Genomic DNA, 57,671 nt, shown 5'->3' with positions numbered 1-57,671 from the left:
CACAATGTCGAGCAGACGGTGCGCTCGATCATGGAGAAGAACAACCGCAACAGGCTGCGCATCAACGTGCCGCCGACCTTTGCCAAACGCTGGCTGATGCCACGGCTGTCGCGCCTGCGCCAGGCCCTGCCGGAGATCGAGATCAGCCTCAGCACCGATCTCAAGGACACGCTTGCCGAGCGCAGCCTGCTCGATTGCGCCATCCGCTTCGGTGACGGCGAATGGGCGATGCTGCAATCCCGCATCCTGATGACAGAGCGGCATATTGCTGTCTGCGCGCCCGGCCTGCTGGAGGCGGTCAGCCGAAGCGCTCCTATCGATCTTTCCGCCTTCACATTCCTGCATGTTCTGGCCGCAGCCGATCAGCGCTACCTCACCTGGCAGCATTGGCTGGACGCCGCCGGCCTTAGCGGCACCGATGTGCGGGGCGGGATGGAGTTCGACCTTCTCGACCTGGTGATCGAAGCCGCCTGCAACGGGCTTGGTATCGCCGTGGTCGATCGCTTCATGGTCGCCAGCCAGCTGCAAAGCGGCCAGTTGGTACCGGTACTTGATGTCGAGATCGAAGGCCACGAATCCTATTGGCTGGTGACACGCACGGATCAGCCCGAACCCGCGAATGTCCGGGATTTTCGCGCATGGCTGCAAAGCGAGGTCACGCTGGATCATGACCTTTACGGCGCCGCAAAATGAGCAGGGCCGAACATTCGTTTTTGGAATGATTGACCCGAGAATAAGTCGCTTGCGAACAGGGGGCGAGGTCCCGTCTACTGCCTGAAACAGATTACGTTTCGGGTGGTCATGACGCAGCATCGCAATTTCATCGGTGGCCGCTTTGTCGAGGCTTCCGGCTTGCCTGGGATCGAAGTGCGTAATCCCGCCGACGGCAAGATTTTCACCACGGTTCCGGCCGCAGACGACGCCGCTGTTGTTGCTGCCGTGGAGGCCGCGAAGACCGCGCAAAAATCCTGGCGCAAGTTGCCGGCGATCCAGCGGGGCGATGCCTTGCGGAAACTGGCCGATGCCATCGAGCGGCATGCGCCAAGGATAGGCGAGGCGCTGGCTCTGGAATCCGGCAAGAGCCTCGCAGACGCGACCGCGGAGGCCATCTACGGCGTCGAACTGATGCGCTACCACGCCGAGTGGGCGCGCCGGATCGAAGGCGAGGTCATTGAAAGCGATACGCCTGACGAAACCCTGATGCTGAAGCGGGAGCCGATCGGCGTCGTCGCCTGCCTCATCCCGTTCAATTTCCCGATCTATACCCTGGTGCGTAAGATCGCGCCTGCCCTGATCACCGGCAATGCCGTCGTCGTTCGTCCGAGCAACAACACGCCGACCTCGGCCTTTGCTTTTGCGCAAGCCGTGCTGGAGGCCGATCTACCGGCGGGCCTTATCAACATCATGACGATGTCGCACGACGCCGCACGGACGATGTGTACGCACCCGGCCATCGGCATGATCACGCTGACGGGCAGCGTCGCTGCGGGCCAGACAGTGCTCGATTATTGCAAGGTCAATATCGCCAAGCCATCGCTTGAGCTGGGCGGAAAATCGCCTGTCATCGTCGAGCCCGACGCCGATCTCGACGCGGTTGCTCGCATGGTTCTCGGTGCGAAGACGGCTCATTGTGGTCAGGTCTGCACCTCTGCCGAGCGGCTTTATGTGCATGCGTCGATCCACGACACACTTGTCGAGAAACTGCGCAGCGCTTTCACCGCCCGCCGCTTCGGCGATCGCGCTACCGATCCCGACTCCATGGGGCCGCTTGCCAATGCCGCGGCACGCGAACGTATTCACCGGATGATCGAGCGGGCCAAGGCTGAAGGGGCAACGGTTGTGGCCGGTGGCGTGATCCCGGATGGGGACGGTTATTTCTATCCACCGACCCTGATCACAGGCTGCCGCCAGGAGATGGAGATCGTCCGGGAAGAGGTGTTCGGGCCGGTGCTGGCGGTGCTTTCCTACGAGACGTTCGACGAGGCTTTGGCAATGGCTAGCGACCATCAGTTCGGGCTTGCCTCGGTGTTGTTTTCGGAAAGTTACCGCAAGGTCATGCAGGCCGCGAGCGAGATCGAGGCGGGCGAGCTCTATGTCAACCGGTTCCCGGCGGATCCCTACCAAGGCTATCACGCGGGATGGAAGAAATCCGGGCTAGGTGGCGACGACGGCAAACACGGCATGCTGGAATTCACGCAGACGCGGCTTGTCATCCTGAAACACTGATCATCTGGCCGGGGAGGAACCAACCATGAAGATCGCATCGCTGAAGACCCATGTGGTTGCCGTTCCACCCCCGCATGTCGGCGGCATGTGCTGGATTTTCGTCCAGCTCGAGACAGCGTGTGGCATATCGGGTGTCGGTGAAATCTATGCGACCTCGTTTCATCCCTCAGCCATGGTTCCGCTGATCGACGATGTCTTTCAGCGCTATCTTCTCGATCATGACCCTCACCAGATCGAGCGTTTCTGGCGGGCGGCCTATTCCAGCGGCTTCACGCAGCGCCCGGACACCACGATGATGGGTATCGTCTCCGGCCTGGAAATCGCTTGCTGGGACATCATCGGCAAGGCGGCCGGCCGGCCGGTCTCCGACCTGCTCGGTGGCACAGTCCACGAAAAGCTACGCGCCTACACCTATCTCTACCCGAAGAACGCGGCCGGCGATTACGACTATAACGATCCGGATCTTGCCGCCGAAGAGGCCATCCGCATGGTCGAGATGGGCTTTACCGCCGTCAAATTCGACCCGGCCGGCCCCTATACCAACTATTCCGGCCACCAGCTTTCGATGGGGGTTCTTGATCGTTGCGAACTGTTCTGCTCGAAAATCCGCGAAGCGATCGGCAGCCGCGCCGATATCCTCTTCGGAACACACGGTCAGATGGCGCCGTCCTCAGCGATCCGGCTGGCACGCCGCTTGGAAAAATACGATCCGCTCTGGTTCGAGGAGCCGGTGCCGCCCGGGCAGGAGGCTGCCATGGCCGAAGTGGCACGCGCCACATCCATCCCGATCTCGACCGGTGAACGGCTGACGACGAAATACGAGTTCCAGCGCGTGCTGCAACTCGGTGCCGCCGCGATCCTGCAGATGAATGTCGCCCGTGTCGGCGGCCTGTTGGAAGCCAAGAAGATCGCCGGTATGGCCGAGGCCTTCTACGCCCAGATCGCGCCGCATCTCTACAATGGTCCGGTCGGTGCCGCCGCCAGCATCCAGCTTTCAGCCGCCACCCCGAATTTCCTCATTCACGAGGCGATCATGGATTTCGGCGGCTTTCACGGTGAGGTGCTGAAAACCAAACTGCAGTTCGACGATGGCTATCTCATTCCGTCGCGCGAACCGGGTCTCGGCATCGAGCTCAATCTCGATGTCGTCGAAAAGCACTCTCCCTATACCGGTGAACGCTTGCATCTGCAGATGGCCGCCGAACCCGCCGACATCAAGGAGTTCATGCCCGCCAAAGGCTGAACAGAGACCTTTCATGATCTACGACTTCGTCATCGTCGGCGCAGGGTCGGCCGGTTGCATCCTTGCAAGCCGCCTGAGTGAGAGCGGCCGCTACAGCGTTCTCCTCGTCGAGGCGGGCGGCAAGGACTCGTCCTTCTGGTTCAAGATCCCGATCGGCTACGCCAAGAGCTACTACAACCCCAAGGTCAACTGGATGTATTCGACCGAGCCGGAGGCTGCGCTCGACGGGCGGCGGATCTATGTGCCGCGCGGCAAGGTGCAAGGCGGATCCGGATCGATCAATGCCATGGTCTTCGTTCGCGGCGCCGCCGATGATTTCGACGACTGGCAAGCGGCCGGAAATCCCGGTTGGGGTTCTGCCGATGTCCTGCCCTTTTTCAAAAAGCTGGAGACCCATGAAAAAGGTGCCTCCCCCTGGCATGGCGACAAAGGGCCGATCCATGTGACGCCGATGCGCGGCATGACCCATTCCGTCACTGATGCCTATCTGAAGGGCTGCGAAGAGCTGCAGCTGCCGTCGACAACCGATTTCAACGGGGCCTCGATCGAAGGTGCTGGAGTCTATGATATCAACACCCGCAATGGCCAACGTTCGCATTCCAGCGCCGAATATCTTCGCCCGGCCCTGAAACGGGCCAATCTCTCGATCGAGCGTGGTGCCATCGCTCAGCGGCTGGTCTTTGCGCCGGATGGGCGCGCGACCGGCGTCGAGGTTCTGCAGGATGGCACTGCGCGAACGTTTTCGGCAAGACGCGAAGTCATCGTCGCGGCCGGCGCGGTCGATACACCAAAACTGCTGCAGTTGTCAGGGATCGGCGATGGCGCAGAGCTTGGTGCGAAGGGGATCGAGACCCGCCACCATCTGCCGGCTGTCGGCGAAAATCTGCAGGATCATCTCGCTGCAAGTTTCTACTATCGCGCCAACCGGCCGACGTTGAACGGCGTGTTCGGCAGCCTGTTCGGGCAGGCTCGGCTGGGGCTGCAATATGTGCTGACCCGCAAGGGACCGTTTGCGATGAGCGTCAATCAGGCGGGCGGCTTCTTTCGCGGCAACCCGGCGCAGGAGCGGCCGAACATCCAGCTTTATTTCAACCCCCTCTCCTACCGTATTCCGGTCGATGCCAGCGCCTCGATGGTGCCGGAGCCTTATCCGGGCTTCCTGATTGCTTTCAATTCCTGCCGGCCGACCAGCCGGGGGCGCATCGCCCTTGCCTCTGCCGATCCTTCAGCTGCAGCGTTGATCCAGCCGAATTATCTGTCGACTGACCGTGACATCGAAGATGTGATTGAAGGGAGCCGGCTGGTGCGCCGGATCGCATCGGCGCCGTCGCTGGACGCCATCATCGATGCGGAAGTATCCCCGTCTCTATCGGCCACGAGCGATGAAGACCTGCTCGACTATTTCCGCGCCAATGCCAGCTCGATCTATCATCTTTGCGGCAGCTGCATGATGGGGCCGGATGCAAGGACATCGGTGGTGGATGCCCGGCTTCGGGTGCATGGGGTCGAAGGCCTGCGCATCGTCGATGCCTCGGTCTTTCCGAATGTCACAGCTGGCAACATCAATGCGCCGACGATGATGGTTGCGGAAAAGGGTGCGGCGATGATCCTCGAAGACGCGGCGTGAACACCTGACGACAGCGCCCGGATGGCGACCGATGGAGCCGCTTTCCGAGCCCAACCAGAAATGGAGGACGGATATGCGCTACGGCTTTATTGGACTTGGGCATCTCGGCCAGCATCTGGCAGGCAGTCTTGTGCGCGAGGGTTTTTCAGTCACCGTGCACGACCGGGATCGCGGTCGTGCAGAATCATTGCTGGCGAATGGGGCAGTGTGGGCGGACAGTCCGCAGGCACTCGCCAGCCAGGTTGATGCGGTCATCACCTGCCTGCCGTCGCCTGCGATTTCGGAGGCTGTGTTGACCGGTCCGGATGGTATTCTGTCCGGCTTGAAAGTCGGCGGCACGTGGATCGAGATGAGCACGCTCGACCAGAACGATATCGAGCGTCTGGCGGCGATTGCTGCAGCAAGGGGCATTCGCATGCTGGAAGCCCCTGTGACCGGCGGAGTTCACCGTGCGGCGGCAGGCGATATCACCGTCATTGCCGGTGGCGATCGCGACCTGTTTGAGGCGCATCTGCCGGCGCTCAGCGCCATGGGCGGCGAGATATTTCACGCCGGGCCGCTCGGCAAGGCAGCGGTGATCAAGGTCATCACCAATATGCTGGCCTTCATTCATCTTCTGGCGACCGGCGAGGCGCTGATGCTGGCAAAGAAGGGCGGCATCGATCTGACCGATGCCTTCAACATCATCAAGGCAAGTTCCGGCAACAGTTTCGTGCACGAGACCGAAGGCCAGGTAATCCTCAACGGCAGCTACAACATCAACTTCACCATGGATCTCGCCTGCAAGGATCTTGGCTTTGCGCTTGGCTTCGGCAAGCAGTTCGGCGTGCCGCTCGATCTCGCGTCGCACACGCTGCAGACTTTCATCCGCGCCCGCTCGACCTATGGCGGCGACGCATGGTCGTCGCAGGTGGTAAAGCTGCTCGAGGACGCAGTTGGCACCGATCTGCGCGCGCCGGGGTTTCCGTCCGAACTATAACGCTATCGGTGCAAGGTTCATTCGGAATGGACCGGTCCATAGCTTGCGACGATGTTTGACACCGACCGGCCACCGGCTGAATAGGTCAGCTGCCTCATCGGAATCCCGTAGAGTTCCGAAAGCCGTTCTTCGGTACAGGCGGTCTCGATGCTGCTTTCGTGGCACCGGCCTGCCCCATGCAAAAGGATGGCCCGGTCGGCGATCTCCAGCGCATGAGTGGGCTCGTGGGTTGTCATCACGATGGTCAGGCCGCGCTCTTTCGAGAGTTTTTTCAACATCGCGAGCATCAGGGCCTGATTGCGAAAGTCGAGCGCCGAGGCGGGCTCGTCGAGCAAGAGAATTTCGGCTTCGGAAGCGAGGGCACGGGCGATCAGGGCCAACTGGCGCTCGCCGCCGGACAATGTGCCGATAGCCCGTTCAGCGAACGCGCGTAACCCGACAAGATCGATCGCATCCGCCGCGAGTGCGCGGTCGCGGGCGGTGGGGTTGGAAAACAGGCCGACATGACGGGCACGGCCCATCAACACGACATCGCGAACGGAATAGCTGAAGGGGGTGGCGAACTGCTGCGGCACATAGCCGACCGCACCGGAACAGCGGATTGTTCCTGCCGTTGGCGTTGCAAGGCCGGCCAGGCACTTGAGCAGTGTCGTCTTTCCCCGGCCGTTGCGGCCGAGCAGGACGACGGTCTGCCCTCTGTCCAGCGAGAAGGAGAGATCTTCAAACAAGAAGGGTGTGTGTGCGGCATATCGGAACCCAACCGCGCGCGCTTCGATCATTTCTACCATCCCTCGCTTCGTGTCCGGTGCAGGAGCAGCATGAAGACGGGAGCGCCGACGATTGCCGTCAGGACGCCGAGTGGGATCTCGGCTGCGACCAACGACCGAGCCATCGTATCAACGGCCAGCATGAAGCTCGCGCCAAGAAGGGCGGCAGCGGGAAGAAGCCTGTTATGATCCGGCCCGACCAGCACACGTGCGAAATGCGGAACCACCAGCCCGACCCAGCCGATAATGCCGGAATTGGCGACGCTTGCCGCGGTGATGCCGGTCACGCAACACAGAATGAACCAGCGGCTGGGCTCGACCTTGAGGCCGAGCGCCCTCGCCTCTTCGTCGCCGAGCGACAGGATATTGATCCGGAACCGCATCATCAGCAGCGGGATGGCAAACAGCGCCACGATTGGCACCATGTAGAAGGCACGTTCGGGAGTTGCGCTGGCGAACGATCCCATCAGCCAGAAGACGATGGCGGGTAGCGTATCGTTGGGGTCGGCGAGGTAGGTGGCGAGCGAAACAAGCGCTGAAAACAGCGCCGACACCACGATGCCGGACAAGACCAGCATCAGGATCGAGGATCGGCCAGCCTTGCGGCTCGCCAGCACCACCAGCACGAGCGCCCCGAAACCGAGGGCGAAAGCCATCGACCAGAGGGCCATGGCGCCAAGACCGAGCAGGATTGCCAGCACGCCACCAAAGGCAGCACCGGAGGAGACGCCGATCACATGCGGATCGACCAGCGGATTGCGGAACACACCCTGCAGAACGGCACCCGACAGCGCCAGCCCGGCGCCGACAAAGGCACCGATCAGCATGCGCGGCACCCTGACGAGTTCGACGACGCGCCAGACCGGTTCCGCCACCGCCGCACGGCCTTCGCCAAGACCAAGCCAGCCACCGGCGAGAGTTACCAGATCGAACAAACTCACCGAATAACGGCCGATGCTGAGCGCGGCGATGGCGGTTGCGAACAGCAAGGCAACCAGCGCCGGCATCACCAGTCTTTGCGGCCCAACTCTGTGGTCAACCGCGTCGAAGGAGGCGTTTTCTTTCACGAGCGCCGACATCAGCGCAAAGTATCCGGCACGGTATCCTTGCCGGACACGAGGACCCCATCAGGAGCGATCAGCGCTTCCAGGATATCGTGGAACAGATTGGGCTGGTAACGCGGGTCGGAACAAAATTGTTCGATATGGTCGCCATTGTGCACGAACACCTTGCCGCCGTCCGGCATCTGCCAGACCCAATCGACAGGCCCTTCGTGGATGGAGCCGTCGGCGGTCGGTCCGCCGATCAGACATAGCGCCTGTCCGCCTTCCGGGACGTCCGTATACCCGCGCGCATATTGACCAAGAATGCCTTCGTGGCGGTGGAAATTCTCGAAATCCATCCGTCCGAAATAGGCGCCCGGTTGGGCGGGGCGGATCATCCAGTTGGTGAACGGCCGCGGGCTGACCGTCTTGAACGGAGAGAGGCAGGGTAGCCACGGCAGGATGATATGGCCGTTGATCAGGAAATGCCCGCCTGCTGCGAGATAGGCAACGAGTTTCGGCTCAATCGATTTCATGAAAATCTGATCGTGCATGCCGGAGACGAACAGCACATCAACATCATCGAGCGCGATGTCTTCCAGATCATAAATATCGTGCGCGCTGTAGCGCCAGTTCTGCGGGACGAGACCGCCCATGCGGTCGATATTGTAGCTTCTGGTGGAGCGGACATAGAGCAGGTGCGGCCGCTTCCCGCCGCGAAATGCCGGTGCCTGTTCAACCACGTTCCTGTACCTCCGCCTTGAGCCACGGGTAGAAGCCGTTGAGAAAACGTGTTGTGGCCGGCATGAAACGGCGGCCATGATGGGTATGCGGGTCGATCGTCGAGGCAATCAGTCTTCCGCCACCGGCCACGGGCTGGTCGTACATCAGACAGCCCTCGTCATTGTCGAGGTTGAGGATCGGGGTCGCGCCTTCGGCAAACCGGAACGCGCCGAAGAAATGCCAGCACATGTCGGCGAGCGGAATGGCCTTTGCCATGGAGTGACCGGGATTGGGCTGATAGGCCTCCATCCGCCCGCCCGGCTTCATCCACCATTTCCAGTCCTCGGTCTCGCGCGAAAACCACTGCACGGTCACGACATCGAGCCATTCGTCCATGCGGTTCGGTTCGAACACGATCAGGAACCCGCCATTGGCGAGGTAATCGTTGAGCTGGCGGGCGTGTCTTTGCAGCAGCGCCTGATTGGAGAAGTCGGGGACGACGATCGCCTTAAACCGGCCGAGATCGACGCGATCGAGCGTGCGCAGATAGATCTCTTCGTCGAGATAAGTCTTGTAGTCCTGATAGCATTGCAGATGCGCGCCATCGCCGGACGTGATGAAACCAATATCTTTCACGTCGTCCCCTCTTCCTTTACTCGGCCTTGCCGAATGCTTCGGCGTAACCGGCGCTCTTGCCGTTCCAATCCATCTGCATCAGCTGGTCGATCTGTTTGTCGGAGAGCTTTTTGCCATAGAGCAGCTGGAAGCCATCGGTGACGGCTGCGCGCATATCGGTCTCGAAGAGGTCCGGATAGCCAATTTCGGCAAACCACTGATAGGTGAGTTCGCCGCCTGCAGCCGTTGCCGGATCGATGGCCGGTGTCTTGTAAACGCGGCCGTTCTTGACGGCGTCAAGCGCGCCGAGGACCGGGTGGGCAAGAATATCCGACGGCTTGATCGCATCGTTGTAGTAGTTGACGAAGATGATGTCCGGCTTCCATTCGAGCAGGGATTCCGCGCCGACCTTGACCGAACCTTCGGTGAAACCCGCTTCCGTTGCTGCGTTCGCGAGCCCCGAAGCGGCGAAGTAGGCCTCTTCCCGGCCGAAGACGACGAATTCGTTGTCGTTCATGCTGTCGATAAACGCGATGCGCGGTTTGGGCCGGCCGGCTTTTTCAAGAACGGCAGCAATATCCGAGACGGTCTTGTCCTCCCAGTCGAGAAAGGCCTTCGCGCGGTCTTCCTTGCCGAGGATCTGGCCGAGCATCGAGACATAGCCGCGGCGGGTTTCGCGCGATTCCGTACTGACGGTGGCAACCTTGATGCCGGCATTTTCCATCGGTGCGACACGCTCGTCGCCCTTGGCCTGCCATTGCACGACGACATCTGGCCCGGCTTTCAGAATTTCCTCGACATTCGGGATGAAGTTCGGGGCGACGAGATCGGTGCGGATATCGGCAATCTCGGGGAACAACTGGCCGATCACACCGCCCATCAGCGCTGCCTTGGCGCGCGGGTTGATCGCGGTCAGGCGCTGCGTGCCGCCATCGAGTGCGATCAGTGCTTCGGGAATGGGCAGCGGGAAAATCGCGACGCTGTCGACGGGACGCTGGATCGTGATGTCCTGGCCACGCGAATCCTTGACCGCGATGTCGTCGGCACGAGCCGGTGAAAAGGTCAGCGCTGCAAGGCTTGCGAGCAGCGGCAAGAGCGAGCGGGAATATGGCAGTCCGGTCATGAAGACACCCCTTCTGGCGAATATGTCATTCGCATAATAATCATGACTTCAATAGTCAAGTATTCGTTTGGGATATGAACCTGGATGCGTGGGATGCCGTAGAATACAAGCCGCAAGACCCTTTGCTTTCGGGCATTGAACTCCACTCCCTGGGTGGCGTCGGTGCGCTTCGGGCCGATCAAAGAGTCGAGGGGTGATGATGTGTTCACCCTGACCGGGGGAGGCCGCTGGGTAACAAGACTTCTCGTTCCAATGGGCCGATAAAGTGAAATATTTTCAACAGACTATCGCTAATTATATGACTGTATAAATTTCCTTGCACGATGGACGAAGCCCGCTATCCTGCCTGTACAGACTGCCCGGAAAAGCGGCAGTGGCGACAACAGCAAGTGGACGACGGCCAGACGATGATGAGAGATCCCCGCTACGATGTGCTTTTCGAACCGGTGAAAATCGGGCCTTTGACGGCACGCAATCGCTTCTACCAGGTCCCCCACTGTTCCGGCATGGGCTATCGCTATCCCAACGCCGAAGCGCATATGCGCGGGATCAAGGCGGAAGGTGGCTGGGCGGTGATTTCAACACAGGAGGCGGAAATCCATCCAACCTCCGACCTGACGCCCGCCAACGAGGCCCGGCTCTGGGATGACGATGATATCGGCGCATTGGCGCTGGTTGCCGACAAAATCCACGCGCATGGAAGCCTTGCGGCAATCCAGCTGGTTCACAACGGCCTGCACGTTGCCAACCGTTTCAGCCGGATGATCCCGCTCGCGCCCTCGCATGTCGTCGGTGATGGACTGGATCCGGTGCAGGCGCGGTCCATGGACAAGTCCGATATCGCCGACATGCGCCGCTGGTACCGCAACGCCGCCATCCGCGCCAAACAGGCCGGTTTCGACATCATCTACATCTATTCCGGCCATGACATGAGCGTGATCCAGCATTTTCTGTCGCGGCGGCACAATCACCGTACCGACGAATATGGCGGCTCATTCGAGAACCGGCTGCGGCTTTTCCGGGAGATTCTGGGTGACGCGCGCGACGTCGTCGGCGATACCTGCGCGCTTGCCGTCCGTCTGGCCGTCGATGAGTTGCTCGGACCTTCCGGCATTACCTGCGAAGGCGAAGGCCGCGACATCATCGAGGCGCTGGCCGAAGTGCCCGATCTCTGGGACGTCAACCTGTCGAACTGGTCGAACGACAGCCAGACGTCCCGGTTTTCCGAAGAGGGCTTTCAGGAGCCGTATATCCGCTTCGTCAAATCGGTGACCACCAAGCCCGTGGTCGGTGTTGGGCGCTACACGTCGCCGGACAGCATGGCGCGGGTGATCACGCAGGGCATCATGGATTTCATTGGTGCGGCACGCCCGTCCATTGCCGATCCGTTCCTGCCGGTGAAGATCGAGGACGGCCGGATCGACGACATCCGCGAGTGCATCGGCTGCAATATTTGCACCTCCGGCGATAACACCTGCGTTCCCATGCGCTGCACGCAAAATCCGACGGTGGGCGAAGAATGGCGCAAGGGTTGGCATCCGGAAAGGATTGCAGCGGCCGAGACCGCCGATGCTGTGCTGGTCGTCGGTGGCGGACCGGCAGGGCTCGAGGCGGCGCGTGCGCTGGCGCAGCGCGGACTTGACGTGACATTGGCCGAAGCCGGCCGGGAATGGGGCGGTCGTGTCAGCCGCGAAAGCCGGTTACCGGGGCTTGCAACATGGGCGCGCGTGCGGGACTGGCGCGTGGGACAGTTGAAGACCTACCAGAATGCGCAGATGTATCTGCAAAGCCCGCTCAGCGCTGAGGATATCCTGCAATACGGCATTCCTCACGTTGCCATCGCTACCGGCTCGCACTGGCGCAGTGATGGCGTTGGCCGCACGCACTGTCTGCCGCTGGATTATCTTCAGGCGGGCGTCACCGTATCTCCGGATGCTTTGCTTCGTGACGGTGCAAACGCGGTAGCGGCAGACGGCCCGGCCGTCATTTTCGACGATGACTGTTTCTACATGGGCAGCGTGTTGGCTGAACTGCTGGCGGCGTCCGGACGGAAGGTCACCTTCGTGACGCCGGAGGCGCAGGTTTCGCCGTGGAGCAATCATACATTGGAACAGGCGCGGGTCCAGCGGCGGCTGATCGACCTGAATGTGACGATCATCACCGCCCACTGTCTTTCCGGCCGCACGGCCGATAGTCTTGAACTGGCCTGCATCTACAGTGGAAAGACCCTGTCGATCGATTGCGCCACGCTTGTCACGGTGACCGCCCGCCTGCCTGACGAGGGGCTCTGGCTGGAGCTGACTGCGCGCCGCAGCGAATGGGCCAATGCCGGCATCCAGTCCGTGACGCGTATCGGCGACTGTCTGGCGCCGGGGTTGATCGCGGCTGCAAACTATTCGGGCCACCAATATGCGCGGGAGTTTGGAACGGCGCGGCCGGAAGATGCGGTGCCGTTCCTGCGCGAGGACATTGGCATGATCCGGTCAGCCGCCCCGGCCGCAGGCAGTTGAACCGGCATATCGATTATCCGCAAGTTGCCGCCGCCATCACGCCGCCAAGGCAAGCGTTTTGGGAGCCGCTATCGTCACCGTCAGCCCGCGGGGCTTGGTATCGGACAGCTCCATCAGGCCGTGATGGGCCTGGACGATATCGGCGACGATGGAAAGGCCCAGCCCGAAGCCTGCCTTCCCTTCCACCCGTGCCTGGTCCACCTTGAAGAAAGGCTCAAGCACGCGCGCCCGCAGATCGCTGGGAATGCCCGGGCCATCGTCCGAGACGGTGATTTCATAACCGGCTTTTGTTTCGCTCAGGCGAACCGTGACATGGTCGGCGAACTTGACGCCGTTGTCGCAAAGATTGGTGATTGCCCGCATCATCGCCAGCGGTTTGCAATGAACGATCATTCTGTCCGGCCCGGCGTAGCGGACCTGAAAACCGATATCGCTGAATTCGGCACAAACGGTTTGCAGGATGCTGACGAGATCGGCCTTCTGCATCGGTTCGATGGCATAATCGTCCCTGAGATAATTCAGGCTTTCGGCAAGCAGGCGATCAATCCTAACCACGTCTGACAGCAGCGCTTCGCGCAAGGGGCCTTCGTCCAGGCGTTCGGTGCGCAGCCGCAGCCGCGTCAGCGGGGTTCTGAGATCATGGCCAATTCCCCGCAGCATGCGCGTGCGCGATTCCACCATGATCCGAATACGGTTGCGCATGCCGTTGAGCGCGCGCGCGAGCGCGACGATTTCGACGGAGCCGCGCTCTTTGAAAATCTGCGAACCATTTGCGATGTCGGCCTCGTTCGCCGCCTGGGAAATCCGCCTGATCGGCTCGGTGATGGCCTTGATGGCAAAGAGGAAGAAGAACAGGACGAGCACGATGACGGCGACGATGTAATAGGCTCCCTGGCTGACGGTGGCGCTCGTCAAGATGGCGTCGGGTATGCCGCTGAGTACGAGAAGCGTCGTGTTGTCGATCTCCAATGCGATAACCCGCTCTCCATCAAGAAATGTGCGCCAGCCGCCAATCGGCGGCGTTGCGCCATCGGTTGGAAACAGCCATTCGACGATAGATGCGGCGATGCCGCCGACTTCAGGCGAACCCGTAAAGCGCGTGCTGACCGAGGCCGGCTGCAGCGAGAGTTTCCAACCTGCCCGGCCGGCATTGGCAAGAATGGCGTCCCGTTCCTGCGGGGTGGAAAATTTCAAAAGCTCCGCGACGGCGTTAACCCGCTCGGTGATAGTTTCCATGTTCGGAGCGCCGCCATCGCTTTTGGCCCAGCGCTCCAACGCACGGCCGGCGATAATCACCGTCAGCAGGGCCGCGACGATGACGAACGTAATCTGGCCGCGGATGGTGCGAGGCACGAGGCGGCTCAATCTCATAGCTCTTCGACCGCCGCCGTGAACATATACCCGCCGAGCCGAACTGTTTTGACGAGAACGGGATCGCGCGCATCTACCTCGATCTTCTGCCGCAAGCGGCTGATGTGAACATCGATGCTGCGTTCGATAGGCCCAGCCAGACCGGCATGCGTCACCCCCAGCAACTGTTCTCGCGTCAGCACGCGGCCGGGGTTCCGGCAGAATGCCAGCAGCAGATCAAACTCATGTGTCGTCATTGCCACGCGGGCGTCACTGGGATTGTGCACCTGCCGCCTGAGAGGGTCGAGGCGCCAGCCATCGAACCGCAGCAACCTTTGCCGGGCTCCACTCAACGGCGGCAGTGCCGAACGGCGGAGAAGGCCGCGGATGCGCGCAATTAGTTCGCGCAGGTTGAAGGGTTTGGTGACGTAGTCGTCGGCTCCGATCTCCAGGCCGACGATGCGGTCGATTTCACCATCAGCCGCGGTCAGCATGAGAATGGGAATATCCGTGGTGACGCGAAGGCGGCGGCAAAGGCTCAAGCCGGTCTCTCCGGGCAACATCACATCCAGGATGACCAGGTCGAAATTTGACGCCCGCATGCGGGCATCCATGGCCACCCCGTCCGCGGCGATTTCGGCGGCCATGCCGCTTTCGTTGAGGCTATCCCTCAGCATGCCGGCGATCTGCACATCGTCTTCGACGATCAGAATTCGGGACATATCCGGCAAAGCGCGACTTCCTCCACCGTGCATCCTGCCCCCATCCTTTCTTTTCCGGCCGTCTGGACTAGCACGGCTGGCGCCGGTTTTGACCCAGGCAAATATTAAGATTTGTTGCGTGATTGCGTGCCCGCCGGGCGACGCGAAACAATCCGCAACATTATCCAACATTGCAGCCTTTTGCAGCATGGCAAAAGAGAGCAGCGAAGACCGCTCCCTCGGCGCTTTCCTGATCGCAAGGCCGACGGCAGGAACCGGAGATTTCATGCCTCACAACCCCATCCCGACATGCTGGCTCCAGGGCAAGCTCTCTCTGGCACTTCTCTCGGTGCTGATCATGCCTGCATCCGGATACGCCGAAAGCCTTCCGGTTGGTGATGGCAGAACTACGGCGCCCATATTCATCCCAGACCGCTTCGGAGCCGTTGCACAAAAACTGCACGGCTGGGACACCGTTATCGGTGCAGGCGTCATGTACCGGCCGAAATATGAAGGCAGTCGCGACATGGAGATTTCGCCGGTCCCCTTCGTCTCGGCGACGTTCTTCGACCGGTTGACCATCGATCCCTCCGGTATTGGGGTGAAAGCCTATGAGCGGGGGCTTTTTCAACTGGATGTCAAATTTGGTTACGATCTTGGCCGTTCCGAGGACGATTCAGATGATCTTCGAGGCCTCGGCGATATTAATGCGGCCGCCACGATCGGCGGTAAGGCGAGCCTGAATTATGGGTCCGCGACCTTCTTCGTTTCGGCTGACAAGATGATCGGCGGCAGCGATGGCCTCATCGGCAAAGCTGGCATCGAGATCACGCAACCCGTTACGGAAACCATCATCCTGGGCGCCGGGGCGTCCGTGACGTTTGCCGACAGGAATTACATGGAGACCTATTTCGGCGTGGATGCAGGTCAGGCAGTTCGCTCCGGTTACAGAACCTACAAGCCGGGCGCGGGCGCAAAAAGCATTGATCTCTCGGTCTCCGCGACCTATCTGATCAACGGCAACTGGATGCTGCGCGGCGAACAGACACTGGGCATGGTTACCGGCGACGCGGCCGACAGCCCCATCGTCAGGCAAACCCTCCAGCCTTCAAGCCTGCTGATCCTCGGCTACCGATTTTAGGTGTGCTTACCACGGCCGCGAGGCGCCGTGAACGGCTCGAAGCGCACGGCCGTCGGAGCGGCTGTTCCATTCAAATAGTTGTGATCGCCGGTTGTGGGAAAGCGGATTGCTGCCGCCGATGCGGACACTTCGTGCTCCGGAGCTGAATCAAACGCAATATTTTCAAGGCCTGAACCCGGACAACCCGCCATCAGCCTGCAATCGGTGCTCATGAATACCAATCCGCTTGGTGGTCATCTTGCGGTCACATTTCCTATTGACAGAAACTGCATGCGTTCTATTCTGTTATAAGAATACATATAACATAATAATGGAACAAATGGGAGGCTCCAATATGAAGATGATGACAGCACTTTTACTCGGAACGGCATTGACGGTCTTACCCTCCAGCCTGTTTGCGCAGGAGAAGGGGGGCATCGTCAACGTCGCTACGATCGGCGAACCGCCGACGCTCGACCCGATGTCATCGACCGCCGATCTCGTCGGTATCGTCACGCAGCACATTTTCGAAACGCTCTACACGTTCGACAAGGGCTGGAAGGTGACGCCGCTTCTGGCCGAGAGCCTGCCGGAAATCAGCGCCGACGGTAAAACCTATACGATCAAGTTGCGTACCGGCATCAAGTTTCACGACAATACGGACATGACATCCGACGATGTCGTCGCTTCGTTGCATCGCTGGGAAAAGATCGCTTCGCGTGGCAAGCAGGTGGCCGGCTTCATCACCTCGATCGAGGCCGTCGATCCCGCAACCGTCAAAATCACGCTGACGCAGCCCTATGCGCCGCTCGCCTCGCTGCTCGCCTTCAACAATTCCGCTGCCATCATCATTCCGGCTGAAAAGCAGGATGACGTGATGAAGGACTTCATCGGTACGGGTCCTTACATGCTGAAAGAGCGCAAGGCCGATCAGTATATCCAGCTGACCCGCTTTGACGGCTACAAGTCGCGCGGCGGCGAGAGCGATGGTTATGGCGGCGCCCGCCACCAGTATCTCGATGAGATCCGCTTCGTTCCTGTCCCGGATCCGAACACCCGCGTCGAAGCTGCAATCTCCGGCCAGTATGATTATGTCGACTCGATCGCGGTCGAATCCTTCGACAAGATCAAGGCTTCGTCGGCGACGCAGCCGATGATGCTGAAGCCGTTCGGCTACCCGGTCTTCGTCTTCAATACGGCTGAAGGTGTGAGCAAGAACGTCGCCGTGCGCAAGGCCATCCGTCAGGCGCTCAGCATGGAAGACATGATGGCCGCTGCCTTCGGCAGCCCGGACTTCTTCTCGCTCGATGGCGCAATCTATCCAGAGGCTTATTCTTGGCATACCGAAGCAGGCACCGATGGCGCCTATAACGTGGCGGACCCGGAAGGGGCTGCGGCTGCATTGAAGGCCGCCGGTTACAATGGCGAGCCGCTGCGCATTCTCACCAGCCGCCAGTATGAGTTCCACTACAAGATGGCGCAGGTCGCAGCGGAATATCTGAAGCTTGCCGGCTTTACCGTCGACATGCAGGTTGTCGACTGGGCGACGCTGACGCAGCGCCGTGCCGATCCGAAGCTGTGGGATATCTACATCACGCATAGCCCCTTCTTGCCGGAGCCGGCTTTGATCGGTTCGCTCTCGACCAGCTCGCCGGGCTGGTGGGACACGCCCGCCCGCAAGGCGGCGGTGGATGCCTTTACGGCGGAAGTCGATCCCGACAAGCGCGTTGCCTTGTTCGGCGATGTCCAGAAGGCAATCTATGATGACGTTGCCTTTATGAAGATCGGCAACTTCAACGCAGTTGCAGCCAAGTCGACCAAGCTTGAAGGTGTCGATCCGGCTCCGTGGCCATACTTCTGGAATGCCTCGATCGCGAAGTGATCATCGGGTAATCGACGACACCGGCTCATCAGGGCCGGTGTCCGTTCCGGGCCTGCAGGTGTCCGGAGCATAAGGATCAGGCTTTCATGATACGGTACATTTTCCAGCGCCTTTTCGGCATGATCGTCGTGATGTTTCTCGTCGTCACGATCGTTTTCGTCATCGTGCGCGTTACACCCGGCGACCCGGCTGCGGTCATGCTCGGACCAGACGCCACGCCCCAGGACATAGCCGATCTGCGCACGCAGCTCGGGCTCGACCGGTCGCTCGGCGTTCAATACATCTATTATATGGGCCAGTTGCTGAGGGGGGATCTCGGTCAGTCGATCTTCCTGAATATGCCCGTGACATCGGCACTGCTCGACCGGGCCGAACCGACCTTTTTCCTGACGCTGTTCTCGCTGCTGATTGCCTGTGCCATCGCTCTGCCGATCGGCATCTATGCGGCCTACCGGCGTGGCTCGATCTTCGACCAGGCCGCCACGGCACTGGCAATGCTCGCCGCCAGTATCCCGAGCTTCTGGCTCGGCCTCATCATGATGCAGGTGTTTGCGGTCCGTTTCGACATGTTTCCAGTGTCCGGTTATGGCGGGCCGGGATCGACCTTTACGGAGCGGATGTACCATCTGGCTTTGCCGGCGTTTGCACTCGGGATCGTTTCTTCCGCGCTGGTGCTGCGTTTTACCCGCGCATCGATGCTCGATGTTCTCGGTGATGATTATATCCGCACCGCCCGCGCCAAGGGTTTGATCGAGCGCCGCGTCATTCTCAAGCACGCCCTGAAGAATGCGCTGATCCCGATCCTTACCGTTATCGGCCTGACGGCGGCGGTTCTCGTTTCAGGTGCTGTCGTCACCGAGACCGTGTTCGGCCTGCCAGGGATCGGCAACCTTGTGGTGTCGGCCGTGCTGCGGCGCGACTATCCGGTCATCCAGGGTGCACTGCTGGTCATCGCTGCGCTCTACGTCCTGATCAATTTTGCCATCGACATGCTCTATCTGCTGGTCGATCCGAGGGTGCGTTACTGATGACAGCAATCGTCTCCAAACCGGCGCTCAGCGAGCGCAGCAAGTTCATCCGGCGGCTTTTGAAGCGCAAGACGGTGGCTTTCGGATTGATCGTCCTGACGATCTTCGTGCTGCTGGCTATTTTCGCGCCGCTGATCGCACCCTATTCGCCGTCGAAATTGTCGATCGTCAATCGGCTGAAACCACCAAGCGGAACCTTCATTTTCGGTACCGACGAATTCGGCCGCGACGTGTTTTCGCGGACGATTTATGCCGCGCGACTGTCCCTGCTGGTCGGTGCTGCCGTGGTAACGCTGTCTGCCGTGATCGGTGTGACGCTGGGGCTGATCGCCGGGTTCTTCAAACAGTTCGATGCGCCGATCGCCCGGCTGATCGATGCGATGATGGCGTTTCCGGATATTCTTCTCGCCATCGCGCTGGTGGCGGCCCTTGGTCCGTCGCTGACCACGGTTATCATCGCGCTCAGCATTGTCTATGCGCCGCGTCTGGCGCGTATCGTCCGCGCCTCGACGCTGGTGATCCGGGAACTGCCGTATATCGAGGCATCCCGGGCGTTGGGTATCTCGACGCGGCACATCATGACGCGTCACGTGCTGCGCAACCTGTTGTCACCGATCCTGGTGCAGGGCACGTTCCTCTTTGCCAGCGCCATGCTGGCGGAAGCCGGCCTCTCGTTCCTCGGCCTTGGCGTCAGCCCGGAAATCCCGACCTGGGGCACGATGATATCAGCCGGACGGCAATATATCGGCCAGGCCGACTGGATGACGTTGTTTCCAGGCTTTGCCATCATTCTCTCCGTGCTGTCGCTGCAAATGGTTGGCGACGGATTGCGCGATCTGCTCGATCCAAGACTTCGAAAGGACTTATAAATCATGTCTTCCGGATATGAGGCGAAGGGGCCTGTGCTTCTCGCCAACGTCAAACCCATGGCCTTCGGCGCGGGTGTACCCAGCACCTCGATCGATATTCTCATCAATGCCGACGGCCGCATCGCTGAAGTTGGCCCGTCGCTTTCAGTATCCGCAGATGTTCAACGCATCGACGGCAAGGGTGCGTGGATCTCGCCGGGCTGGATCGACCTGCATGTGCATATCTGGCATGGCGGCACGGATATTTCGCTGCGCCCGTCCGAATGCGGCGCCGAACGTGGCGTCACGACGATGGTCGATGCGGGCTCCGCTGGCGAAGCCAACTTCCATGGTTTCCGCGAATACATCATCGAGCCGTCGCGCGAGCGCATCAAGGCGTTCATCAATCTCGGCTCCATCGGCCTTGTCGCCTGTAACCGGGTGGCGGAACTCAGAAGCATTCAGGATATCAATCTTGATCGTATTCTCGAGGTCTATGCCGAAAATTCTGAGCATATTGTCGGCATCAAGGTACGTGCGAGCCATGTCATCACCGGTTCCTGGGGCGTAACGCCGGTCAAGCTTGGCAAGAAGATCGCCAAGATCCTCAAGATCCCGATGATGGTGCATGTCGGCGAACCGCCGGCGCTCTATGACGAGGTTCTCGAAATCCTCGGCCCTGGCGATATCGTCACTCATTGCTTCAACGGCAAGGCGGGTTCGAGCATCATGGAAGACGAGGATCTGTTCGATCTGGCCGAACGCTGCGCCGGCGACGGTATCCGGCTGGATATCGGCCATGGCGGCGCGTCCTTCTCGTTCAAGGTTGCAGAGGCGGCGATCAACCGCGGCCTTCTGCCGTTCTCGATTTCAACCGACCTGCACAATCACTCGATGAACTTCCCGGTCTGGGATCTGGCAACGACCATGTCGAAACTGCTGGTGGTCGGGATGCCGTTCGAGAAAGTGGTGGAAGCTGTCACCCAGGCGCCGGCCTCGGTCATCAAGTTGCCAATGGAAAATCGCCTTGCCGTCGGGGAACGCGCCGACTTCACCATCTTCGATCTCGTCGATTCCGACATCGAAGCAACGGATTCCAATGGTGACGTCTCGGTTCTCAATCGGATCTTTGAGCCGCGCTATGCCGTCATCGGTGCCGAGGCGATCGCCGCCAGCCGTTACATTCCACGTGCGCGAAAACTCGTGCGTCACAGCCATGGTTATTCCTACCGGTAACCGGCCATTTTTACGTTTTTGCAGACACAGGAGTTCGCGTGAACAGTTCCACAGCAACCGTCGCCGGCAGGATGGGGTCGCCCGCCGAGCGGCTGGCCTCGCTCGGCCTCACGTTGCCGCCGCCGCCGCCGCCGATTGCCAATTTCGTCACGCATGTGCGCGAAGGCAATCTGATCTATCTCTCCGGTCAGGGACCGCGCGAGGCGAATGGCTTCATGCATACCGGCAAGGTGGGTACCGGCGGCGTCACGATCACCGACGCCTACGGCCACGCTCGGTTGACCGGCATCAATCTGCTGGCCGTGCTGCAGGATGCGCTGGGCGACCTCTCCCGGGTGCGCCGCGTGGTCAAGCTGCTTGGCATGGTCAATGCGGAGCCTGATTTCGAGGATCATCCAAGCGTGATCAACGGTTGCTCCGATCTCTTCGTCGAGGTCTTTGCTGACGCTGGCCAGCATGCGCGCTCTGCCGTTGGCTTCGGATCATTGCCGGGGAATATCACCGTCGAAATCGAAGCGATCGTCGCCCTTTACGACTGAGGAACCATCCGGCATGTCAATGGCTGCGCCAGCCCATCAAGGTTTCGATCCGCTCCGCCGACGCGCGGACATGGGACGTGTAATGCGTCTCGTCGGAAAAAGCCTTCTGCTCCGGCAGAACGATAGAGATCGTGGCAACGCACTGCCCTTCGCGGTCGCAGATCGGCGAGGCAATGCACGCAACGGCATAATCGGATTCGCCGGCCTGAATGGAAAGCCGGGCGTGCATGGCTTCCGCCGCCGCCGTGGCCAAGGTCGCCGGATCGACATCGGCGCGGCCGGTGGGCGACGAGCGGGCACAGCGCTTGAAGAGTTCGAGGCGTTCGTCATCCGGCAGATGGCCGACCAGAAGGCGGCCGGACGCGGTCCAGTTCAGGGGCACACGGGTTCCGACCCGCGAGGTGACCTGAAAATGACTGGGGCCTGCCGCCATCGCCAGCACCAGCATATGATCGCCGTCACGGCCGCAGACCTGAACGGTCTCCCCGGCCTCACGGCAAAGATCGTGCATTTCATGGGTGGCGACGTTCATGAAATCGAGCGAGCGGGCATAGGCCAGACCGTAATGGTAAAGCCGGGCGCCGAGCCAGATCATGCTGTCGGCATCGCGCGTCAGCAGGTTCTTTTCGACGAGATCGTCGATGATCACGTAGACGGTGGACAAGGGCGCACCAATCGCCTTGGCGATCGCGTAGGCGCCGGAAGGCGCACCGGTCTCGTACAGGTAATCGAGGATCTGCAGGGTCCGGTCGATGCCGCTGACGCGCGAACGCTTTTCGCCTTTGACATTATCCAGGACTGCGGTGGAAACGGGCTGGGTTTTGGTATCCAAGAGAAAAGCTCACATTGCGATTTGGTATCGTTATTACATTATTATGGCATAGCTGTCGACTGCCTGAAGGCGATGTCTTCAAATTGTGACAGCGGAATTTTTGGAGAAGACAATGCCCACTGAAGACATCCGCACATCGCTTGGCCTGCGTCCGGTGATCAACGTTTCAGGCACGATGACCAGCCTTGGTGCATCCATCGTCGTCCCGCAAGCCATTGCCGCGATGACGTCAATCCTGCCGCAATTCGTCGAGATGAACGACCTGCAGCGCAAGGCAAGTGCGGTGATCGCAAGGCTGACCGGCGGCGAAGCGGGCTTTGTCACGGCGTCGTGTTCGGCGGGTATCAGTCTGGCTGTTGCCGGAACGATCACCGGCAATGACCTGCTGGCCATCGAGAAACTGCCGGAAGTGAGCACCCAGAAGACCGAAATTCTTGTGCAGATGGGCCATGTCGTCAGCTATGGCGCGCCGGTCGATCAGGCCGTCCGGCTGGCGGGCGGCAAGACTGTGATGATCGGTCAGGCAACCTCGACGCACCGCTACCACATGGAAAACGCCATAAACGAAAAGACGGCGGCGGCGCTCTACGTCATCTCGCACCACGTCGTCGATTACGGCCTGCTCAGCCTCAAGGAATTTGCCGAAATCGCCCATGCCAAGGGCGTGCCCGTCATTGTCGATGCCGCATCGGAATATGACCTGCGCCTCTTTCTCGAACAGGGCGCCGATATCGTGATCTATTCGGGCCACAAGTTCCTCGGCGGCCCAACCTCCGGCATCGTCGCCGGCAAGAAGGAACTGGTCCGCCACGCCTTTCTCCAGAACATGGGGATCGGCCGCGGCATGAAGGTTGGCAAAGAGAGCGTCTTCGGCGTCATGGCCGCGCTTGAAGCCTGGGAGACCCGGGATCACGATGGCATCCGCGCCCGCGAAACCGGCTACCTGCATTTGTGGCGCGACACGCTGGAAGGACGTCCCGGCGTCCAGGCGCTGATCGAGCCGGATCCGACCAACAACCCGCTAGAGCGCATGCGGGTGATCATCTCGGCGCCCGAAGCCCATATCACCGCCTGGGATCTTGCTGATGCGCTGGCCCGCGGTACGCCGCCGATCATCGTGCGCGATCATGAGGTCGAGCATCGCTATTTCTATCTCGATCCCTGCAACCTGCACCCCGGTCAGGAGACGATCGTTGCCAACCGTCTGGCCGAAGAGCTCGACAAGGCCAGGGCCTCGAACGAGGTCATCGCGACACCGCTGGAAAACCGCAGCAAGCACCGTTTCGACGGCGCTCTGCGCTGGCCGGATTGATCCGACCATTCTGAAACCCAACAAAGGATTCCGCCATGGCCAGTTCCCTCGCCCACAAGATTGACCCCGCGCAGCCCGTCCTGTCGGTGGAGAACCTGACGACATCCTTTATGGTCGACGGGGAGTGGAAACCGGTCGTGCGCAACGTCTCGTTCGCGGTCGCCCCCGGTGAAACGGTGGCGATCGTCGGGGAATCCGGCTCCGGCAAGAGCGTCACCTCACTGTCGATCATGCGGCTTTTGCAGACTGATACCAGCCGCATCGAAGGCAGTGTTCTGCTCGACGGGCGCGATATCCTCAAATTGCCGGAAACTGCGATGCGCAAGGTGCGCGGCAACGATGTGGCGATGATCTTCCAGGAACCGATGACGAGCCTCAATCCGCTCTTCACGATCGGCGACCAGATCTCCGAAGCGCTTCTCTGTCATTCGGCGATGAGCAAACGCGATGCCCGGGCCGAAACCATCCGGCTTCTGGAAAAGGTGCGCATTCCTGCGGCGGCTTCCCGTTTCGACGAATATCCGCACCGGTTTTCCGGCGGCATGCGTCAGCGCGTGATGATTGCCATGGCGCTTGCCTCGCGGCCAAAACTCCTGATCGCTGACGAGCCGACGACGGCGCTCGACGTCACTATCCAGGGGCAGATCCTGGAACTCATCAAGACCCTTCAGGAAGAGGAAGGCACCTCCGTTCTGTTTATCACGCACGACATGGGCGTCGTCGCTGAAATCGCCGACCGCACAGTGGTGATGTATCGTGGCGAACAGGTGGAGACCGGCCCGACCAGCGATATCTTCTTCCGCGCCAAGCATCCCTACACCCGTGCGCTTCTGTCGGCCGTACCCGTGCTGGGGTCGATGAACGGCAAGGACCGGCCGATGCGCTTTCCGATTGTCGATCCGGCAACCGGGCTGCCAGACACCCCCGCCGAAACGATCGACACGGTCGCCTCGGGCAAGCGCCCGGTTCTGGAAGTGCGCAACCTCACCAAACGTTTCGACATCCATTCGGGCCTGTTTGGACGCCTGACCAGCCGTGTTCATGCGGTCGAAAACGTCTCATTTGAGCTGCATGCCGGCGAAACCCTGTCGCTGGTCGGCGAATCCGGCTGCGGCAAGTCCACCACCGGCCGCGCCATCATGCGTCTGATCGAGCCGCAGGCCGGCTCCGTCATGGTCGAGGGCACCGAGGTCCTGACGCTCGACAAGGACGGCATGCGCGAGATGCGCAAGAGCGTCCAGATGATCTTCCAGGATCCTTTCGCCAGCCTCAACCCGCGCATGCGCATTGGCGCGGCGATCGCCGAACCTTATCTCGAACACAAGATGGGAACAGAAAAACAGGCGCGTGATCTGGTGGCCGATCTGCTGGTCAAGGTCGGCCTGTCCGCCGACATGGCATCACGTTATCCGCACGAGTTTTCCGGTGGCCAGCGCCAGCGCATCTGCATCGCTCGCGCACTGGCGCTCGATCCGAAGGTGATCGTCGCTGACGAAAGCGTTTCGGCGCTTGATGTCTCGATCAAGGCGCAGGTGATCAATCTGCTGCTCGACCTGCAGCAAAGCCTCAACCTCGCCTTCCTGTTCATCTCCCACGACATGGCCGTCGTCGAGCGCGTCAGTCATCGCGTCGCGGTAATGTATCTCGGCGAAATCGTCGAGATCGGCCCGCGTGCCGCTGTCTTCGGCAATCCGCAGCATGCCTATACGAAAAAGCTGATCTCGGCCGTGCCGATCCCCAATCCGGACCGGCGCCGGGAAAAGAACAAGATCAGCAATGACGAGATCAGAAGCCCGATGCGTCCGGCGGATTACAAGGCCGTGCCGATCCAGTATCACGAAGTTTCGCCGGGCCATCTGGTGGCGATGTCCGTGTAACGGGATGAAAAGCCGGCACACTTTATACGTTTAAATTGTGCCTGCGCGAGAGGCAGTGCACCCGATGCGGATGACTGGTCACTCGGTGCTGCCGCCGAAAAATTTGGAAAGACTACGCAGGAAGCCGACCAGCCAGGCGCGCCGCCTTTTGCCAACCCTCCCCTCCCGGCGAACGATGCAACCGTGTCGCAGTATCGATGGCCGTCAGTTTTCTGGCTCAGCCTTGCGTCAGTGACGTCAACTTTTGGTGCAGTGCCGATGATATTCGCGGTCAAAGCGCCGAGATTCCGGATGACCTCTTGTCTCAACGCATGCCGCTCTTTCCGGGGACTGGCAGCGGCGTGCACCATCAGGGTTCAGGTATCTTTGCGGCCCAGCAAGACGCTGCTCGCGAGCGGCGGCAGAGGCCGTGCGGTAACTTGGAGTTGCCGGCCCCGTTAGCTAGGGCCGGCAACAGGGTCACTATCCAAGGCGGCTGCCTTGGACGGTGATGGCGGCAGGGTCGTCAAAAAGCGACCCTCAAAGAAAGCGTTGCCGAGCGGTGCGCGCCCAACATCCATTGTGTCGAACTGCCCGAGGTAGCATAAACCTCGTCGAACAGGTTCTCGACAAAGAGGTCGAGCGAAGCCGTCTCGGTCGGCCTCCACTGCAGGCCGGCATTCACGACAGCATATGCCGGCCGTGTCGCCGTGTTGGCATTGTTGGTGTACGCCTCGCCGGCATAGTGGACCCCGGCCTGCGCCATCCAGTTTTCAGCGAAGTCCCAGGAGGCATAGAAATTAGCGGCAAAGCGGGGCACATTGGGTGGCGTTTTGCCGGAAAAATCGCCACTCGCCTGAATATAGTTGTCGAATTCAGCCTTTAGAATGGTGCCGTTGGCATCGATGCGCCATCCTCCATCAAGCTCCAGTCCGATTGCCGCCTCTATGCCTTGGGACGACTGCTGCCCGATCTGACGGATGATGGTGTGGTTGTTGGGGTCTCGGGCCAATACGTTCGTCTTGACGATACGATAAGCCGAAAATGTCGCTTCGGCTCGGTCGTCCAGAAAACTGTATTTGACCCCAACTTCATACTGTTCTCCCTCGGGGAGTGCGTAATCCTTCTGCGCATCCGACAGCGACAAAAGGTTGCCGATCGGTTCGGATGCCGCGGAGTACTGTGCGTAGAGCGCCACGTCGGGGTGTGGATTGTAGACCGTACCCACCCGCCAGTTCAGCGAATCGTAAGTCCGCTCGAAAGCGACGCCGGTCTGGGGGTTGGAGCGGTTCACGGTGGGGCTGTCGTAACGCAGACCACCAACGATCGAGAACTGATCCGTCAGCGCCAGCCTGTTGTCGGCGAACAGTGAATATTGCCAGACCGTGCTGCGGTTGTTCGTGAGGAGGTTGTCTGGCCCGATGAATTTACCTGGATCGAAATCGATGGAAGGGACAGTTGAGGCGCCCGGATAGGGTGAGTTGTTGGTGTTCGCAAAGCGAATGCGGTTTACGTCGAAGCCAATGACGGTGTTGTTGTCCATACCGGCAACTGTGCTGTCGAGCACCAAATCCGTGCGGTTGCCGTACTGCTCATAATCATGGTGGACGGCAATGTAGTCGCTTCGCAACACCGTTTTGGTCGCTGGCTGGTAGAGGTAGCTCTCGACGTTTCGCCATTGGCGGTCGCTCGAGATGCGGTAGCTGGTGCTGTTGAGAGTGAGATTTTCCGCAGCCTGCCACTCGGCCTTGATCTGAGTGAAGTTGTCCTGGTAGCGGTTGAGTGCGTCGGCGACGTTGTAGTTTTGCTTGCGCAGGCGTTTGTCCAGTTTCCCATCGACAAGCGGGGTACCGAAATATGCGGTGGGCTCGGTGTCGCCGTAGTCATGGGAAAAAGTGAGTTTCAGGTCATCGGCGGCCTGCCAGAGGACGCTCCCGGATATGGCGAGATTCGACGCATCGCCACGCTCGATCCAGCCTCGCGTATCCCTCGCACTGACGTCAAGACTATAGGCAAGGCTGTCGTTGATCGGCCCGGCGCTGCCGAAGGCCAGCCCTTTCTTGCCGTCGGTGCCGATCGTCGTCACGATCTCATTGCGGCGGCTGTCGGTAAGCGGCCTCTTCGGAATGATGTTGATCGCACCGCCAATCGCACCCTCGCCGTAAAGAACGGAGGCCGGCCCATGCAAGATCTCGATGCGATCGACCGTGTACGTATCGAAGGGAAAGCTGATGGTGCCGGCTGCGGGATAGAAGCGCGTACCATCGTAAAGGCGCGCTACGGCTCCATTGCCGGTGAAGCCGCGCATGCCGAGGGAGGTACCCCCATTGCCCGGCGAGCCCAGAAAGGTGATGCCTGTGCCGTTACGTGCGATGGCCTGGTTGACGTCGGTCTGACCGCGCTTGCGGATGGTGTCTCCGTCAACGATCTCGACACTGGCAGGCGTTTCGAACGGCGTGAGATCGAGGCGACTACCCGCGTTCGACCGGGCCTTGAGATTTGGACCCGGCCCTACTCGATCACCCTTGCCGGAGACCCTGATGGTTTCCAGCTCGGTGACCTGGTCTGTGAGTGGCTTTTTACCTCGCACGACCTCCTGCGCTTCACCACTCGCCGCCGTCAAGAGGACGGCGGCGAGTGCGCTGCCAGACAGTAAGGTAGCACGAATTGGACGATACTTGGGATCGAGGCGGAGGGCGGCACTTTTTGAGGCGCCTATGGCGTGAGGTTTGGAAAACAAGGTGGAATGCTCCAGCGGTACGTTGCACGTCACCGCGACCAAAGCCGCCTTCGCCGCATTGTTTTGCGACGAGGATTCGGCTTTCACCAGGACACCCCGCCCAGCGTGCTCACGTATGACAACGGCTGACGGCAGGTCTCCTGACTCGCGGTTCGCTGCTCCCTATCGCCTTCCCAGGCGGAGCCCAGTGGCGTGTTGACAGGAAGCTAGCCGCTTACAGTTGCGGGGGCAGTCGCGGCATTGGATGCATGACATCCGCACCGCGTTCCCTTTTGATTCCCTTGCGGGAAACCGTCGCGCTTTTGTTACGGAGCACGCGCCGGTTGTGCAAGTCACGTTTGAGACTATAGTGGCGTTCTCATGCCGTGCGACCTGTCATGATAAGGAACATTGCCGTCGGCCACCCCGGTCTCCGTCGGGACAACCTGTTGAGGCTCCAAAGCAGCCACGATCACATTGATGATCGGCGGCGGCAATGGTCCGTTCAAGGGGCCCCGTTCAACGCCGCAGGATTGCAATGAAGGCCAGGCCGCCGAGCAGCCCGGTTATCACGCCGATCGGTATGTCCTCCGGCGCCATGACGACACGGGAGGCGATATCGGCAAGGATCAGCACCACTGCGCCGGTGAGCGCCGACAGTGGGATAACACGGACGTTGTCGCTACCGGCGGCAAGCCGGACGAAGTGTGGCACCATCAGCCCGACAAACCCGATGGCGCCCGAAAAGGCCACCATCACCCCGGTCACTAGGGCGGTGATCACGAACAACTGTGCCCGAAAGCGGACGACCGGGATGCCGAGCGTTGCGGCAGTCTCGTCGCCCATGGCCAGCGCATTGATTTCCCGTGCGCGCAAGATGAGCCAGATGAGGCAGCCGCCGAGAGCCGCGGCCGGATAGACGAGGTGTGGCCATTGGGCCAGCCCCAGGCCGCCCAGCAACCAGAACACAACCGTATGAGCGGCACGAGGATCACCAAGAAAGATCAGGAGATTGGCAAGAGCTGTCGCAACGAAGGCGACCGCAATGCCTGACAACACCAGCCGGTCCGCCGCTTGGCCGGTAAAGCGCGTGACCGCGACGACGGCGATAGTGGCGAGAAGCGAACCGATGAATGCAAACAGTGGCACGGTGACGAGACCGAAGATGAGGCCGGTGTGAAGCAGCGCCAGGATCGCGCCGAGCGCGCCGCCGGAGGAAACCCCGAGCAGATGCGGGTCGGCGAGCGGATTGCGTGTGACAGCCTGCAACACGGCGCCGACGACGGCAAGACCCGCACCCACCAATGCAGCCAGAATGACGCGCGGAAAGCGGACATCCCACACGATACTATCGCGGCCTGCCGACCATGTGACCTCGATCAGGCCCGGGGCCAGCTTGTTGACAACGATGGACCAGACGGTGACGAACGAAATGGGAGCAGCGCCCAGAGAGACACCTGCCGTGATACAAAGGCCGATCAGTATTGCCGGTACGGTCACAATCAGAAGAAGTCGGCCACTGGTCATGTCAGGTCCATCTTGTCCGCAGAAAGCAAAGGCCGGGCAGATCAGCCCACCCGGCCGGGTGTTTAGGGGCCGCGGAGGCTACATGTTGCGGGGATGAAATGCGTCAGCGAGGCGGCCGATCGCATCGATGTTGCGCGGGCCGGGTGTGGCTTCGACATAGTCGAGCACGACGAAACGGTCATTCTTGACGGCATCAAGGCTTTTGAAGGCGGGATTTTCCTTCATGAAGGCGATCTTCTGCTCGGCGCTCACGTCGCCGTAATTGACGATGACGATCGCTTGCGGATTGCGCTCGATTACCGGTTCCCAGGACACTTCGGTCCAGCTTTTCTCCACGTCTTCCATGATATTGATGCCCCCGGCCGCCTCGATCATCGCGGTTGGAATACCGAAACGTCCGGATGTAAACGGTTTTCCGGTGCCGGAATCATAGACAAAGACGCGCACGGGTTGCTTGACCTCGCCAATCCGGTTCTTGATGTCGGCAAGCCCTTTTTCGTAGCTTGCGACGAGGGCTTTCGCCCTGTCGTCGACGCCGAAGATTGCGCCGAGATTGAGAATATCGACAAACATGTCGTTCATCGTCGGCTTGGCCTTCGCCATGATGTGAATGCAGGATTCCGTCAGTTCATAGACCTTGATCTTGAACGGATCGAGTGTTTCGGGCGTCACCTCGCCACCGGCTTTCATGCCGTAGTTCCAGCCGGCGAAAAAGAAATCGGCGTCGGCATTGAGCAGGACTTCCTTGGTTGGATATTTTTCCGCCAGCTCGGGGAGCGCTTTGACGCCTTCGCGCAGCTTCTCGTCCAGCGTTTTCCAGCCGGATATCCCGGTATAGCCAACCATATGGTCTTGCAGTTGCAGAGCCAGCATCATCTCGGTGAGATTGACGTCGTGGGAAATTGCCCGCTTCGGCGCGGCATCGAAGGTGATCTCGCGGTTGCAGCTCTTGACGGTGACCGGATAGGCAAATGCCGGCATGGCGATGAGTGTCGTGGCGAGAAAACCCGCAGCGGAGGCGAGCAGGCGGAAAGAGGGCATGGTTGGTCCTTTCGGTTCAGGCGGTCTTGAGGGAAAATGAAAAACGCGCTGCGATGTTGCCCTCTACGGGATGAGCAAGGGCAGTGACGCCGAAGGTGTCCGAAATCGCGTGTGGCGTCAGTACCTCGTCCGGCCGGCCGAAGCCGACCATCCGGCCGTCGCGCATCAGCGCCACATGGGTAGCGAACGTGCTGGCCAGATTGATATCGTGCAGCGTGGTGACGATGGTCAGTTTCAGCCCGGCCAGCAGATGAAGAATTTCCAGCTGGTGGCGGATATCGAGATGGTTGGTTGGCTCATCAAGGATGATGATATCCGGCTCCTGCGCCAGCGCCCTGGCCACCAGCACCCGCTGCTTCTCGCCGCCCGATAGCGTCGAGAACTGGCGCTTGGCCATAATGGCGAGCTCGAGATGCTCTAGGCAGTGCACGACCTGTGCACGATCCTCGTCTCGCCAGCCTGTCAGCCCTTGGCGCCGCGGAATACGGCCCATCATCACCACATCGAACACGGTGAAAGGGAAATCCGCCGGCATTTCCTGAAGCACGACGGCAACGCGGCGGGCGACTGCCCGGGCTGAAAGCGTGCGAATGTCCTCGCCATCGATTTCGGTCCGGCCTTCCAGTGGCGCCACGCCGCGATAGAGGCAGCGCAACAGCGACGTCTTGCCCGCACCATTCGGCCCGACGATGGCAAGTCGGTCGCCAGCTTCCAGTGAAAAACTGACATCGCGAACAAGCATCAGATTCGTATTTGGACCCCAGCTGAGGCCCAAAACGTTGAGGCTTGCGCCCCTGCCGTCACAGCTCATGGATTGCCCCCCGGAACCACGGTTTCATTGAATGCGCTCTCCGGGATGTTCCGAGACGAGCAAGGCCGCCGGGATTCGGGCAATGGTCTTGCCGCCAAGGCCGCGGGGACGTTCGGCCTCGCGTGTCACGCCATCCGGCCGTCCGGCATAGATTACGGCGAAATCCACCAGTGCTGCGATATCGGTGTCCGGCGCGATGTCGCCAAACAGATAGGTCGCCTTGCCGCTCGCCTGGAACGCGATCGTGCAGGGACGCCGGCAACCGGCCATGCAAACGGTGCCCTCGATGGAAAAATCGGAGCCGCTGGCAACACCCATGCGCGACAGGCTGTCATTGAGGCGGGCAAGCAGTTCCAGTCCCGGGCGGCACGCGGCGCCGGTGATCCGGCAATCGGTGCAGACGGTTATGATGTGCTGTGGATGATGCGCCATGTCTTTTCCCCGGTGGCGACATCCGGAGTCCACATGGCAAAAAATCGCAAACGCGCTGAAACGTTGCTCTCAAGCCAGATTTTTTCCATCGGAACACCCCGTCCGTTGCAGTTGATCATCGATGATGGCAGGTCTCCTGGCTCGCGGGTCGATGCGCATCCACCCCTTCCCGGCGCTTGGCCAGTGGGATGTTGTGAATGCACTCTCCGCTTACAGTTGCGGGGGCAGCCACGGTTTTGGCCCCTGATGGGTCGTCCTCACCGTGTTCCCTTTTCAGCCGCTCCAAGGTCACCTGGAAGCAGCACCATCAGCTCGACATCTCGCACGATTCCACCAGCCAGGCAACGCCGGATACCGATCTTCCAATAGCCTTGTTGCGGCAGTAATGTTATTTAATAACATATTCAGTGTCAAGTGTCGCTATCGCCGGGTGAACCGGCTGGTTCTTCTCGCGTGTCGGATTTGCCGTGTCTGGAGCGCTGCCGGAATACTCCCGGCCTGGGTGGTGGCAATGCGATGTTCCTGCGGTAACTGCCGGATCCGGCAGGTTGAGCATAATCAGACTTCATCATCTGTGTTGGAGCGTCCAATGAACCTTTTCAATCCCGCCGGTCACCCGGAACGCAGTATCGCAATCTTTGCTCTTGTTGTGTGGCTAGCGACAATTGGACGGGCGATTACCATTACCTATGGCCAATGATGGCTGCAGCGAAAATGAAGATGGACGCCGAAGACGGATGAATCGCGGCTTTGGTCGCGGGCTGTTGCAGCTTGGTTTTCAGCGTTCTTGGCGGAAAACCGCCAGATTGATGAAGGGGTTCCTGCTAAAATTTGAGGGTCTGAACAAAAGACTAGGCAGATAATGTGAGAAATTTTGCCTTACGCTCTGGATTTGGTTCGTAAATTGCTCTACTGCCCCTGCCATCTCTAGTGAACATCAGACTTTGAAAGATTCACATGCAAGTATTGGTTCGCGACAACAACGTCGATCAGGCTCTCCGAGTGTTGAAGAAGAAGCTTCAGCGCGAAGGCGTATTCCGTGAAATGCGTATGCGGGAAGCATACGAAAAGCCGTCCGTCAAAAAGGCGCGCCAGAAGGCTGAAGCCATCAGCCGCCAGCGCAAGAATGCGCGCAAGCAGCTTCAGCGCGAAGGCCTGCTGCCGGCACCGAAGAAGAAGCCAACCCGCTAACAGCGGTAGCTTCTGACGAGATTGGGACTTTAAGTCCAAGGCGCGTCCGGATACCGGGCGCGCCTCGTTTCGTTGCTTCCATTACATAGATGCGCAGCTTTGTCGCCTGCCTGCTGTGAGGGCTCGAGGGCGAAAGGTAGTGGCTTGCCACCGGCGAGAGCGTGATCTGATTCCGTGCAAATTCCTTTGAGACATTTTTGGGTCGGATTAGCCGCGTTGCGCGCGTTCCCCCGTTCCGCTAAATCTCTGGCCTGCGGGCAGCACAAGCGGCTCCGTTTCGGTGCCTGTCGGGGGAAATCATGTCCGGTCAATCGCTTGTTACCTATGTCGGCGTGGCGCATCCGTGGATGTGCGACATCATGGGGCATATGAACGTTCGCCATTATGCGGCGATGTTCGATGATGCCAGTTTCCAGCTCCTCGGTCATATTACTGGCGCTGACAGTCTTGCCGATGCCAGCCGCGGCTGGGCCGATGTCCGGTCCGAGGTGGAATACAAGCACGAGACCAAGGCCGGCGCCCTGCTGACGATCCGCTCGCGTGTGATCAAGACCGGCCGCAGTTCGGTGACGTTCGAGCAGGTCATGTCCGGTTCGCTGGATGGCGTCGTCCACGCGATCAATAGAACGGTCAGCGTCCGGTTTGACCTTACCGCGCGGGTTGCCGTTGGGCTCGACGCGGAGATGCGGGCACGTGCAGAGGCGCTTCAGACGGACGCCGCAGCCAACGAAAATAGCGCGGGCTAAGCGCCATAAATCCGTTGATCGAGAGGTGTTTCGGCGATTGCGGTCTGGATGCCGGTGATCAGCGCCTTTTCGGCGCGGTTGATGATCTTTTCCGGGTTCACCAGCAGAAAGACATCGATTGCCGGTGGTGTCTCGTAGGGTGGCAGCCGCCACAGCACGCCGTCCGCGACATCGCGTCGGGCGACATGAAGCGGCAACGGCCCGATCCCGAGCCCCGCGATGATCATGCGGCGCACCTCCTCGAGGCTTGACGACACGCCAACAACATTGGTGGCGAGCTTCGCCTCGCTGCGCAGAAGTGCCACGGGCCTCAGCACATCAGCGATATTGTCGGTGTGGAACGAGACGGACGGTTCGCCTTTCAGGTCTGCGAGCGTCAAGTCCCCCTGGCCGAAGAAGCGATGATCCGGCCCGCAGAAAAAGCCGAAGAATTCCCGGTAGACCATCGTGTAATCGAGGGCGGCATCGCGGTTGCTGACAAGGCATAGCCCAAGGGACGCTCGCTTTTCACGGACCTGCCGCGTTACCTCGCCGCTGGTCGCGACCGAGATGGTCAGCGTGGCACGTGGGTGACTGCGATGAAATGCCGTCAGCGCCTTGTCGAAGATCGGCGAAATGACATGGCTGGCGACGGCGATCGTGACATGGCCGGTCACGTCATCGCCGACGCCGCGCACCAGTTGAGGCAACTGTGAAATCGTACCGAAGACCTCGATGCTCTGCTCATAGAGCAGTTGGCCGACATCCGTCAGTTCGAAGCGGGTGGCGTCGCGCTCGACCAGCCGGCGGCCGACCCGGTCTTCCAGGCGGCGCAGCGCATTGCTGACACTCGGTTGCTTGAGGTTGAGCTGCTCGGCGGCACGGGTAATGCTCTTCACTTCTGCAATCACCACGAAGGTCCGTAGCAGGTTCCAGTCCAGTTCCCAGACCAGCCGTTCAGATCGCGATGGTATCATTCCTGAAATCTATGCCTTCTATTTCCATTATCTATTTGCGCAATAATAGAACTAAAGCAATCATCAAATCCGGAAGGCGCGTCCACGCGTACCCAAGCGACAGAGAATGCGCTTTCATCCAGAGGAAAACAGTAACATGAAGACACTCATTTCAGGCCTCGTGGCCGCCACCCTGGCCCTTGCTGCCAGCTTTACCGCTTTTACGGCCAGCGCCGACGATCTGGAGGCGATCAAGTCCTCCGGTGAGATCCGCATCGCCATGTCCGGCCAGTATCCTCCGTTCAATTTTGTCAACGAGAAGAACGAAGTCGTCGGCTTTGATGCCTCGATCGGAACGGCGATCGCCGAACGCGTCGGCGTCAAGGGCACGCTCGTGACGACCGCCTGGGACGGGATCATCGCCGGCCTGCTTGCCAACAAGTTCGACACCGTCGTCGGCTCGATGACCATCACGCCGGAACGCGAAAAGGTCGTCGATTTCGTCGGTCCCTACTACCACGCCGGCCGGGCGGTCTTCGTCAGCGAAGCATCGACCGTGCAGAAGCTGGACGAACTGAAGGGCAAGACACTCGGCGTCACGCTCGGCGAAACACATGAGAAATGGGCTCGCGAACAGGGCGGCTGGGACGTGCGCACCTACAAGGGCCTGCCGGAACTGCTGCTCGAACTGAAGGCTGGCCGCGTCGATGCCATCGTCGTCGATAACATCCCGGTGATGGTTGCCGTCAAGGAAACCGGCGAAAAAGTCCGCCGCCTGGAAACGCCTGATATTGAAGGTGGCAGCGTCGCCATCGGCATTGCCATCCGCAAGAACAATCCGGAGCTGAAGGCTGCGATGCAGAAGGCATTGGACGAGATGATGGCGGATGGATCCTACGAGAAGATCGCCATGGAATGGGTTGGCAGCGACATCCGCTGATCGATCGATAGCCAAGACCATTTGGCCGGCTGAAATAAGCCGGCCAAATGCCGTTCGCAGGCCTTTTCCGGAGTTTTTCCCATGGATTTCCCGCTGATGCTGCGCGTCTTCCCGTTTTTCGTGGAAGCCGCTTGGGTCACCGTGCAGATATCGGTGCTGTCGTTGCTGCTTGGCCTTGTGGTCGCAGCCATTATCGCTTCGGCGAAGATGTCGGGTTCGTTTGTGCTGCGGGCAATCGGCAGTCTCTATGTCAGCGTGTTTCGCGGCACACCCTGCCTGATCCAGCTGTTCGTTCTTTATTTCGGCGGTCCACAGATCGGCATCAATCTCGATCCTTTTGCCGCCGGTGTCATCGGACTGGGGTTGAACATCGGCGCCTACATGGCCGAATCCATTCGCGGCGGCATTATCGGCGTCGATCGGGGCCAGGTGGAGGCCTCGCGCACCATCGGCTTCAGCCGGTTGCAGACGCTGCGCCTTGTTGTCCTGCCACAGGCGGCACGCCTGATGATCCGGCCGCTTGGCGTCAACGCCGTCGGCCTGATCAAGGGATCGGCGCTGGTTTCGACGATCTCGGTCGTCGAACTCACCTATACGGCGCAGCGTTTCATCGGTTCCACCTACAAGCCGTTCGAGATCTTCGGCATTGCCGCCCTGCTCTACATGATCATCGTCTACGTTGTGGCGCGGGCGGTCGATGTCCTCGACCGGCGCTACGCCATCAACTGAGGGAGAGGGCAACATGCAAGGTCTCGATTTCAGCGTCGTTACGCCCTATACCGACCTCCTGCTCATGGGAGTGTGGTGGACGGTGGTACTGACCATCAGCGGAGCCATCATCAGCTTCTTCTTCGGCATCTTCTTCGCCGTCGCTGTGCTCTATGCACCGAAGGTGATTGCCTATCCGATCCGCTTCTTCATGTGGCTGTTCATGGGGACGCCGCTGCTTTTGCAGCTCTTCCTGATCTATTTCGGCCTTGCGCAGATCGGCCTTAACGTGCCGGCGCTTGCTGCCGGCATCATTGGCCTTGGACTTCACTTTGCCGTCTACAATGCCGATGTCATGCGCGCCGGTATCGTCGCGGTTGATACCGGGCAGACGGAAGGTGCGCGCAGTATCGGTTTTGGCCGGTTCCAGACGCTGCGTTATGTCGTCATCCCGCAGGCGGTGCGCAACACCCTGCCCTCGATCGGTAACAATCTGATCGTGCTGTTGAAGGAATCGTCGCTGGTTTCGATCATCGGCATTGCCGAACTTGTGCATTCGGCCCAGCTGGCCATCAGCGAAACGTTCCGGCCATTCGAGTTCTACATCACGGTGGCAGCACTCTATTACATACTCAATCTCGTCCTTGAAACCGGTTTGCGGCAGGTCGAAAAACAAGTGGAGGTATCCCGATGACCGTCCAGCGGCCCATGGTCGAGGTAAAGGGCGCCCGCAAGGCCTATGGCGCCCTGGAAGTCCTCAAGGGGATCGATCTATCCGTCACACGCGGCCAGATCGTTGCCATTATCGGCCCGAGCGGTTCCGGCAAAAGCACGCTCCTGCGCTCCATCAACCATCTCGAAACGCTGAATGGCGGCGAGATCTGGCTTGATGGTGTGCAGGTCAATCAACCCCTGCGCGGAGCGGCGTTCGAGCGGCACATCAATGCGGTGCGCCAGCAGATGGGCATGGTGTTCCAGCACTTCAATCTGTTTCCGCATCTGACGGTGCTGGAGAACATCACCATGGGGCCGGTCATTCTCAAGGGCATGGCCAAGAATGCGGCCCGCGAGCTTGCTGTGGAGCTGTTGTCGAAGGTCGGGCTTGCGGAGAAGGTCGATGCCTATCCGTCACGGCTGTCCGGCGGACAGAAGCAGCGTGTCGCGATCGCCCGGGCACTCGCCATGCAGCCGAAGGTGATGCTGTTTGACGAAGCGACATCGGCGCTCGACCCCGAACTGGTCGATGAGGTCAATGCGGTGATGAAGCAGCTCGCTGCCGAGCATATGACCATGCTGATCGTCACCCACGAAATGCGCTTTGCCGGCGAGGTCGCTGATCGCGTCCTGTTCATGGATGGCGGCGTCGTCGTCGAAGAAGGGCCGCCGAGTGAGATTTTCCGCGCACCGGTACAGGACCGTACCAAGGCCTTCCTGAAGAAGTATCTCGCGGCATAAATGATACGATCCGTCATGCCGGAAGCTAATTCCGGCATGACGTTTGACGCCGGCGCAGTAGTGCCCGCCAGTCATCCGCGCGCCGCCATTGTTGCGGCAGGAACGCATGCGCCCCAGTGCCCCATCATCCTTGGCGGCTACCGCGCAAATATTGCCAATAGCGCCGCTATGGCCTGAAATCCTCTCCCAGACTGTTTACCCGGCACATCTCAAAATCGCGATGCCGAAGCCGGCGTGCGATACTGCAAGACAGCAGGGCTAATCTGCTGACGCTGCTGCTTCCAAAAGGATTTCAATCTATCGCAGCTCGCTGACTGCGTACTCACAGCGCCTCGCTTCACTGCGCATGGATGCCTCGGGCGGATACGGTCCATGCCAAATAGCTTCTTTCAAAGCTCTATTTGACTTTTGTCAACAGTGATGACTATTGTCTAATTCGGCGATTGAAGGAGATATGATGCCCATCCGGTCCACTGATCAGATCCTGCATAAGGCCGCGTGGCTTTACTATACCCATGGCCTTCGACAGGATGAAGTGGCGCAGCGGCTGAATATTTCCCGTGCGTCCGTCGCCACCTATCTGCGGCGCGCCCGCGAAACCGGCATCGTCAACATAGCAACATCGACACAGCTGTTTGCCGACGACATTTTGGCGCGGCAGCTGGAGGATGCACTCGGCCTGACCTCGGTGTGGATCGTGCCGGAAGACCGCCAGGCCATGGATCCAACTGCGGAAATGCCTGTGGTTGCCGCCGCAGTGTTTCAGGAGCTGATCAACAAGGGCGATCGTGTGGGGGTCGCCTGGGGCCGAACGGTCTACCATCTGGCCGATGTCATGCCCTATGCCGACCTGCAAGGTGTCACTGTCGTCCAGTTGTGCGGAAATCTTGGAGCGCCGTACTCCTATCGGCCTGACCAGTGCACTACTGAAATAGCCCGGCGCCTGAATGCGGAGGGCATCAATGTCTATGCGCCGCTTGTACTGAGTTCTGAACAATTGGCTGCTGCCCTGCGTGCCGAACCGGTGATCCGCGAGCAGATGGCGACAATTTCCGACTGCCAGCTGGCACTCTATTCCGTGGGTGGCATCGAGGATGATAGTCATCTGGTGAAATGCGGCGCGCTGACAGCTGAAGAAATGCACGCGCTGGGAGAAACGGGCGCTGCCGGGGTCATTGCCGGCCAGATCATCGACCATGCTGGCCAATGGCTGGACTGTGCCTATAACCGGCGCTGTATTTCCGCTGATCTGGATTCCATCCGGGCGATCGGCAAGCGCATGATGGTGGTGCAGGAAGACGGAAAGTTCGAGCCGCTGGTGGCGGCCATCAAAGGCGGCTTCGCCTCGCATCTGGTGGTGACCACCTCCATGGCCCGGCGGCTTCTTGAGCGCTGGACCACAGAGGCCCGCAGCCGCTCCGCGCCGTAAACCATCTCAATCATACCTGATCCGCCCGGCGAGGACCGGGCCTGAAAACCTGCCCAAGGGAGGAGCAAGCAATGAAAAATCTCTGGAGCGACACTGACGCCGAAGCCATGGTCGCAACCTATGCCGCAAAGGGCATCAACCGCGATCTGGCGCTGCGCACCTATACGACGCGGCTGCTCGGCGGCGATCCGCGGCTGGTTCTGCATGGCGGTGGCAATACCTCGGTGAAGACCACAGTCAGCGATCTGATTGGTGACGAATGGGATGTTCTCTGCGTCAAGGGCAGCGGCTGGGACATGGGCGTCATCGAACCGGCGGGCCTTCCCGCCGTCAAGATCGCGCCTCTCTTGAAGGCACGTAAGCTGAACAGGCTTTCCGACGAGGACATGGTCACGCTACAGCGCGCCAACCTGATCGATCCCGCCTCGCCAAACCCCTCCGTCGAGGCCTTGCTGCACGCCTTCATTCCGCACAAGTTTGTCGATCATACCCACTCGACCGGCGTTCTGGCGATTGCCGACCTTGAGGGCAGCATGGAGATCAGCGCCAAGGTGTTCGGGCCGAAGATGGGGCTGGTGCCCTATGTGATGCCCGGCTTCGACCTCGCCAAGCTGGCCGCCGAAGTCTTCGACAGGGATCCGACCGTGGATGGCCTGATTCTCGATAAACACGGCATCTTCACCTTTGGCGCCACCGCCAAGGAAGCCTATGACCGGATGATCCACTATGTGACGCTGGCCGAAGACCATGTGGCGAAGAACGGCAAGAACCCGTTCACTCCGGCCGCCCTGCCCGCAAATCTCGCCAAGCCCAATGAAATTGCTGCCATGCTGCGCGGTGCCGTCGCCGTTTCGAAGGGTGAAGGCCGGTATGACCGGATGATCGGCGAGTTCCGCACCTCGCCGGCGATTCTCGACTTCGTCAATGCAGCTGAGGTCGAGGACATGGCCTCGCGTGGCGTTTCGACACCGGATCTGTCCATCCGCATCAAGACCGGACCGATGGTGCTGCCGGCGCCGGATGCAAGCAATCTGGATGGATACAAGGTGGCGATTGCCGACCGCGTCGCGCAGTTCGTGGAAAACTATACTGCATATTTCGAGGCGAACGACGGCCGCGACGACGTCAAACGCGTCATGCTGGACCCAATGCCACGCCTGACGCTGTTACCGGGATTGGGCATGTTCGGCCATGGCCGGACCCTGAAGGATGCCAAGATCGCCGCCGATGTCGGGGAAATGTGGATTGAAGCCGCCCGCGACGCCGAATCCATCGGACGCTTTCAGCCGGTCAGCAAGCCCGATCTGTTCGATCTCGAATATTGGTCGCTGGAGCAGGCAAAGCTTGCGGGCGCCAAGGCCAAACCGTTCACCGGCCAGGTTGCCATCGTCACCGGCGGCGCTGGCGCGATCGGGGCTGCCACCGCAAAGGCTTTTGCCCGTGAAGGCGCTCATGTCGTGGTACTGGATCTCGACGGGACCAAGGCGGCCGAGATCGCAAAGTCGATTGGTAACCAGTCGATCGGCCTTGCCTGCGACGTCACCGATACGGCATCCGTGCGCGCTGCGTTCGACGCTGCTGTCAGCACCTATGGCGGTGTCGATATCGTCGTCTCCAATGCGGGCGCCGCGTGGGAGAGTCCGATTGCCACCATGGACGACGCCTTGATGCGCAAAAGCTTCGAGCTCAATTTCTTCTCGCACCAGAGCGTCGCGCAGAATGCGGTCCGGATCATGAAGGAGCAGTCGACTGGTGGGGTTCTGCTGTTCAATGCCAGCAAGCAGGCGGTCAATCCCGGCGCCAATTTTGGTGCCTACGGCCTGCCCAAGGCCGCGGCGCTGTTCCTGTCGCGCCAATATGCTCTGGAGCATGGCAAGGACGGCATCCGCTCGAACGCCGTCAACGCTGACCGTATCCGCTCCGGCCTGCTCAACGAGGAGATGATCGCCAATCGCTCGGCGGCCCGCGGCCTGTCGGTCAAGGATTATATGGGCGGCAACCTGCTTGGCCTCGAAGTCACGGCCGACGATGTCGCTCAGGCTTTCGTGCACCAGGCTTTGGCCGAGCGCACCACCGCCGATGTCACCACTGTCGATGGCGGGAACATCGCTGCGGCGATGCGGTAGGTCATGATAGCGACCTCGTTCAGGCGAGGTCGGTCAACGCGAAATCATCGCCCTTGTATGCAAGGGCGATGTTCAGTGCCTTCGTACAGGCGTAGCTGAAGCAGTCTCCGAAATTGAGATCTGCCGGGTGTCCAACCGCCTTGCCGTAGATCATGGCTGTATCGATGGCTACCGAGCCGATTTCCGGCGTCACCGCAATCTCCGTTGATCCGATTGCCGACAGGAATTCCGTGACGGCGGCATTGGCCGTGGCAACGGCCTCCTTGCTTTTCGGCTTGTCTGGCTGCTGGAACTTCCTGGCGAGGCCAAGCACCGCTTCGAAACGGACGACCGGCGAAATCACGAATGCTCCATCGGCGATTTCCAGCCGCTTGACGATCTCTTGCCAGCCGGGTTCGCGGGCAATGATCGCCACGATGACGGACGCATCGAGGAACATCAGAGATTATCCCACATCTCGTCAGTGAATGTTTTCATATCGAAATTCGGATCGCCTGCGCCCATCGCCCCGGCGATGGCTTGGGCCTTGGCAATTCGCTCCCGCAGCGGGCGTTGCTGCTGCACGCGATCAAGCTCATGCTGTAAAGCCTGACGCACGGCGTCTGTCTTGCTCGGCGCTTTGAGAGCCTTCTGCAATTGTGCTGCCAGGGCATTGACGGTGTCATCGCGAATAAAAAGAGCCAAGCGCATATCCTCTTCAGATATACATATATCAAAAATGTATATCGCATGCAATTGGCAGGCCGAACACTCTTCACCGAACAAAAAAGGGCGACCCGAGGGCCGCCCTGAAGTTCGCCAAGCGGTCTCTTACTTGGCGTTGGGATTGGGCATCCATGCGGGCATGGCAACGTCGGCATGGGCAAACTGCGGCAGCTTGGCGCCGAGTTCTTCCATGTTCTTGATGTCGTTGTCGTTGAGGTCCTTCTGAGTGATCAGCGTCGGTGGTACGATGACACTGCGGCCCGGATCTTCGCCGGCCAGCATCATCGCCAGCGTGCGCACGGAGACCTGGCCGACAACAGCCGGATTGGTGGCGGCGGTTGCTGCCCAGGCGCTGTCCGGTTCGCGCATCGCGGCGATATCGGAGGTCGAGATGTCGGCTGAGTAGATCTTGACGCTCGACGACATGCCGGCTTCGTCGACGGCAATCTTCACACCCTTGGCGAATTCGTCGTAAGGCGCGAACATGACGGTGATGTCCGGATTGGCGGAAATGACCGAACGCGCCTGGTTGGCGACCGAGTTGGCAATCGGGTTATCCATTGTGCCGAACATGGCGGCTTCATTGATGCCCGAATACTTCTTCTTGAATTCCTTCCAGGTCTCGTCACGGCGGTCGAGCGGCGCAATACCGGCGACGTAGACATAGCCGGCCTTCCAGCTCTCACCATTGTCCTTGACGGCCTGCTCCAGTGCCAGACGGGCGAGGTCGCGGTCGGACTGCTCGACCTGCGGGATCTTCTCGTTCTCGACATTGACGTCGAAGGCGACGACCTTGATACCGGCGTCCACGGCACGCTGGGCTGCTTCCTTCATGGATTCCGTCAGGCCGTGCTGGATGATGATACCCTGAACGCCAAGCGCGATCGCCTGATCGACCATGTCGGCCTGCAGAGCCGCATCCTGGCGGCTGTCGAGCACGCGCAGGTCGACGCCGAGCGCCTTGGCCTGTGATTCAACGCCAGCCAGATAGGACTGGAAGAAGTCACCCGTCGACAGATAACGCACGAGGGCGATCTTGACGTCACCGGGCTTGTCGAATGGCGCGGGCATATCGGCCGCAAATGACACGCCTCCCAGCGCCGTTGCGGCCATTATCCCAAGCGTCAGTTTTGAAAAAGTTCTCCGTGTAAAAGTCATAAGGGTCTCCTCCACAATAGACTTGTTGTTTGATTTGCAGTCCCGCACGGAGCTTTGCTCCTCAGCGTTTGCCCCTCCTCGAGAGCGCAAAGGTGAACACCAGGGCAATGACGAGCACGAAGCCCTTGACGAAGTCCTGGGTGTAATAGGGTGCGTTCATCATCGTCAGGCCCTGCAAGAGCACGCCGACGAACAGCGCACCGATGGCGGTGCCGAACGCATTCGGCTTGGCAGCGCCAAGGACGGCAAAGCCGATCAGGGCAGCGGCGACGGAATCCAGCAGAAGATTGTTGCCCGATGCGATGTCCCCACGACCGAGACGTGCGGCCAAAAGAATGCCGCCGATCGAGGCAAAGACGCCGGAAATGATGTAGGCCCAGATCTTGTAGGCATTGACCGGTGCGCCCGCGAGGCCAGCGGCTCGCTCATTGGAGCCAACCGCATACATCATCCGGCCGAAGCGGGTATATTCCAGGAAGAACCAGATGAGGATGGCGAGAACGATCAGCACCACGACCGACACCGGCACCAGATTGGGCAGGATGAAATCGAAACGGTGACGGCCAAGCGCCAGGAAGGCGGGGCTGAAGGTGCCAGTGGCCGTCGATCCGTCCGGCATGCTCATGCCGGTGGCGATCGAGCGGCCTTCTGTCGGAATACGCTGCAGGCCGACCAGCAGGAACATCATGCCGAGCGTCGCCAGAAGGTCCGGCACGCGCATGTAGACGATCAGGAAACCGTTGATCAGACCGACGAGGACGCCGATGGCAAGGCAGACAAGCGTTGCGGTCAACGCGTCGCCCCCCATTACCACCATGACGTAGGACGACGCCATCATCGCAGTGGTGGCGACCGATCCGATCGACAGATCAAAGCCGCCGACCACCAGTGTGGCGGTCACGCCGAGCGCCAGGATGCCGGTGATCGATACCGACTGGAAGATGAAGACCGCGCTCTGCGGCGAGGCAAAGCCGCTGGTCATGATGCAGAAATAGAGGATCATGCCGAAGAGCAGCGTGATGAAGCCATATTTGATGGCGATTTCGCGCGGCGTCAGCGTTGCCGCCACTGGTGCGGCCTTGTGGGTGGATGGACTGGCGGTCGTCTGTTCAATGCTCATGTCTAAAGTACCATTTCATGTTGGCCGGCAATTTCGGCCAGAAGTCTATCGACGTTGACGTCGGCGTTGCGGTGCTCGCCGACCAGCGTATGCTCCGACATCACCAGAATACGGTCGGCGATCTCGAAGGCTTCATCAAGCTCGGTCAGGAAAACGATGGTGGCGCGGCCTGAAGCCGAAGCCCTCAGCTTGGCGGCGATGTCCCGGCGCGCGGAAATATCGACGCCCTGGAATGGCTCGTCGAGAATGAGCAGGCGTGACGCCTGGCTGAGCCACCGGCCGACCATGACCTTCTGCTGGTTGCCGCCTGACAACGTGTTCATCTCGTCGCGTTCGGTGCGGCAGACGATGCCGAGCGCTGAAATCTGCTGCCGTGCCTGCGTGCGTTCGGCTCGGCGATTGGAAATGCCGAAATTCGAAATCCGCTTCAGAAACGGCAGGCTGACATTTTCATAGATGTTGAAATCTGGAACGATGCCGCTGTCACCGCGATCCTTGGCGACGAGGAAGACACCCTGATCGATTGCTGCCCGCGTTGACTTTGGCGCATAGGCGCTGCCATCAAGCGTCATCGAGCCCGAGACCGGTACGCGGGCACCGAACAGGGTTTCGGCCAAGGCGGTTTTGCCGACACCGACAAGCCCGGTGACCGCCACCACTTCGCCATCGCCCAGCGTCATCGAGAACGGTTTTGCGCCTCGCGCGATCGTCAGCTTCTCTGCCTTGAAAACGGGAGCTGTGCCATCGCGCACGACGATGTTGCTCAGGTTGATTTTCTGCCCGAGCATGGCGTTGACCGCGCCTTCGTAATCGAGATTGTCGCCCTCAAACAGCCCGGCAATGCGGCCATCCCGCAAGGAGACGATGCTGTCGGCGAGCCGGCGGATGTCGGACATGCGGTGTGAAATATAAAGGATGGCAACGCCACGGGCGCGCAAGCGGTCGACAAGTTCGAACAGCCGGTCAGCTTCTGCACTCGACAGCGACGAGGTCGGCTCATCGAGAATGAGTACCTTGGGTTCGTGCGCCATGGCACGGGCGATCGACACCATCTGGCGGTCGGCCAGTGAAAGATCGGCGACCGTGGCGTTGAGATCGATGGCTAGCCCCATGCGGTCGGCGACGGCCTGCGCCTCGCGGCGAACGCGGCGGGGATTGAAAATGAGGTGGGCGCCACGGCCGTTCAATCGGTCGAGCGTCAGGTTGGTAGCGACATCCAGATCGGCGACGACACCATCATTGATGTTCTGGTGCACGGTGACGACACCGGACCGGATGGCTTCTGCGGGCGTTGCCGGCGCATAAGGCTGACCGGCGAGCGTGATTGTTCCGGCGTCGCGTTCATAGACGCCGCTGACGATCCTCACCAGTGTCGATTTTCCTGCTCCGTTGGCGCCCATCAGCACCGTGACGGCCCCGGTACGCAAATTCAGATCGACCCCACCCAGCACCTGGATTGGACCGAACGATTTGCGCAGACCCTCAATACGGAAAACGTGTTCCTGTATCATCTGCTCCTCCCTGATCAACAGGTTAGGCTGCCATCTAATCAAATGTCAAGCCCATTGACATTTGACAGAATGGTGGCTTACCAAAAGAGAAAGGACGGCGTGACTGCGTGTGGAGACGCATGACGCCGGGAGCGGAACGAGGAGAGTGCCAGGTGTTTTTCTGCCCGGCGCGCCGCTCCGATGGAGAGGAGGAATCATGAGTACGAACAATTTCGAAGCGCTGACGCCCGAGACCTTGCCGCAGCGGCTGGGCAGCAACGCGGCCCTGGCCGGCAGGATCGGTACAGAGAGTACGCGCTGGAAAGTGCGTGAAGTCGGCGACGGCAATCTCAATCTCGTTTTCATCGTCGACGGCGACGCCGGCAGCGTTATCGTCAAGCAGGCGCTGCCTTATGTGCGCCTTGTCGGCGAGAGCTGGCCGCTGCCACTGAAGCGCTCTTATTTCGAATATCATGCGCTGAAGCGCGAGGCGGAACGCGATCCCGGCATGGTGCCGGAGGTTCTTTATTTCGACCGCGAACAGGCGATCATCGTCATGGAGTTCCTGACGCCGCATGTGATCCTGCGCCGGGCTCTAATCGACGGGCGACAACTGCCGAAGATTTCCCGGGACCTTGGCCTGTTTCTGGCCCGCACGCTGTTCCGCGGCTCCGATCTGTCGATGGAAGCACGCAAGCGCAAGGAAGACCTGGCGCTGTTTGCCGATAATATCGAGCTTTGCGATATCACCGAAAACCTGGTCTTTTCCGACCCGTATTTCGACGCCAAGCTCAATCATTTCACCACGCCCCAGCTTGATGGGATCGTTGCTCAACTCCGCGCTGACCGCGACCTCAAGGTCGAAGCGCAGCGGCTGAAACATCTCTTTACGGCCAATGCCGAAACACTCCTGCACGGTGATCTTCATACCGGCTCGGTCATGGTGATCGAGACTGAAACGAAAGTCATCGATCCGGAATTTGCTTTCTATGGACCGATGGCTCTCGATGTCGGCATGCTGCTGTCGAATTTCTGGATGAGCTACTTTTCGCAGTCCGGTCACGAACACGACGGTAGCCGCGAAGACATGCGGAGCTACCTTCTTGGTGTGATCGTCGAGATCTGGGAGACCTTCCGCACCGAGTTTTCGCATCTCTGGCGCACCGAGCGTACGGGCATCCTTTATCAACGCACATTGTTCGAAGACCAGGGCGATCACCTGGGATCGGAACAGGCGCTGAATGAGGTGCTGCAGACATTGTGGACCGACATGCTCGGCTTTGCCGGAATCGAGATGCACCGCCGCATTCTCGGCCTTGCCCATAATGCCGATTTTGAAACCATCGAAGACCCGGATGTCCGGGCACGCTGCGAAACCAAGGCGCTCAAGCTCGGGCGCCATCTAGCCGTCAATCGGCGCCGCATCCACAGCATTGCCGAGATCAATGCGCTTGCGGAACGCCTCGAGAAGGAGACAGTCATTTGAACGTCGGAGATCGCCATTACCATACCATCTGGCTCAACGAGGATGGCCGGTCGGTCGACATCATCGACCAGCGCTGGCTGCCGCACGAATTCCGGGTCGTCACGCTCAAGACCGTCGATGATGTCGCCGTTGCCATCCGCGACATGTGGGTGCGTGGCGCACCGCTGATCGGGGTCACTGCCGCCTATGGTGTCGCCATCGCCATGCAGGACGACGGCAGCGATGTAGCGCTGGATGCTGTTTGGGACGTGCTACACGAGACACGGCCGACCGCGATCAACCTGCGCTGGGCGCTGGACGAGATGCGCAACGGACTTCGGAAAGTACCGGTTCCGGAACGTGCTGCTGCAGCCTATCGCCGTGCAGCCGAAATTGCCGAGGAAGATGTACAGCTGAACCGCAGCATCGGCGCTAATGGACTGAAGGTCATCCGCGAAATCGCGGCGCGCAAGAAGCCGGGCGAACCCGTCAACATTCTCACCCATTGCAACGCCGGTTGGCTGGCAACCGTCGATTATGGCACGGCCACCGCGCCAATCTATATGGCAACGGAAGAAGGCATTCCGGTCCATGTTTACGTGGATGAGACGCGCCCGCGCAACCAGGGCGCACAGCTGACCGCCTGGGAGCTGAACGGCCATGGCGTCCCGCATACGCTGATCGTCGACAATGCCGGCGGCCACCTGATGCAGCATGGCCAGATCGACATGGTGATCGTCGGCACCGACCGCACCACAGCCGATGGCGATGTCTGCAACAAGATCGGCACCTATTTGAAAGCACTTGCCGCCAAGGATAACGGCGTTCCCTTCTATGTCGCCCTGCCCTCTCCCACGATCGACTGGACCGTGCATGATGGCGTCAGGGAAATCCCGATCGAGGAGCGCAACAGCGAGGAAGTAACCTTCGTTCAGGGCCGCGCCGTCGATGGCTCCATTGCCACGGTGCGCATCTCGCCGGAGGGCAGCCCTGCCGCCAATCCGGCCTTCGACGTTACCCCGGCCCGGTTGATCACCGGCCTGATTACCGAGCGCGGCATTGCCGATGCCTCGCCTCAAGGGTTGAAAGCCCTGTTTCCGGAACGGAGCTGAGCCATGAACCTCTCCAACCAGCAGTCCACCGAAGATGTCGCCGCCGGTATTCGCAAGCGTGTCTTTCTTCACACGATGCGCAACAATGGCGGCTATCTCAGCCAGGCCTGTTCGGCTGCCGAAAGCCTTGCCTTTCTCTACAACGAGGCCCTGACACTCGGCGAACCGACATTGCCGAAGGTGCCGCTGCCGTTTGGCGGCGTGCCGTCTGCCACCAACCCGGACGCATTTACCGGCGCCGGCTATCACGGCCCGTTTGCGCCGGAATTCGACCGGCTGATCATCTCGCCAGCCCATTATGCGCTGGTGATCTATTCGGCGCTAATTCAGGTCGGCCGCATGGACGAACATGCACTCGACCATTTCAATGTCGATGGCGGGTCGGTCGAAATGATTGGTGCCGAACACAGTCCCGGCATGGAAGTGACCACCGGCTCGCTGGCGCAGGGGCTATCGATGGCCGCTGGTATCGCCTGGGCGCGCAAGCGCAAGGGCGAGCCCGGCAAGGTCTGGGTCTATATGTCGGACGGTGAGTTCCAGGAAGGACAGACCTGGGAATGCCTAGCGGCAATGGCCTATCACGGCATCGACAACGTCCGCGTTATCGTCGACGTCAATCGCCAGCAATGCGACGGCGCAATGTCGTCGGTTCTTGATCTTGGCGATCTTGCTGCCCGAGTTGCTTCCTTCGGCGTCACCTGCCGCTCGATCGACGGGCATGATCTGGGGGCCATGCGCGCTGCCGCCGATAGTGCCGAGCCGGGCAAGCCGTTGATCATCCTTGCCAACACGTCACCCTACCAGGGCATGGAATTCCTGAAGAAGCGCTTCCCGCGCCTGCACTACGTCCGTTTCAAATCGGCGGATGAACGCCGGGAAATGCAGACCGCCATTGCCGCCGAACTTGGTGTCGATGAAGCCGAAATTGCGAGGGCCTGATCATGGTCGAAATCGTCAACCGTCCCTATGCCAAGGCTTTCGAAACCTTCGCGACCGCACGTCCGGATATTCTCTGCCTGTCGGCAGACCTCACCTCGTCCTGCGAGGTCGATGGCTTCCGCGACCGGCACCCGGACCAGTTCCTGTCGCTGGGCATGGCCGAACAGAACATGCTGTCCTTTGCCGGCGGCCTCGCCATGCAGGGTTTCAGACCGTTCCTGCATACGTTTTCGGTCTTTCTCTACCGCCGCCCCTATGACCAACTGATCAACTCGATCGCCTACTCCAATCGCCAGGTTCGATTGATGGGTTTCCTGCCGGGTATCACCACGCCGGGCGGCATCACCCATCAGGCGATCGAGGACATCTCGGTGATGCGCGCCATCCCCAACATGACGATCCTCGAATGCGGTGACGCCACCGAAGTCGAAACCGTGCTTGAAGTTGCCGACAGCATCGATGGCCCGGTCTATGCCCGCGTGCTGCGCGGCGAAGTGCCACGATTGTTTTCGACACCGTTCGAATTCAACAAGCTGCGCACGCTCAGCGAAGGCGATGATGTGCTGGTCGTGACATCAGGTGTTTGCACCGAAGAGGCACTGCGTGCCGCCGAGCCGCTGAAGGCGCGCGGTATCGGCGTCCATCATCTGCACGTTTCGACGCTAAAGCCCTTCGACCGCGAAGGCCTGATCAAGGCAGCACGTGGCAAGAAGGGCGTGGTCACGCTGGAGAACCACACCATCAATGGCGGCCTCGGTTCGCTGGTCGCGGAAATCCTCGCGGAAGAAGGCCTCGGCATCAAACTGCGGCGCCTCGGCCTGCAGGATACCTTCGCCCATGGCGCTTCCAAACCATACCTGATGAAGAAATACGGGCTCGATGCGAGTGCGCTGGTCTCGGCAATCGGCCAACTTCTCGGCAAGGATCTCGACATCGGCGACGCCGAGCTGGAGGCGGTTCGCATCGATACGGTGCATTCGGCCCAGAAGGCGGAGGCCCTGTAATGGATCGCTTTTTCGTTACCTACTGGATCGGCGTCGGGACAGAGGCGGAAGCCCGCGCCCGTGCTCTGGAGATTGCCGTCGAGCAGACGGTCGAAATTCCGCGCGATATCGTACCGGCCGGTTACATCGAGGACGAGATTCTCGGGCAGATCGAAAGCGTCCTGCCCTGCACCGATACACGTGGCGGGTTCCTCACGGAAATCTCCTATAGCGAAGATGATATCGGTGACGATTTTCCGCAACTGCTGAACATCGTCTTTGGCAATTCCTCGATCCGGACACAGACCCGGGTCGAGACGATGACGCTGTCGCCCGCGATCATCAAGCTGGTATCCGGTCCCCGGTTCGGAATACCGGGGCTGCGCGAGCGCACCGGTGTCAAACAGGGGCCGATCCTGATGTCGGCCATCAAGCCGGTCGGCCTCTCCACAGCCGAACTTGCCGGGCTCGCCCGTCAGTTTGCTTTGGGCGGAATGGACTACGTGAAAGACGACCATGGTCTTGCCAACCAGAAGACATCGCCGTTTGCCGAGCGTGTGAAAGCCTGCACCGATGCCATCGGCGACGCCAATGCAAAAACCGGCTTTGCGACCACCTATGTGCCCAACATCACCGGTCCGTCCGACCAGATATTCGAGCGCGCCTTCATGGCCAAGGAGATGGGAGCCGGTGGTGTCATGCTGGCGCCATCCCTGGTCGGCTTCGACGTATCGCGCGCTTTGGCCTCGAACCCTGATTTCGGCCTGCCGATCGTCTCCCATCCGACGTTCGGCGGCACCAATGTCATTACGCCGACCACGGGCTTTTCCCATCGCTTCTTCTACGGCATCCTACAGCGATTGATGGGCGTTGACGCGGTGATCTATCCGAATTTCGGTGGCCGCTTCAGCTTTTCCCGCGAGGAATGCCTGGCGATCGTCGATGGCTGCACCAGCGATCTCGGCGGGCTGAAGCCAATCCTGCCCGCTCCCGGCGGCGGCATGACCTTTGAGCGCGTGCCGGAAATGCGCGATGCCTATGGCGATACCGTGATGTATCTGATCGGTGGCGCTCTGTTGCGTGAAAAGGCCGACCTTCCGGCCGCCTGCCGAAAGCTTATCGACGCCGTTCGCAGCGGTAGATGAGCCTCTTGATTGAGGGGCGCCGGTTGTGGCGCCCCTCATGCCGAACAAACGGGCGTCCGGGCCGGTCGATGCCCCTATTCTTTCTCCGACCGCTGCAGCATGCCGAAAAGGTCGCGTGGATCATCAGGGTCGGCGATCATGTCGAGGTCCTGGTAAAATCCCGTTCCATTCAACTTGCTGCGGATATATCGCAGCGCTGAAAAATCCTCGATTGCAAATCCGACGCTGTCGAACAGCGTGATCTGGGCGGGGTCACGGCGGCCGATGGCCTCACCGTTAACAACCTTCCACATCTCGGTTACCGGATATTCGGGCGGCATCTGCTGTATCTCTCCCTCGATGCGCGTCTGCGGCGTGAATTCCACAAACGTGTCGGCACGGCTGAGAATGTCGTGATGCAGTTCGGTCTTGCCCGGACAATCACCGCCGACGGCGTTGATATGGACCCCAGCACCAACCATGTTGTCTGTCAGAATGGTGGCAAACTGCTTGTCGGCCGTGCAGGTGGTGATGATGCCGGCGCCTTCGATCGCAGCTTGCGACGAGGTGCAGGCGGTCACCTTCAAGCCCGAGTGAGCGAGGTTGCGCACGGCCTTTGACGTTGCCAGCGGGTCGATGTCGTAGAGTTGCACATGGTCGATACCGCACACCGCTTTGAACGCCAGCGCCTGAAACTCCGCCTGTGCGCCGTTGCCGATGATGGCCATGGTGCGTGCGCCCTTCGGCGCAAGATGCCTGGCGACCATTGCCGAGGTGGCGGCCGTGCGAAGCGCCGTCAGCAGCGTCATCTCGGTCAACAGGACGGGATAGCCGGTGGAAACTTCCGCCAGCAGCCCGAAAGCCGTGACTGTCTGTAGACCCTGCGCCATGTTCTTCGGATGGCCGTTGACATATTTGAAGCTGTAGATATCGCCGTCCGAGGTCGGCATCAGTTCGATGACGCCTTCCTTGGAATGCGAGGCAATGCGGGGCGTCTTGTCGAACAAATCCCACCGCCGGAAATCGGCTTCGATCACATCAGCCAATTCCACCATCACGGTCTCGATACCAACAGCATGAACAAGGCGCATCATGTTGGCGACGCTGACAAACGGGACGAGTGCTTTTTTCGATGGGAGGTGCGAGTGCATCGAAATATCCTTTTTTGAGCGCGACTTGCGCTTGGAAACGATTGAGCAAGGTGCGCCGCATTGAGCGGCGTTTGGCCGATGCTGCATACAGATCGAGACGCTGATAACGGCCGCAGCCTCGCCATCGGGTTTGGCAGCGGCCGGTTCAGTTTCTATCGAAGCGGAGCCAGATCGGCTTCGGCAAGGTCAAGAGCCACCAGCAGGCGATTTAAGGCGAGGTCGATTGTTTCGCGGGTCCAGACCAGTGGCGGTGACATGATGAGGGTGTCGCCCGTGGCACGGATCATCAAGCCGTTCCGGACGGCGTGATCCCGGACTTTGATCGCGGCGGATCCGTCCGGTTTGAACCGCGTCCGTTCAGCCTTGTCCCGGACAATTTCGACCGCTCCCATCAGCCCGATCGACCGTGTCTGCCCGACCAGCGGATGAGCGTTCAGCCGTCTGGCCAGTTCCTTGGCAAGATAGGGGCCGGTATCGGTCCGGACCCGCTCGACAAGGCCCTCGTTGTCGATGATTTCCAGGTTCTTCAAGGCGACCGCGCAGCACACGGGGTGGCCGGAATAGGTGTAGCCGTGGTTGAATTCTCCGCCCTTTTCCACCAGCGTATTGGCAATCCGGTCTCCGACCAGGAGCGCCGACAGCGGCTGATAGCCGGAGGTCAGCGCCTTTGCGGTCGTGATCGTGTCGGCCTCGATGCCGAAGGTGGTGGCGGCGAACCATTCGCCGGTGCGGCCGTAACCGGTAATGACCTCATCGAGCATCAAGAGGATATCGTATTTCCTGCAGATCCGCTGGACTTCCGGCCAGTAGCTTGCGGGCGGTATCCGTACGCCCCCTGCCCCCATGATCGGTTCGCCGATAAAGGCTGCAACCTTGTCGGCGCCGGCGGCAAGGATCGCTTCCTCGATGGCGTGCGCCGCCCGCAGGCCAAAATCATCATCGCTCTCTCCCGGCAAAGCCAGCTCGTACGCATAAGGTTCCAGCACATGGACGATGTTGGGCACCATGCCGCCCATCTGCTTGTGCATATGGCTCATGCCGCCGAGCGAGGCGCCGGCGACAGTCGATCCATGATAGGCATTGTTGCGGGAGATGATGATGTTTTTTTCCGGCTTGCCCTCGAGCGCCCAATAATGGCGAACGAGACGAACGGCGGTATCGTTCGATTCCGAACCCGACGAACCGTAGAAGACCTGGTTGATATTCGGCGGTGCAAGTTCGGCAAGTTTGGCGGACAGCTGCACCGGGGCGGGCGTCGCACATTTGAAGAAGGCATTGTAGTAGGGCAGTTCACGCATCTGTGCGGCTGCCACTTCCGCCAGTTCGTCGCGGCCATACCCGATGTTGACGCACCAGAGCCCGGCCATCGCGTCGAGAAGTTCACCGCCTTCGCTATCGTAGATAAAGGCCCCTTCGCCGCGTACGATCATGCGCGATCCTTGGGCTCGCAGTTCCTTGTGGTCGGTGAATGGGTGAAGAAAATGCGCAGCATCCTGCGCCTGCAACTCCGGCAGGGAATATTTGTGGTTCGAAAGGGTCATCATCGTGTCCTTGGTTTTCTGGCGTGTGGTGAAACAAGGTCAGATGGACACGGGTGGGGAATAGCCGATACGGGCACACAGCAGCATCAGTTCGGCATGAAGCGTCCGCGCCGATGGCGTGGAAACAAATTCATGCTCTCTGCGCACTGCATCCTTCGTCATAAGATGGTCTTTCGCGGAAACCGGTTGCTTGTCCATGCCGACGATATCCGCCGGCTGCCGATGCGGCAATACGGTTTTGCCGTCGTCTTCGATTGGCGTCAAAGACCGAGCCTGTCGCGCAGCCCATACCACCAGGCACCGATCATGGTGAACGGCACGCGAAAAGTCTTGCCGCCGAGGAATGGAAGGTTGGGTAGCGAACTCCACACGTCGTACCGCTCGGCGTGACCAGCCACCGCTTCGCCAAGAATCTTGCCGAGCAGATGCGTGGTGGTGACGCCATGTCCGCTGTCGCCATGGGAAAAATAGACCGTGTCGGACAGTCTGCCCATATGCGGAATGCGCGTCAGCGTCAGGGCAAAATTGCCGCTCCAGGCATAATCGATCTTCACTTTGGCCAGTTGCGGAAAGGTCTTCAACATATTCGGCCGGATGACGGCGGTCAGATCCTTCGGATCCTGGCCGCCATAACCGATGCCGCCACCGTATAGCAGCCGGTTGTCTGCGGTGCGGCGATAGTAATCGAGAACGTAATTGGCATCTTCGACGCAGTAGTTGGCTGGCAGCAGGGTTTCGATCAATCCGGCCTCAAGCGGTTCCGTCGCCAGTACCTGGCTTGAAACCGGCATCATCCGGCCGCCGATCTCCGGCAGCAGTTCACCGAGATAAGCGTTGCCGCAGACAAGCACATATTTCGCCCGCACTGACCCCGTGCGGGTGCGCACGACGGGAGATGGTCCTTGATCGACGCCGGTCACGCGCGAACTTTCGAAAATACGCCCGCCGAGGCTTTCGACCGCTGCGGCCTCGCCCAGTACCAGATTGAGCGGATGGATATGTCCGCCAAACCGGTCGATCATGCCACCGGCGTAGCGGCCGCTGCGGACATATTTGCCAACGTCTGCCTTGGATACCATGTCGAGACCGGCATGGCCGCGCGCCTGCCAATGCGCGCGGTGGTCCGCCATCTCGCGCATCTGCTTGTCGGTAAAAGCAGCGAAGAACCCACCATCGACCAGATGACAATCGATCGCGTATTTAGCCACGCGCTCGCGGATGATGTTGCCGCCCTCCAGCGACATAGCAGCCAGTTTCGAGGCCTTTTCCGGCCCATAACGCTTAGCGATCGTCTCCAGGTCGCGGCTATAACCATTGACGATCTGGCCGCCATTGCGCCCGGAAGCACCGTAACCGATCCGTTCGCCTTCGAGCACCACGACGGAAAAGCCGCGCTCGGCCAGTTCCAGCGCCGCCGAAATACCGGTAAAGCCTGCGCCGATGACACAGACATCCGCCGAGGTCTCGCCTTGCAGGATGGGCCGCAGCCGCCGGTCGTTTGCCGAGGCCGCGTACCAGGACGGCGCATGACCGGGATTGGCGTTTTTGGAAGCGATATCAGCGATATTCATGTCAGACCGTCCTGATGTAGGCGTCGTACTCGACGTCCGTCACTCTGAGGGAAAACTCCGAAAGCTCCTGCCGCTTGCAGGCCGTATAAAGCGACCGGTATTTCGGCCCGAGCGTCGCATAGGCAAAACCCGACCGTGCGAAACTTTGCAGGGCATAGTCCCAGTTGGTCGGTAGCGGTTGGTGGTTGGGATCGCCGGTTCCCTCCGCCAGGCCGGCATCGGTGACATCGCGTCCCCAGATGTCGAGCGCATAGACGGAGCGCGGAATGGCCATGCCTTTCATCAGCACATCCAGCGCCCGGTCGCGCGGAATCCACTTGCCGCGTGGCACGCCGTTGACGTCGATCACGAAGGCTTCCAGCACCTCGATGTCAGGGTTGCGATTTATGAAATCAGAGGCTTCATTCTCATCTATCATTGTCCACCAGTTCTGTGCCGTTGGCCAGGCGATTGCGGGTGCCCGGCCAAGGGGTGTGTTGCGATGCCACCTTCGGGCGTCGATCCGGCCGTTCGTTGGAAAGCTGTTTTAACCGAGCCGGGCGTCCCGCGTCTGAACATCAAGAACGTCGCACGCTCATAGTTATTTTGATCATTCTTACCCATTATATGATCAAATTGCAAAGGGATGTTACCTGGCGCGAGCTGACCACCAATCGCATTGGAAACGGTTCGGTCACGGGCGATGGTGGTAGGCGGAAAAATCGCGCCTCGACCGGGTCTCGGATTATCCATATTGATAGTATCAATCAGGGGAGGATCAGGGCTTTTGAAACAGATGGATGTGATCGGGCTGGTTTCGCTCAGCAAGCTGCCAATGGAATCGATGAAGCAATGGGTTTATCGCTGCCTGCGTCAGGCCATCATGACCGGCCGTTTTCCGCCCGGGCTGCCGGTGACCATTCAGGGGATCGCCGAAATGCTGCAGGTCAGCGCCATGCCGGTCCGCGAGGCGCTGCACAGGCTTGTCGCTGACGGTGCGCTGGAGCATCTCGATAACCGCCGTGTCCGGGTGCCGGATATCGATCCGGAAAAATTCGACGAGATCATTGCCGCCCGCATTGCTCTGGAGACCGTTGCCGCCGAGCGCGCCCTGCCCTTCATCGACTACCTGCGGCTGGCGCGTCTGCAGCAACTCGATGACGAGATCGATGTCGCCTACAAGGCTGGCAATATCGAGCAGGGCATCGAAGCCAATTTCGCGTTCCACCGCTGTCTCTACGAAGTCCGCTCGTCTGCCGTTCTTCTGCCGCTGATTGAATCCGTCTGGCTACGGCTTGGCCCCTTCATGCGCGAGGCGACGGAGAACCTCGACGAAAGCTACCGTGTCGACCGCCACGTCCAGGCTTTGGAGGCGATTGCTGCAAAGGATGTGACAGCGTTGAAGACGGCCATCGCCGCCGATATTGAGGACGGCGCCGGATATCTGGGGCACAAGCGGTTTCTGGACGTGGAGTCGCGGTTGCTCGCCACGCGAAAATGAACGTGGCGCCGGGGCTATTTGTCCGGCCCCTAGAGAAAGGGCGCCTTGTGGGGCCCGCCAAGGGTTAAGCACCGGCTAATTCGCCGGCTTTTTGGCCCTTCACAGGCTGTTTATGAAATATCTCATATAAATCAGTTAGTTATAAGAAACTTCATTTTTTTGAAATTGGTGTGTTGACTTCGTTTGGGGGGTGGGACTATAAACCGCTCACC

General features: G+C 60.1%; 53 protein-coding genes, 1 pseudogene and 2 riboswitches (1 of these 56 running past the window's edge). Of the genes and pseudogenes, 28 read left to right on the top strand and 26 right to left on the bottom strand.

Annotated elements, in window-relative coordinates; translation table 11 throughout:
- The 5 genes from ASC96_RS13000 to ASC96_RS12980 all read left to right on the top strand — a co-directional run.
- Positions 1-693, top strand: partial view of a LysR substrate-binding domain-containing protein gene (locus tag ASC96_RS13000; RefSeq protein WP_060503472.1) — the 3' portion only. 228 nt of this gene lie to the left of the window's left edge; only the last 693 of its 921 coding nucleotides appear in the window; the start codon falls outside the window, past its left edge; it ends in the stop codon at positions 691-693.
- A gap of 108 nt (positions 694-801) precedes the next feature.
- Positions 802-2,226, top strand: coding sequence for an aldehyde dehydrogenase (aldA, locus tag ASC96_RS12995; RefSeq protein ID WP_060503471.1), 1,425 nt, complete (start codon positions 802-804; stop codon positions 2,224-2,226).
- Between the two features lie 25 nt (positions 2,227-2,251).
- Positions 2,252-3,469 carry a mandelate racemase/muconate lactonizing enzyme family protein gene (locus ASC96_RS12990; protein ID WP_060503470.1) on the top strand — a complete coding sequence of 406 codons (1,218 nt, stop codon included), beginning with the start codon at positions 2,252-2,254 and terminating at the stop codon, positions 3,467-3,469.
- 13 nt (positions 3,470-3,482) lie between these two features.
- Positions 3,483-5,096 (top strand): GMC family oxidoreductase N-terminal domain-containing protein, encoded by a 1,614-nt coding sequence (locus ASC96_RS12985; protein WP_060503469.1) that lies wholly within the window; start codon positions 3,483-3,485, stop codon positions 5,094-5,096.
- Positions 5,097-5,127: 31 nt separating this feature from the next.
- Positions 5,128-6,075 (top strand): NAD(P)-dependent oxidoreductase, encoded by a 948-nt coding sequence (locus ASC96_RS12980; protein ID WP_244482028.1) that lies wholly within the window; start codon positions 5,128-5,130, stop codon positions 6,073-6,075.
- Between the two features lie 17 nt (positions 6,076-6,092).
- On the opposite strand, the gene ASC96_RS12975 is transcribed toward ASC96_RS12980, so the two are convergent.
- From ASC96_RS12975 to ASC96_RS12955, 5 genes are read right to left on the bottom strand one after another with little or no spacing between them, the layout of a single operon-like run.
- On the bottom strand, positions 6,093-6,854 hold the full coding sequence (locus ASC96_RS12975; protein ID WP_060503467.1) for an ABC transporter ATP-binding protein: 762 nt from the start codon (positions 6,852-6,854) through the stop codon (positions 6,093-6,095).
- 2 nt (positions 6,855-6,856) lie between these two features.
- Positions 6,857-7,921 carry an iron ABC transporter permease gene (locus ASC96_RS12970; RefSeq protein WP_082512055.1) on the bottom strand — a complete coding sequence of 355 codons (1,065 nt, stop codon included), beginning with the start codon at positions 7,919-7,921 and terminating at the stop codon, positions 6,857-6,859.
- A complete protein-coding gene (locus tag ASC96_RS12965; protein WP_060503466.1) occupies positions 7,921-8,628 on the bottom strand; it encodes a hypothetical protein in 708 nt (235 codons plus the stop codon). The genes ASC96_RS12970 and ASC96_RS12965 overlap by 1 nt, the downstream gene beginning before the upstream one ends.
- The gene (locus ASC96_RS12960; protein WP_060503465.1) at positions 8,621-9,244 is read right to left on the bottom strand and encodes a hypothetical protein; all 624 of its coding nucleotides are present in this window, start codon (positions 9,242-9,244) and stop codon (positions 8,621-8,623) included. The genes ASC96_RS12965 and ASC96_RS12960 overlap by 8 nt, the downstream gene beginning before the upstream one ends.
- A gap of 16 nt (positions 9,245-9,260) precedes the next feature.
- Positions 9,261-10,346: an ABC transporter substrate-binding protein gene (locus ASC96_RS12955; RefSeq protein WP_060503464.1), complete on the bottom strand. Its 1,086-nt coding sequence runs from the start codon at positions 10,344-10,346 to the stop codon at positions 9,261-9,263.
- 407 nt (positions 10,347-10,753) lie between these two features.
- Here ASC96_RS12955 and ASC96_RS12945 point away from each other — a divergent pair, with 407 nt between their 5' ends.
- On the top strand, positions 10,754-12,856 hold the full coding sequence (locus ASC96_RS12945) for an NAD(P)-binding protein (RefSeq protein WP_060503495.1): 2,103 nt from the start codon (positions 10,754-10,756) through the stop codon (positions 12,854-12,856).
- A gap of 36 nt (positions 12,857-12,892) precedes the next feature.
- On the opposite strand, the gene ASC96_RS12940 is transcribed toward ASC96_RS12945, so the two are convergent.
- Together ASC96_RS12940 and ASC96_RS12935 are read right to left on the bottom strand one after the other, a co-directional pair.
- Entirely contained in the window at positions 12,893-14,227 is a 1,335-nt protein-coding gene (locus ASC96_RS12940) for an ATP-binding protein (RefSeq protein ID WP_200954921.1), read from the bottom strand.
- The gene (locus ASC96_RS12935; protein WP_060503461.1) at positions 14,224-14,961 is read right to left on the bottom strand and encodes a response regulator transcription factor; all 738 of its coding nucleotides are present in this window, start codon (positions 14,959-14,961) and stop codon (positions 14,224-14,226) included. Before ASC96_RS12935 ends, ASC96_RS12940 begins: the two co-directional genes overlap by 4 nt.
- A gap of 232 nt (positions 14,962-15,193) precedes the next feature.
- Here ASC96_RS12935 and ASC96_RS12930 point away from each other — a divergent pair, with 232 nt between their 5' ends.
- Positions 15,194-16,048, top strand: a complete 855-nt coding sequence (locus ASC96_RS12930) for a MipA/OmpV family protein (protein ID WP_060503494.1) — start codon at positions 15,194-15,196, stop codon at positions 16,046-16,048.
- Here ASC96_RS12930 and ASC96_RS12925 read toward each other — a convergent pair.
- A complete protein-coding gene (locus ASC96_RS12925; RefSeq protein ID WP_060503460.1) occupies positions 16,045-16,260 on the bottom strand; it encodes a hypothetical protein in 216 nt (71 codons plus the stop codon). The genes ASC96_RS12930 and ASC96_RS12925 overlap by 4 nt on opposite strands.
- A 122-nt stretch (positions 16,261-16,382) precedes the next feature.
- On the opposite strand from ASC96_RS12925, the gene ASC96_RS12920 reads away from it, so the two are divergent.
- From ASC96_RS12920 to ASC96_RS12900, 5 genes are all read left to right on the top strand, one after another.
- Positions 16,383-17,909 carry an ABC transporter substrate-binding protein gene (locus ASC96_RS12920; protein ID WP_060503459.1) on the top strand — a complete coding sequence of 509 codons (1,527 nt, stop codon included), beginning with the start codon at positions 16,383-16,385 and terminating at the stop codon, positions 17,907-17,909.
- 86 nt (positions 17,910-17,995) lie between these two features.
- Entirely contained in the window at positions 17,996-18,937 is a 942-nt protein-coding gene (locus ASC96_RS12915; RefSeq protein ID WP_060503458.1) for an ABC transporter permease, read from the top strand.
- Positions 18,937-19,806: an ABC transporter permease gene (locus tag ASC96_RS12910; protein ID WP_060503457.1), complete on the top strand. Its 870-nt coding sequence runs from the start codon at positions 18,937-18,939 to the stop codon at positions 19,804-19,806. The genes ASC96_RS12915 and ASC96_RS12910 overlap by 1 nt, the downstream gene beginning before the upstream one ends.
- A 3-nt stretch (positions 19,807-19,809) precedes the next feature.
- Positions 19,810-21,021 carry an amidohydrolase/deacetylase family metallohydrolase gene (locus ASC96_RS12905; RefSeq protein ID WP_060503456.1) on the top strand — a complete coding sequence of 404 codons (1,212 nt, stop codon included), beginning with the start codon at positions 19,810-19,812 and terminating at the stop codon, positions 21,019-21,021.
- 71 nt (positions 21,022-21,092) lie between these two features.
- Positions 21,093-21,560, top strand: coding sequence for a RidA family protein (locus ASC96_RS12900; protein ID WP_037110393.1), 468 nt, complete (start codon positions 21,093-21,095; stop codon positions 21,558-21,560).
- A 16-nt stretch (positions 21,561-21,576) separates the two neighbouring features.
- Here ASC96_RS12900 and ASC96_RS12895 read toward each other — a convergent pair whose 3' ends face one another.
- Positions 21,577-22,392 (bottom strand): IclR family transcriptional regulator, encoded by an 816-nt coding sequence (locus ASC96_RS12895; RefSeq protein ID WP_060503455.1) that lies wholly within the window; start codon positions 22,390-22,392, stop codon positions 21,577-21,579.
- Positions 22,393-22,504: 112 nt separating this feature from the next.
- Between ASC96_RS12895 and ASC96_RS12890 the strand changes: the two genes are divergently transcribed.
- A complete protein-coding gene (locus tag ASC96_RS12890; RefSeq protein WP_060503454.1) occupies positions 22,505-23,704 on the top strand; it encodes an aminotransferase class V-fold PLP-dependent enzyme in 1,200 nt (399 codons plus the stop codon).
- 35 nt (positions 23,705-23,739) lie between these two features.
- A complete protein-coding gene (locus ASC96_RS12885; RefSeq protein WP_060503453.1) occupies positions 23,740-25,581 on the top strand; it encodes an ABC transporter ATP-binding protein in 1,842 nt (613 codons plus the stop codon).
- A gap of 505 nt (positions 25,582-26,086) precedes the next feature.
- Here the strand turns inward: ASC96_RS12885 and ASC96_RS12875 are convergent.
- From ASC96_RS12875 to ASC96_RS12855, 5 genes are all read right to left on the bottom strand, one after another.
- Positions 26,087-28,387: a TonB-dependent siderophore receptor gene (locus ASC96_RS12875; protein ID WP_200954920.1), complete on the bottom strand. Its 2,301-nt coding sequence runs from the start codon at positions 28,385-28,387 to the stop codon at positions 26,087-26,089.
- 25 nt (positions 28,388-28,412) lie between these two features.
- Positions 28,413-28,611, bottom strand: a riboswitch (cobalamin riboswitch).
- A gap of 187 nt (positions 28,612-28,798) precedes the next feature.
- On the bottom strand, positions 28,799-29,806 hold the full coding sequence (locus ASC96_RS12870) for an iron ABC transporter permease (protein ID WP_060503451.1): 1,008 nt from the start codon (positions 29,804-29,806) through the stop codon (positions 28,799-28,801).
- Between the two features lie 78 nt (positions 29,807-29,884).
- Positions 29,885-30,847, bottom strand: coding sequence for an ABC transporter substrate-binding protein (locus tag ASC96_RS12865; protein WP_060503450.1), 963 nt, complete (start codon positions 30,845-30,847; stop codon positions 29,885-29,887).
- A 16-nt stretch (positions 30,848-30,863) separates the two neighbouring features.
- A complete protein-coding gene (locus tag ASC96_RS12860; RefSeq protein WP_244482026.1) occupies positions 30,864-31,589 on the bottom strand; it encodes an ABC transporter ATP-binding protein in 726 nt (241 codons plus the stop codon).
- 93 nt (positions 31,590-31,682) lie between these two features.
- Positions 31,683-32,090, bottom strand: a complete 408-nt coding sequence (locus tag ASC96_RS12855) for a DUF1636 domain-containing protein (protein ID WP_060503448.1) — start codon at positions 32,088-32,090, stop codon at positions 31,683-31,685.
- Positions 32,091-32,198: 108 nt separating this feature from the next.
- Positions 32,199-32,414, bottom strand: a riboswitch (cobalamin riboswitch).
- Between the two features lie 633 nt (positions 32,415-33,047).
- Here ASC96_RS12855 and rpsU point away from each other — a divergent pair.
- Both rpsU and ASC96_RS12845 read left to right on the top strand, forming a co-directional pair.
- Positions 33,048-33,281: a 30S ribosomal protein S21 gene (gene rpsU, locus ASC96_RS12850; RefSeq protein ID WP_037110421.1), complete on the top strand. Its 234-nt coding sequence runs from the start codon at positions 33,048-33,050 to the stop codon at positions 33,279-33,281.
- Between the two features lie 299 nt (positions 33,282-33,580).
- A complete protein-coding gene (locus ASC96_RS12845; protein WP_060503447.1) occupies positions 33,581-34,027 on the top strand; it encodes an acyl-CoA thioesterase in 447 nt (148 codons plus the stop codon).
- Here the strand turns inward: ASC96_RS12845 and ASC96_RS12840 are convergent.
- Entirely contained in the window at positions 34,024-34,983 is a 960-nt protein-coding gene (locus tag ASC96_RS12840; RefSeq protein WP_060503446.1) for a LysR family transcriptional regulator, read from the bottom strand. The two genes, ASC96_RS12845 and ASC96_RS12840, sit on opposite strands and share 4 nt — an antisense overlap.
- 136 nt (positions 34,984-35,119) lie before the next feature.
- Between ASC96_RS12840 and ASC96_RS12835 the strand changes: the two genes are divergently transcribed.
- From ASC96_RS12835 to ASC96_RS12810, 6 genes are all read left to right on the top strand, one after another.
- Entirely contained in the window at positions 35,120-35,902 is a 783-nt protein-coding gene (locus ASC96_RS12835; RefSeq protein WP_060503445.1) for an ABC transporter substrate-binding protein, read from the top strand.
- An 81-nt stretch (positions 35,903-35,983) separates the two neighbouring features.
- The gene (locus tag ASC96_RS12830) at positions 35,984-36,631 is read left to right on the top strand and encodes an amino acid ABC transporter permease (RefSeq protein ID WP_060503444.1); all 648 of its coding nucleotides are present in this window, start codon (positions 35,984-35,986) and stop codon (positions 36,629-36,631) included.
- Positions 36,632-36,644: 13 nt separating this feature from the next.
- Positions 36,645-37,304, top strand: coding sequence for an amino acid ABC transporter permease (locus tag ASC96_RS12825; RefSeq protein ID WP_060503443.1), 660 nt, complete (start codon positions 36,645-36,647; stop codon positions 37,302-37,304).
- Positions 37,301-38,065, top strand: a complete 765-nt coding sequence (locus ASC96_RS12820; protein ID WP_060503442.1) for an amino acid ABC transporter ATP-binding protein — start codon at positions 37,301-37,303, stop codon at positions 38,063-38,065. The genes ASC96_RS12825 and ASC96_RS12820 overlap by 4 nt, the downstream gene beginning before the upstream one ends.
- Positions 38,066-38,522: 457 nt before the next feature.
- Positions 38,523-39,494: a sugar-binding transcriptional regulator gene (locus ASC96_RS12815; RefSeq protein WP_060503492.1), complete on the top strand. Its 972-nt coding sequence runs from the start codon at positions 38,523-38,525 to the stop codon at positions 39,492-39,494.
- A gap of 71 nt (positions 39,495-39,565) precedes the next feature.
- Complete coding sequence (locus ASC96_RS12810; RefSeq protein ID WP_060503441.1) at positions 39,566-41,620, top strand: bifunctional aldolase/short-chain dehydrogenase; 2,055 nt, start codon at positions 39,566-39,568, stop codon at positions 41,618-41,620.
- Between the two features lie 19 nt (positions 41,621-41,639).
- On the opposite strand, the gene ASC96_RS12805 is transcribed toward ASC96_RS12810, so the two are convergent.
- The 5 genes from ASC96_RS12805 to ASC96_RS12785 form a co-directional block, all read right to left on the bottom strand.
- Positions 41,640-42,059 (bottom strand): type II toxin-antitoxin system VapC family toxin, encoded by a 420-nt coding sequence (locus ASC96_RS12805; protein ID WP_060503440.1) that lies wholly within the window; start codon positions 42,057-42,059, stop codon positions 41,640-41,642.
- On the bottom strand, positions 42,059-42,310 hold the full coding sequence (locus ASC96_RS12800; RefSeq protein ID WP_347360141.1) for a type II toxin-antitoxin system VapB family antitoxin: 252 nt from the start codon (positions 42,308-42,310) through the stop codon (positions 42,059-42,061). Before ASC96_RS12800 ends, ASC96_RS12805 begins: the two co-directional genes overlap by 1 nt.
- Before the next feature lie 120 nt (positions 42,311-42,430).
- Entirely contained in the window at positions 42,431-43,483 is a 1,053-nt protein-coding gene (locus tag ASC96_RS12795; protein WP_060503439.1) for a substrate-binding domain-containing protein, read from the bottom strand.
- A gap of 61 nt (positions 43,484-43,544) precedes the next feature.
- A complete protein-coding gene (locus ASC96_RS12790; RefSeq protein ID WP_112834658.1) occupies positions 43,545-44,603 on the bottom strand; it encodes an ABC transporter permease in 1,059 nt (352 codons plus the stop codon).
- 2 nt (positions 44,604-44,605) lie between these two features.
- Positions 44,606-46,114: a sugar ABC transporter ATP-binding protein gene (locus tag ASC96_RS12785; protein ID WP_060503438.1), complete on the bottom strand. Its 1,509-nt coding sequence runs from the start codon at positions 46,112-46,114 to the stop codon at positions 44,606-44,608.
- Positions 46,115-46,310: 196 nt separating this feature from the next.
- On the opposite strand from ASC96_RS12785, the gene mtnK reads away from it, so the two are divergent.
- The 5 genes from mtnK to ASC96_RS12760 are packed head-to-tail and all read left to right on the top strand — an operon-like array spanning position 46,311 to position 51,737.
- Positions 46,311-47,579 (top strand): S-methyl-5-thioribose kinase, encoded by a 1,269-nt coding sequence (gene mtnK / locus ASC96_RS12780; protein ID WP_060503437.1) that lies wholly within the window; start codon positions 46,311-46,313, stop codon positions 47,577-47,579.
- Positions 47,576-48,670, top strand: a complete 1,095-nt coding sequence (gene mtnA / locus ASC96_RS12775; protein WP_060503436.1) for an S-methyl-5-thioribose-1-phosphate isomerase — start codon at positions 47,576-47,578, stop codon at positions 48,668-48,670. The genes mtnK and mtnA overlap by 4 nt, the downstream gene beginning before the upstream one ends.
- A 3-nt stretch (positions 48,671-48,673) precedes the next feature.
- Positions 48,674-49,609 (top strand): 1-deoxy-D-xylulose-5-phosphate synthase N-terminal domain-containing protein, encoded by a 936-nt coding sequence (locus tag ASC96_RS12770; RefSeq protein WP_060503435.1) that lies wholly within the window; start codon positions 48,674-48,676, stop codon positions 49,607-49,609.
- Between the two features lie 2 nt (positions 49,610-49,611).
- Positions 49,612-50,613: a transketolase C-terminal domain-containing protein gene (locus tag ASC96_RS12765; protein WP_060503434.1), complete on the top strand. Its 1,002-nt coding sequence runs from the start codon at positions 49,612-49,614 to the stop codon at positions 50,611-50,613.
- The gene (locus ASC96_RS12760) at positions 50,613-51,737 is read left to right on the top strand and encodes a RuBisCO large subunit C-terminal-like domain-containing protein (RefSeq protein WP_060503433.1); all 1,125 of its coding nucleotides are present in this window, start codon (positions 50,613-50,615) and stop codon (positions 51,735-51,737) included. Before ASC96_RS12765 ends, ASC96_RS12760 begins: the two co-directional genes overlap by 1 nt.
- Positions 51,738-51,811: 74 nt before the next feature.
- On the opposite strand, the gene ASC96_RS12755 is transcribed toward ASC96_RS12760, so the two are convergent.
- The 6 genes and pseudogenes from ASC96_RS12755 to ASC96_RS34370 form a co-directional block, all read right to left on the bottom strand.
- Positions 51,812-52,867 (bottom strand): ornithine cyclodeaminase, encoded by a 1,056-nt coding sequence (locus ASC96_RS12755; protein ID WP_060503432.1) that lies wholly within the window; start codon positions 52,865-52,867, stop codon positions 51,812-51,814.
- Positions 52,868-53,019: 152 nt separating this feature from the next.
- On the bottom strand, positions 53,020-54,408 hold the full coding sequence (locus ASC96_RS12750; RefSeq protein ID WP_060503490.1) for an aspartate aminotransferase family protein: 1,389 nt from the start codon (positions 54,406-54,408) through the stop codon (positions 53,020-53,022).
- Between the two features lie 39 nt (positions 54,409-54,447).
- Positions 54,448-54,606, bottom strand: coding sequence for a hypothetical protein (locus ASC96_RS12745; protein WP_156393911.1), 159 nt, complete (start codon positions 54,604-54,606; stop codon positions 54,448-54,450).
- 62 nt (positions 54,607-54,668) lie between these two features.
- Positions 54,669-55,973 (bottom strand): FAD-binding oxidoreductase, encoded by a 1,305-nt coding sequence (locus ASC96_RS12740; protein WP_210171865.1) that lies wholly within the window; start codon positions 55,971-55,973, stop codon positions 54,669-54,671.
- 7 nt (positions 55,974-55,980) lie between these two features.
- Positions 55,981-56,130: a hypothetical protein gene (locus ASC96_RS34375; protein WP_348270801.1), complete on the bottom strand. Its 150-nt coding sequence runs from the start codon at positions 56,128-56,130 to the stop codon at positions 55,981-55,983.
- A gap of 33 nt (positions 56,131-56,163) precedes the next feature.
- Positions 56,164-56,397: pseudogene (locus tag ASC96_RS34370) on the bottom strand (glutamine synthetase); the annotation flags it as partial.
- Between the two features lie 357 nt (positions 56,398-56,754).
- On the opposite strand from ASC96_RS34370, the gene ASC96_RS12730 reads away from it, so the two are divergent.
- Entirely contained in the window at positions 56,755-57,459 is a 705-nt protein-coding gene (locus ASC96_RS12730; RefSeq protein WP_060503428.1) for a GntR family transcriptional regulator, read from the top strand.
- The last annotated feature ends 212 nt before the right edge of the window (positions 57,460-57,671 follow it).

This window comes from Rhizobium sp. Root1204, assembly GCF_001424965.1.
Classification (GTDB): domain Bacteria; phylum Pseudomonadota; class Alphaproteobacteria; order Rhizobiales; family Rhizobiaceae; genus Pararhizobium.
Note: the sequence above shows the minus strand (reverse complement) of the source record. Positions and strands in the feature narration are given on the sequence as shown.

Coding starts and splice junctions, on each gene's coding strand:
- aldA (WP_060503471.1), top strand. CDS start 802: ATGACGCAGCATCGCAATTTCATCGGTGGCCGCTTTGTCGAGGCTTCC.
- ASC96_RS12990 (WP_060503470.1), top strand. CDS start 2,252: ATGAAGATCGCATCGCTGAAGACCCATGTGGTTGCCGTTCCACCCCCG.
- ASC96_RS12985 (WP_060503469.1), top strand. CDS start 3,483: ATGATCTACGACTTCGTCATCGTCGGCGCAGGGTCGGCCGGTTGCATC.
- ASC96_RS12980 (WP_244482028.1), top strand. CDS start 5,128: ATGGAGCCGCTTTCCGAGCCCAACCAGAAATGGAGGACGGATATGCGC.
- ASC96_RS12975 (WP_060503467.1), bottom strand. CDS start 6,854: ATGATCGAAGCGCGCGCGGTTGGGTTCCGATATGCCGCACACACACCC.
- ASC96_RS12970 (WP_082512055.1), bottom strand. CDS start 7,921: ATGTCGGCGCTCGTGAAAGAAAACGCCTCCTTCGACGCGGTTGACCAC.
- ASC96_RS12955 (WP_060503464.1), bottom strand. CDS start 10,346: ATGACCGGACTGCCATATTCCCGCTCGCTCTTGCCGCTGCTCGCAAGC.
- ASC96_RS12945 (WP_060503495.1), top strand. CDS start 10,754: ATGATGAGAGATCCCCGCTACGATGTGCTTTTCGAACCGGTGAAAATC.
- ASC96_RS12940 (WP_200954921.1), bottom strand. CDS start 14,227: ATGAGATTGAGCCGCCTCGTGCCTCGCACCATCCGCGGCCAGATTACG.
- ASC96_RS12935 (WP_060503461.1), bottom strand. CDS start 14,961: ATGCACGGTGGAGGAAGTCGCGCTTTGCCGGATATGTCCCGAATTCTG.
- ASC96_RS12930 (WP_060503494.1), top strand. CDS start 15,194: ATGCCTCACAACCCCATCCCGACATGCTGGCTCCAGGGCAAGCTCTCT.
- ASC96_RS12925 (WP_060503460.1), bottom strand. CDS start 16,260: ATGAGCACCGATTGCAGGCTGATGGCGGGTTGTCCGGGTTCAGGCCTT.
- ASC96_RS12920 (WP_060503459.1), top strand. CDS start 16,383: ATGAAGATGATGACAGCACTTTTACTCGGAACGGCATTGACGGTCTTA.
- ASC96_RS12915 (WP_060503458.1), top strand. CDS start 17,996: ATGATACGGTACATTTTCCAGCGCCTTTTCGGCATGATCGTCGTGATG.
- ASC96_RS12910 (WP_060503457.1), top strand. CDS start 18,937: ATGACAGCAATCGTCTCCAAACCGGCGCTCAGCGAGCGCAGCAAGTTC.
- ASC96_RS12905 (WP_060503456.1), top strand. CDS start 19,810: ATGTCTTCCGGATATGAGGCGAAGGGGCCTGTGCTTCTCGCCAACGTC.
- ASC96_RS12900 (WP_037110393.1), top strand. CDS start 21,093: ATGGGGTCGCCCGCCGAGCGGCTGGCCTCGCTCGGCCTCACGTTGCCG.
- ASC96_RS12890 (WP_060503454.1), top strand. CDS start 22,505: ATGCCCACTGAAGACATCCGCACATCGCTTGGCCTGCGTCCGGTGATC.
- ASC96_RS12885 (WP_060503453.1), top strand. CDS start 23,740: ATGGCCAGTTCCCTCGCCCACAAGATTGACCCCGCGCAGCCCGTCCTG.
- ASC96_RS12870 (WP_060503451.1), bottom strand. CDS start 29,806: ATGACCAGTGGCCGACTTCTTCTGATTGTGACCGTACCGGCAATACTG.
- ASC96_RS12865 (WP_060503450.1), bottom strand. CDS start 30,847: ATGCCCTCTTTCCGCCTGCTCGCCTCCGCTGCGGGTTTTCTCGCCACG.
- ASC96_RS12860 (WP_244482026.1), bottom strand. CDS start 31,589: ATGCTTGTTCGCGATGTCAGTTTTTCACTGGAAGCTGGCGACCGACTT.
- ASC96_RS12855 (WP_060503448.1), bottom strand. CDS start 32,090: ATGGCGCATCATCCACAGCACATCATAACCGTCTGCACCGATTGCCGG.
- rpsU (WP_037110421.1), top strand. CDS start 33,048: ATGCAAGTATTGGTTCGCGACAACAACGTCGATCAGGCTCTCCGAGTG.
- ASC96_RS12845 (WP_060503447.1), top strand. CDS start 33,581: ATGTCCGGTCAATCGCTTGTTACCTATGTCGGCGTGGCGCATCCGTGG.
- ASC96_RS12840 (WP_060503446.1), bottom strand. CDS start 34,983: ATGATACCATCGCGATCTGAACGGCTGGTCTGGGAACTGGACTGGAAC.
- ASC96_RS12835 (WP_060503445.1), top strand. CDS start 35,120: ATGAAGACACTCATTTCAGGCCTCGTGGCCGCCACCCTGGCCCTTGCT.
- ASC96_RS12830 (WP_060503444.1), top strand. CDS start 35,984: ATGGATTTCCCGCTGATGCTGCGCGTCTTCCCGTTTTTCGTGGAAGCC.
- ASC96_RS12825 (WP_060503443.1), top strand. CDS start 36,645: ATGCAAGGTCTCGATTTCAGCGTCGTTACGCCCTATACCGACCTCCTG.
- ASC96_RS12820 (WP_060503442.1), top strand. CDS start 37,301: ATGACCGTCCAGCGGCCCATGGTCGAGGTAAAGGGCGCCCGCAAGGCC.
- ASC96_RS12815 (WP_060503492.1), top strand. CDS start 38,523: ATGCCCATCCGGTCCACTGATCAGATCCTGCATAAGGCCGCGTGGCTT.
- ASC96_RS12810 (WP_060503441.1), top strand. CDS start 39,566: ATGAAAAATCTCTGGAGCGACACTGACGCCGAAGCCATGGTCGCAACC.
- ASC96_RS12805 (WP_060503440.1), bottom strand. CDS start 42,059: ATGTTCCTCGATGCGTCCGTCATCGTGGCGATCATTGCCCGCGAACCC.
- ASC96_RS12800 (WP_347360141.1), bottom strand. CDS start 42,310: ATGCGCTTGGCTCTTTTTATTCGCGATGACACCGTCAATGCCCTGGCA.
- ASC96_RS12795 (WP_060503439.1), bottom strand. CDS start 43,483: ATGACTTTTACACGGAGAACTTTTTCAAAACTGACGCTTGGGATAATG.
- ASC96_RS12790 (WP_112834658.1), bottom strand. CDS start 44,603: ATGAGCATTGAACAGACGACCGCCAGTCCATCCACCCACAAGGCCGCA.
- ASC96_RS12785 (WP_060503438.1), bottom strand. CDS start 46,114: ATGATACAGGAACACGTTTTCCGTATTGAGGGTCTGCGCAAATCGTTC.
- mtnK (WP_060503437.1), top strand. CDS start 46,311: ATGAGTACGAACAATTTCGAAGCGCTGACGCCCGAGACCTTGCCGCAG.
- ASC96_RS12770 (WP_060503435.1), top strand. CDS start 48,674: ATGAACCTCTCCAACCAGCAGTCCACCGAAGATGTCGCCGCCGGTATT.
- ASC96_RS12765 (WP_060503434.1), top strand. CDS start 49,612: ATGGTCGAAATCGTCAACCGTCCCTATGCCAAGGCTTTCGAAACCTTC.
- ASC96_RS12760 (WP_060503433.1), top strand. CDS start 50,613: ATGGATCGCTTTTTCGTTACCTACTGGATCGGCGTCGGGACAGAGGCG.
- ASC96_RS12755 (WP_060503432.1), bottom strand. CDS start 52,867: ATGCACTCGCACCTCCCATCGAAAAAAGCACTCGTCCCGTTTGTCAGC.
- ASC96_RS12750 (WP_060503490.1), bottom strand. CDS start 54,408: ATGACCCTTTCGAACCACAAATATTCCCTGCCGGAGTTGCAGGCGCAG.
- ASC96_RS12745 (WP_156393911.1), bottom strand. CDS start 54,606: ATGGACAAGCAACCGGTTTCCGCGAAAGACCATCTTATGACGAAGGAT.
- ASC96_RS12730 (WP_060503428.1), top strand. CDS start 56,755: ATGGATGTGATCGGGCTGGTTTCGCTCAGCAAGCTGCCAATGGAATCG.